A 56,891-nucleotide genomic window follows, 5' to 3' on the forward strand; every position below is an offset into this window, starting at 1 on the left:
TTACGGCACCCCCTGGTGACCGTCCCCGTTCGCCGCGTGCCGTCGGCACGCGGCGTCCGCCCGTCCCCCCGACGCAACGACGAAGGGCACACACTCCCGATGGCGACGACAGCGAAGCCGACCGGCGACGGCCTGATGGAGATGTCCTGGGACCCGATCACCCGGATCGTGGGCAGCCTGGGCATCCACACGAAGATCGATTTCAAGCAGAAGAAGGTCGCGGAGTGCTACAGCACCTCGTCGGTCTTCCGCGGCTACAGCGTCTTCATGCGCGGCAAGGACCCGCGCGACGCGCACTTCATCACCAGCCGGATCTGCGGCATCTGCGGCGACAACCACGCCACCTGTTCGGTCTACACGCAGAACATGGCGTACGGGGTGAAGCCCCCGCACCTGGGCGAGTGGATCATCAACCTCGGCGAGGCCGCCGAGTACATGTTCGACCACAACATCTTCCAGGAGAACCTGGTCGGGGTCGACTACTGCGAGAAGATGGTCCGCGAGACCAACCCGGGCGTGCTGGAGCGCGCCGAACGCACCGAGGCGCCGCACGCCGCCGAGCACGGGTACAGGACGATCGCCGACATCATGCGCTCGCTCAACCCCATCGAGGGCGAGTTCTACCGCGAGGCGCTGCAGGTCAGCCGCTACACCCGGGAGATGTTCTGTCTGATGGAGGGCCGCCACGTGCACCCCTCCACGCTCTACCCGGGCGGCGTCGGCACGGTCGCCAGCGTGCAGCTCTTCACCGACTACCTCAGCCGGCTGATGCGCTACGTGGAGTTCATGAAGCGCGTCGTCCCGCTCCACGACGACCTCTTCGACTTCTTCTACGAGGCCCTGCCCGGCTACGAGGAGGTCGGCCGCCGCCGCATCCTGCTCGGCTGCTGGGGCAGCCTCAACGACCCGGACCACTGCGACTTCACGTACCGCAACATGACGGACTGGGGCCGGCGGATGTTCGTCACCCCGGGCGTGGTCGTCGACGGGAAGCTCGTCACCAACGACCTCACCCAGATCAACCTGGGCATCCGGATCCTGCTCGGCAGCTCCTACTACCAGGACTGGGAGGGGCAGGAGCTCTTCGTCACCCACGACCCGCTCGGCAACCCGGTCGACCCGCGGCACCCGTGGAACCAGCACACCATCCCCCAGCCGCAGAAGCGGAACTTCGACGACAAGTACAGCTGGGTGATGTCGCCGCGCTGGTTCGACGGCAAGGACCACCTCGCCCTGGACACCGGCGGCGGCCCGATCGCCCGCCTGTGGTCCACCGCTCTCTCCGGCCTGGTCGACATCGGCTACGTGAAGGCCACCGGCCACAGCGTCGTCATCAACCTGCCGAAGACCATGACCAAGCCGGAGACCACCTTCGAGTGGAAGATCCCGCAGTGGTCCAACGCGCTGGAGCGCAACCGCGCCCGCACCTACTTCCAGGCCTACGCCGCGGCCTGCGCCCTGCACTTCGCCGAGAAGGCGCTGGAGGAGGTCCGCGCCGGGCGCACCCAGACCTGGGAGAAGTTCGAGGTGCCGGACGAGTCGATCGGCTGCGGCTTCACCGAGGCCGTCCGCGGCGTCCTCTCGCACCACATGGTGATCCGCGACGGCAAGATCGCCAACTACCACCCGTACCCGCCGACCCCGTGGAACGCCAGCGTCCGCGACAGCTACGGCACGCCCGGCCCGTACGAGGACGCGGTGCAGAACACGCCGATCTTCGAGGAGAACTCCCCGGAGAACTTCAAGGGCATCGACATCATGCGGGCCGTGCGCAGCTTCGACCCGTGCCTGCCCTGCGGCGTGCACATGTACGTCGGTGACGGCCGCACGGTGCAGAAGATGCACGTCCCCACCGGCCTGAGCGGACTGGCCTGATGACCGCGGAGACGGCCGGCCGGCGGGTCCAGGAGGTCCTGGACCGGCTGGCCGGCGAGGCGGACGGGGCGGCCGTCGCCGCGGCCGAGGACCTCGTCCGCGAGCTGATGGCGTTCTACGGCGAGGGCCTCGCCCGGATCGTCGCCCTGCTCGGCGCGGACGGGACGGCCCCGCTGCCGGCCGCCCTGCTCGACGACCAGGTGGTCTCCGGGCTGCTGGTGCTGCACGAACTCCACCCGGAGAGCGTCCAGCAGCGGATCCGGCGGGCGCTGCGCTCGCTGCCGGGCCGCCCGGCCGAGCTGATCGGGTACGCCGCGGAGGCCGGGTCGGTCCGGTTGCGCACCGTCCCCGGCGGCTGCGGCTGCGGCTGCGAGGACGCGCTGCGGCGCGACCTGGAGACGGCGTTCGCCTGCTACGCGCCCGAGGTGACGGAGGTCCGGCTGGAGAAGGCGGCCCCGCAGCCCGCGCTGCTGCAGATCGGCCGCCGGCCGCCGGTGGGGGCGGACGCCGGATGACCACGTCCCCGACCGACGCCCCGGGCGCGGGCGCCGCGGTGCTGCGCCGGCTGCGCGCACCTGCGGCGCCCCGTCCGGAGCGCTGCGCCTTCTGCGGCACCGCGCTGGCACCCGAGCACCGGCACCTCGCCGACACCGCGCAGCGCGCGCTGGCCTGCGCCTGCCCGGCGTGCGCCATGCTCTTCGACCGCCCGGGGGCGGCCGGCGGCCGCTACCGCGGTGTGCCCCGCCGCTACCTGGTCGACCCGGCGCACGGCGTGGACGACGCGGACTGGGAGGCGCTGCAGATCCCGGTCTCCACCGTCTTCTTCCTCCGCAACTCCGCACTGGACCGGCTGGTCGCGCTCTACCCCAGCCCCGCCGGCCCCGCCGAGAGCGAGCTCGACCCGAGCACCTGGCAGGCCGTGCTCGACCGCACCCGGCTCGCGGCCCTGCTGGAACCGGACGTCGAGGCGCTGCTGCTGCGCCGCGCGGGCGGCGTGACGACCTGCCACCTGGTGCCGGTCGACGCCTGCTACGAGCTGGTCGGGCGGATGCGGCTGCACTGGCAGGGCTTCGACGGCGGCCAGACCGCCCGCGCCGAGCTGGAGGGCTTCTTCGACCGCCTCGCCGGCCTCGCCCGGCCCCTGACCGAGGACACCGCGTGACGACCTGTGACCTGACCTTCGACTGCACCGGGGTGCAGGGCGACCGGTACGCCGCCGGGCCGACCCTGCTATTCCGGCTGCGGATCGGCTCCGCCGGCGCCCGGGTGCACGCCCTGGCGCTCCGCTGCCAACTGCGCATCGAGCCGGCCCGGCGCGGCTACGGCGACGGCGAGGCCGAGCGGCTCGGCGACCTGTTCGGCGAACGGTCCCGCTGGGGCACCAGCCTCAACCCCGTCCAGTTCGCGCAGGTCCCGCTGCTGGTGCCGGGCTTCACCGGCAGCACCGACGTGGAGCTGCCCGTGCCGTGCACCTACGACCTGGACATCGCCGCGACCCGCTACCTCGCCTCGCTGGAGGACGGCGACGTGCCGCTGCTGATGCTGTTCTCCGGCACGGTCTTCACCGGCGAGGACGGCTTCGGCGTGCAGCCCGTGCCCTGGCACAAGGAGACCCGGGTGAAGCTCCCGGTGCGGGTGTGGCGGGAGATGATGGAGCAGCACTTCCCCGGCTGCGGCTGGCTGCGGCTGCCCAAGGACGCCATGGACGAGCTGCTCGCCTACCGCTCCCGGCACGGCCTGCCCTCCTGGGAGGCCACCGTGCGCGCGCTGCTGGCGGCCGCCGACGGGCCGGCCCCCGCCCGCGGACCCGCCGAGGAGCCCGCCCTGGCCCGGGAGGGTGCGCGATGACCGCCGTCCGCCCCGCCGCCGAGCGGTTCGCCGGCGCCCGGCAGATCGCCGACGCCGTGCTGTTCGAGGGCTACGTGCTCTACCCGTACCGGGCGTCCTCCGCGAAGAACCGGCTGCGCTGGCAGTTCGGCGTCCTGGTGCCGCCGGGCTACGGCGAGGGTGCCGGCGAGCACCCGGACCAGCACACCGAACTGCTCGTGGAGCCGCGCCACGGCGCCACCCTGACGGCCGAACTTCGCTTCCTGCGCGTCCAGCGCCGCACCGTGCAGCGGCTGCGCGAGGACGGCGGCCACGAGGACACCGAGGCGCTGGAGCTCTCCGACCGGGTGCTCACCGCCTGGGACGAGGGCGCCGAGGAACGCGTGGAGATGTCCGCCACCGTCGAGGAGCTGCTCGCCGGCGAGGTCCTGGTGCCCGTCCACTGCCCGGCCCGCACCGAGATCGAGTCCGTCCGCGACGGCGAGCGCACCGTCGGCCGCACCGTCCGCCGCTGCGCCCAGGTCGACGGGGTGCTGCGGGTCCGGCTGCAGCCGCTGCCCGGCCCCTACGCCGCCTACCGGCTGCGCGCCGTCGTGGAGAACACCACCGCCTGGACCGCCGGGCCCGGCGACGGCCGCGAACAGGCCCTGCCGCACGCGCTGGTCTCCGCGCACCTGCTGCTCGGCCTGGACAGCGGCTCCTTCGTCTCGATGACCGATCCGCCCGAGTGGGCGAAGGACGCCGTCGCCGAGTGCCGGAACCTGCGCACCTGGCCGGTGCTCGCCGGCGACGACGGCCGCGCCGACGTGGTGCTCTCCTCGCCGATCATCCTGGAGGACCACCCGCAGGTCGCCCCGGAGAGCCCCGGTGCGCTGTACGACGGCACCGAGATCGACGAGATCCTCGCGCTGCGCACCTCCGCGCTGACCGAGCAGGAGAAGCGCGAGGCGCGCGGCACCGACGACCGGGCCGGCGCCGCCGTCGACCTGGCGGACTCGCTGCCCCCGGAGGTGATGGAGCGGCTGCACGGCGCCGTCCGGGCGCTGCGCGAGGTGACCGACGGTCCGCCCGCCGGGGCCGACGTCCCCGGGGTCCGGCCGGACACGCCGTGGTGGGACCCGGGCGGCGACCCCGGGGTGGACCCGGCCACCGACCGGGTGCGGATCGACGGCCGGGCGGTCGGCGCGGGCGACCGGGTGGTGCTGCGCCCCGGCCGGCGCCGCAGTGACGCCCAGGACCTCTTCCTGCAGGGCCGCACCGCCCTGGTCGAGGCCGTCCTGCAGGACGTGGACGGCGCGGTGCACGTCGCGGTCACCGTCGACGGCGACCCGGGCGCCGACCTGTGGCGCGCCCAGGGCCGTTTCCTGTACTTCCAGCCCGACGAACTCGCCCCGGTGGAGGAGACGTGACGGACGGCAGCGGGACGGCACCCCGGGTCCTGGTCGCCGGGGTCGGCAACGTCTTCCTCGGCGACGACGGCTTCGGCGTCGAGGCCGTCCGCCGACTGACCGGGCGGCAGCTGCCCGAGGGCGTCGAGGCGGCCGACATCGGGGTGCGCGGCGTGCACCTCGCGTACCGACTGCTGGACGGCTACGACACGCTCGTCCTGGTGGACGCCACCGAGCGCGGCGGCACGCCCGGCACGGTGTACCTGCTGGAGGCGCCCGCGCCCGGGGCGGTCGAACCGCAGGCACCCGCGCTGGACGGCCACCGGATGGGCCCGGACGCGGTGCTGTCGCTGCTCGCCACGCTCGCCGCCGGCACCGGCGGCAGCCCGCCGCGGCAGGTGTTCGTGGTCGGCTGCGAGCCGGAGACGGTCGAGGAGGGCATGGGGCTCAGCGCCCCGGTCGCCGCGGCCGTCGACGAGGCCGTCGACGTGATCCTCCGGCTGCTGGACGGCGGCCCCGCCGATCCGGGCGCCGCCGCCGCACCGTCCGACCGAAGCCGTACCACCGACAGAGAGGCACCCTCATGCGCAAGTTCCTGATCGTCCTGCTCAGCGCCGCCGCCGTGGCGGTCTTCGTGCAGAGCCTGCCGGACCTCAAGCGGTACCTGAAGATCCGGCAGATGTGACCGCGGGCCGGTGCTGCGAATGGCGTAGCGGGCGCCGCGTCCACGGCGCGGCGCACCCCGCACCCCGGGGCCGCGGCCTGTAATGGTGCCCGACCGTCCGGTCACCGCCTCCAGGCGCAAAGCGGGGTGCCGATGCACGAGATGTCGATCGCCATGGCCGTGGTGGACCAGGTGGTGCAGGCCGTCCCCGAGGGCGCCGACCGCGTCGAGTCGGTGCTGCTGCAGGTCGGCGAACTGGCCGGCGTGGTCCCGGACTCGCTGCACTTCTGCTTCGAACTCGCCTGCTCCGGAACGGTCCTGGAGGGCGCCGAGCTGATCACCGAACCGGTGCCGGCGCGGGCCCGGTGCGGCGCCTGCGGCACCGGCTGGGCGGTCGGGATGCCGCCCGAACTCACCTGCCCCGGCTGCGGCGACGGCGCGGCCACCGAGCTGCTGACCGGGCGGGAGCTGCAGATCCGCAGCGTCCGCTGGGCGGACCGTCCGGCGTACGCAGACCAGGAAGGCTGACGCCATGTGCCGAGTTGTCGACCTCCAGCAGGCCGTGCTGGCCCGCAACGAGGACGCCGCCCACCAGCTGCGCGAGGCGCTCGCCGCCCGCGGCACCGTCGCGGTGAACCTGCTCTCCAGCCCCGGCAGCGGCAAGACCGCCCTGCTGGAGGCCGAGTTGGTGCTCGCCGGGCGGCGCGGGACGGCCGCCGCCGCGCTCACCGCCGACCTCGCCACCGAGAACGACGCGCTGCGCCTCGCCCGTTCGGGCGCCCCGGTGAAGCAGGTGCTCACCGACGGGCTCTGCCACCTGGAGGCGGCGATGCTGGCCCGCCACCTGGACGGCTGGCTGCCCGCGGACACCCGGCTGCTGTTCGTGGAGAACGTCGGCAACCTGGTCTGCCCGGCCTCGTACGACCTCGGGGAGAGCCTGCGGGTGGCGCTGGCCTCGGTGACCGAGGGTGAGGACAAGCCGCTGAAGTACCCGACGGCGTTCGGGCTGGCGAACCTCGTGGTGGTGACCAAGGCGGACCTGGCCGCGGCCGTGGACTTCGACCGGCGGGCCTTCCTCGCGCACGTCGAGCGGGTCAACCCGGGCGTGGAGGTGCTGTTCACCTCGGCGCGCACCGGGCAGGGCGTCGGGCTGCTGCTCGACCGGGCCACCGCCGTGCTGGAGGGCGCTCCCGTGCACCGGCCGGTGATGGGCGTGCCGAGCGCCGGGCACCGTCACGGTCCGCCGGCCGCGCAGCCCGACCACGACCACGCGCCCGGGACGGGGCCCGACCACGGTCACGAGCACGGGCACGGGCACGGCCACCCGCACCGGGAACCGGCGCTGCCGCCGGCCGCCTCGTGACCGCCGCGCCGCAGGCGCCCGCCGTCGAACGGCGGCTCGTCCGGGTCGGCGGGATCGTCCAGGGCGTGGGCTTCCGCCCGTTCGTGCACTCGCTCGCCGCGGAGCTGAAGCTCGCCGGGCACGTCACCAACACCGGCGAGGGCGTGCTCGCCGAGGTCGAGGGCCTGCCGAACGCCGTCGCGGCGTTCTGCCGGCGGATCGCGGACGACGCGCCCCCGCTGGCCCGGGTGGTCTCGGTGCTCCACGAGCCGATCGAGGCGACCGGCGCGGACGGCTTCGCCATCGTGCCGTCCACGGGCGGCGGCGGCAGCCGCACCCTGATCCCACCGGACACCGCGACCTGCGCCGACTGCCTGGCCGAACTCGCCGACCCGGCCGACCGGCGGCACCGCCACCCGTTCATCACCTGCACCAACTGCGGGCCGCGGTTCACCATCGTCACCGCACTGCCCTACGACCGGGCCGCCACCACCATGGCCGGCTTCCCGATGTGCACGGACTGCGAGCGCGAGTACACCGACCCGTCCGACCGGCGCTTCCACGCCCAGCCGATCTGCTGCCACGCCTGCGGGCCCGAGCTCTCGCTCACCGTGCCCGGGCGGGCCGGGCTGCGCGGAGCGGCCGCGTCGGAGGACGCCCGCCGGCTGCTCGCCGAGGGCGCGGTGCTCGCCGTCAAGGGCCTCGGCGGCTACCACCTGGTCTGCGACGCGGGCAGTGCCGCCGCGGTGGCCGAACTGCGGCGGCGCAAGCGCCGCGGCGACAAGCCCTTCGCCGTGATGGCCTCCTCGGCCGCCGAGGCGGCCGCGCTGGCCCGGGTCGGGGAGGCCGAACGGGCCGCCCTGGAGTCCGCCGCCCGGCCGATCGTGCTGCTGCGCCGCCGGCCCGGTGCCCCCGGGATCGCCGAGGGCGTCGCCCCGCGCTGCCCCGACCTCGGCGTGATGCTGCCGTACACCCCGCTGCACCGGCTGCTGCTCGGCCTGCCCGGCGACCCGGACGGGCCGCGGGTGCTGGTGATGACCAGCGGCAACCTGTCCGGCGAGCCGATCGTCACCGACGACGCCGAGGCGCTGGACCGCCTCGCCCCGCTGGTGGACGGCTGGCTGGCGCACGACCGGCCGATCCACGTGCCCTGCGACGACTCGGTGGTGCGGGTGGTGGACGGCGAGGTGCTGCCGGTGCGCCGCTCGCGCGGCTACGCGCCGCTGCCGGTGCCGCTGCCGGTGGACGTCCGCCCGGTGCTCGCGGTCGGCGGGGACCTCAAGAACACCTTCGCGCTGGCCGAGGGGCGCACCGCCTGGCCCTCCGGGCACGTCGGCGACATGGACGACCTGGCGACCCTCGCCGGATTCGGCCGCGCGGTGGCCCAGTTGGCGGCCGTCACCGGGGTCCGACCGGAGCTGCTGGCCGCCGACCGGCACCCGCGCTACCGCTCCGCGCAGTGGGCGCGGCGGCAGGCCCGCGGGCGCGAGGTCCGCACCGTGCAGCACCACCACGCGCACATCGCCTCGGCGATGGCCGAGCACGGCCTGGACGGCACCGGGCGGGTCATCGGCATCGCCTTCGACGGCACCGGCTACGGCGAGGACGGCACGGTCTGGGGCGGCGAGGTGCTGCTCGCCGACTACGACGGCTTCGACCGCTTCGGCCGGCTCGGCCACGTGCCGCTGCCCGGCGGGGACGCCGCGGTGGAACGCCCGTACCGGATGGCGCTCGCCCACCTGTACGCGGCCGGCCTGCCCTGGGAGCCCGGACTGCCCTGCACCGCGGCCTGCCCCGCGGACGAACTCGCGGTACTGCGCCGGCAGTTGGCCCGCGGCCTGAACTGCGTGCCGACCTCCAGCATGGGGCGGCTGTTCGACGCCGTCTCCTCGCTCGCCGGGGTCTGCCACCGGGCCGGCTACGAGGCCCAGGCGGCCGTGGAGTTGGAGGCCGCCGCCCTGGCCGCCGAGGACTCCGGCGAGCCGTACGCCTTCGGCATGCGGGACGAGGACGGCGTGTCGGTGGCCGATCCCGGCCCGGTGCTGGCCGCGGTGGTCGCCGACCTGGCGGCGGGCGTGCCGGCCGCGGTGGTCGCCCGGCGCTTCCACGGTGCGGTGGCCGCCCTGGTGGAGCGGTGGTGCCTGGCGGCGCGGGAGCGGACCGGACTCGGTACGGCGGCGCTCACCGGCGGGGTGTTCGGCAACGCGCTGCTCACCGAGGAGTGCCTGCAGCGGCTGCGGGCGGCCGGCTTCACCGTACTGCGGCACCGGCTGGTGCCGCCCAACGACGGCGGTCTGGCGCTCGGCCAGCTCGTGGTGGCCGGCCGGACCGGCAGCTGAACGGCGGGGGCGCACCCGCCCCCGGAGGACGAACGAGGGAGCAGCCGATGTGCCTGGCGGTGCCCGGCAGGGTGATGGAGATCGAGGAGCGCGACGGCACCCGGATGGCCGTCGTGGACTTCGGCGGCGTGGTGAAGGACGTGTGCCTGGAGTACCTGCCCGACCTGGCGGTCGGTGAGTACGCGATCGTGCACGTCGGGTTCGCGCTGCAGCGCCTGGACGAGGAGTCGGCCCGCCGGACCCTTGAGCTGTTCGAGGAACTCGGGCTGCTGCAGGAGGAGTTCGGCGACCCGTGGGAGGCGGCCGCGGGCGCCCCGAAGGAGGCGGAGACCAAGTGAAGTACCTGGAGGAGTTCCAGAACCCCGAGCTGGCCCGGCGGCTGCTCGACGACATCCGGGCCACCGTCACCCGGCCCTGGGCGCTGATGGAGGTCTGCGGCGGCCAGACGCACACCATCATCCGGCACGGCATCGACCAACTGTTGCCGGAGGGCGTGGAGTTGATCCACGGGCCGGGCTGTCCGGTGTGCGTCACCCCGCTGGAGGTGATCGACAAGGCGCTGGAGATCGCCTCCCGCCCGGACGTGGTCTTCTGCTCCTTCGGCGACATGCTGCGGGTGCCGGGCACGGACAAGGACCTGTTCCGGGTCCGCAGCGAGGGCGGCGACGTGCGGGTGGTCTACTCCCCGCTGGACGCGCTGCGGATCGCCGAGCAGAACCCGGACAAGCAGGTGGTGTTCTTCGGCATCGGCTTCGAGACCACCGCCCCGCCCAACGCCATGACGGTGTACCAGGCGAAGAAGCGCGGGATCCGCAACTTCAGCCTGCTGGTCTCGCACGTCCGGGTGCCCCCGGCGATCGAGGCGATCATGCAGTCGCCGGACTGCCGGGTGCAGGGCTTCCTCGCCGCCGGGCACGTCTGCTCGGTGATGGGCACCGCCGAGTACCCGGAACTCGCCGAGCGGTTCGAGGTGCCGATCGTGGTCACCGGCTTCGAGCCGCTGGACATCCTGGAGGGCATCCGCCGCACCGTGCGCCAACTGGAGCGCGGCGAGCACACCGTGGACAACGCCTACCCGCGGGCGGTGCGCGAGGAGGGCAACCCGGCGGCGCAGGCGATGCTCGCCGACGTCTTCGAGACCACCGACCGCGCCTGGCGCGGCATCGGCACCATCCCGCAGAGCGGCTGGCGGCTCTCGTCCCGCTACCGCGAGTTCGACGCCGAGCACCGCTTCGACGTCGGCGACGTCAACACCTGCGAGCCGGCCGCATGCCGGGCCGGCGAGGTGCTGCAGGGGCTGCTCAAGCCGCACGAGTGCGAGGCCTTCGGCACCGTCTGCACGCCGCGCAACCCGCTGGGCGCGACCATGGTCTCCAGCGAGGGCGCCTGCGCCGCCTACTACCTGTACCGCCGCCTGGGTGCGCCCGCCGCACCCGCCGCCCCGCTGGAGGCGAGCCCCGTTGCCTGACACCGACACCCTCGCCGCCCCCGACTTCTCCAACTGGAGCTGCCCGCTGCCGCTGCGCGACCACCCGCGGGTGGTGATGGGCCACGGCGGCGGCGGGGCGCTCTCCGCCGAACTCGTCGAGCACGTCTTCGCGCCCGCCTTCGGCGGCCCGGTGCTGGCCGCGCTCGGCGACTCCGCCGCCGTCACCCTCGGCGGGGTGCGGCTCGCCTTCTCCACCGACTCCTACGTGGTGCGGCCGCTGTTCTTCCCCGGCGGAAGCATCGGCGACCTGGCCGTCAACGGCACCGTCAACGACCTGGCGATGAGCGGCGCCACGGCCGCCTACCTGTCCTGCGGGTTCATCCTGGAGGAGGGCGTCGAGACGGCCCAGGTGGCCCGGGTCGCGCAGGCGCTCGGCGCGGCCGCGCGGGCCGCCGGGGTCGAGGTGGCCACCGGCGACACCAAGGTCGTCGAGGCCGGCCGCGGCGACGGGATCTACCTCAACACCGCGGGCATCGGGCTGATCCCGGCCGGGGTCGACCTGCGGCCGCAGCGGGCCGAACCCGGCGACGTGGTGATCGTCAGCGGGCCGATCGGGCTGCACGGCGTCGCCGTGATGAGCGTGCGCGAGGGCCTGGAGTTCGGCGTGGACGTGCAGAGCGACTGCGCCCCGCTCGGCGGGCTGGTGCGGGCGATGCTCGCCGTCACCCCGGACCTGCACGTGCTGCGCGACCCCACCCGCGGGGGCCTCGGCGCCTCGCTCAACGAGATCGCCGCGGCCGCCGGGGTCGGCGTGGTCGTCCAGGAGCGGAGCATCCCGGTGCCGCCGGAGGTCGCCAACGCCTGCGCGATCCTCGGCCTCGACCCGCTGTACGTCGCCAACGAGGGCAAGCTCGTCGCCTTCGTGCCCCGGCAGCACGCGGACGCCGTCCTGGAGGCGATGCGGGCGCACCCGTACGGTGCGGGCGCGGCGGTGATCGGCGAGTGCGTCACCGACCACCCCGGCATGGTGGTGGCCCGGACCGCGCTCGGCGGCACCCGGGTGGTCGACCTGCCGGTCGGCGAGCAGCTGCCGCGGATCTGTTGAGCGCCACCGCCGCCCTTCACGGCGCGGCGAGCAGCCGGGTACCCTCCGGCAGCTCGCCGCGCCGCGCCTGTGCGGCCAGCCGTTCGGCGACGGTGGCGCGCATCCGGTCGGCGGCCCGGCCGAGCGGGATGTCCCGGCCGTGGGCGAGCGAGATCGTCCGGCCGAGACCGGCGCCGGTGAACCGGGTGGTCGGCAGGCCGGAACGGGCGGCGACCATGGCGGGCACCACGGCCGGGCCGAGGCCGGCCCGGACGAAGCCGAGCACGGCGTCCATCTCGCCGCCCTCGACGGCGAACCGGGGCTCGAAACCGGCCTCCCGGCAGGCCGCCAGGGTGGCGTCGCGCAGCGCGTAGCCCGTCCGGAACATCACCAGCGGGCGGTCCCGCAACTCCCCCACCGGGACGGCCTGTTCGGGCAGCGGCTCGGCGGACACCAGGACCAGGTCCTCGTGCAGCAGCGGGGTGACGTCCAGGCCGGGCAGGGCGCCGCCGGGGCTGGGCGAGACGATCAGGGCGAGGTCGAGCTCGCCGGCGTCCAGGGCCGCGACCAGGTCTCCCGAGCCACCCTCGCTGACCTGCAGATCGACACCGGGGAAGCGGGCACGGAAGGCACCGAGCACGTCCGGCAGCAGGCTGACGCACAGGCTCGGCGGCGCACCGAGGCGGACCCGGCCGCGGCGCAGCTGCACCGTCTCCTGGACGGCGAGCCGGGCGCTGTCGGTGTCGGCGAGGATGCGGCGGGCCAGCGGCAGCAGCGCCTCACCGGCGTCCGTGGGGGTGGTGGCGCCGCGGCTGCGGTGCAGCAGCTCGGCACCCAACTCCCGCTCCAGCGCCTTGATCTGCTGGGAGAGCGAGGGCTGCGCGACGTGCAGCCGCTCGGCGGCCCGGGTGAAGTTGCCGAGCTCGGCGACGGCGGTGAAGTAGCGGAGCTGCTGGAGTTGCACGATGCCAACCTAAGGCCCACCACTCACGGGCGTGACCCGCATCCGAATCGCGCAGTTCCGCCCCCAGCCTTCGGCCGGGAGGTGCCCCCAGCGCCCCTGGGCGGCTGCCCGACTTTCATAGCCTGAGACTATCGCGATGAGCCCATTCATGTCTTGGACGTGAGGTAGGGGCTGTTCCTAGCGTGGAGCGCATGGCTCTGGCGACTGGAACGCGTCGGCCGCGGCACGCCCTGGCGGCGCTGTGGGGTTCGACGATCGGCAAGAAGGCGGTGATGGCCGCCTCCGGCGCGGTGATGCTGCTGTACCTGGTGGCGCACATGCTCGGCAATCTGAAGATCTTCTTCGGGCCGGACGACCTCAACGGCTACGCCGCGTGGCTGCGCACGATCGGGCAGCCCTTCCTCGGGCACGCCTGGTTCCTGTGGATCGCCCGGGTGGTGCTGCTGGTCTCGGTGGTGGCGCACGGCGTCGCCGCGTACCAGCTGAGCCGGCGCGACCTCGCGGCACGCCCGCAGAAGTACGCGCGGCGCCGGGCCCGGTCCAGCTACGCGACGCGGACGATGCGCTGGGGCGGGGTGATCCTGGCGCTGTTCATCGTCTGGCACGTCCTCGACCTGACCACGCTGACCGTGAACCCGCGGGCGGAGGAGGGCCACCCGTACCAGAACGTGGTCGCGTCCTTCTCGACCTGGTACGGCGGCGGGATCTACGTCGTCGCGATGCTCGCGGTCGGGCTGCACGTGCGGCACGGCTTCTGGAGCGCCGCGCAGACCCTGGGCGTCAACAACGCGCGGCGGGACCGGGTGTTGAAGGCGACCGCGAACGTGCTGGCGCTGGTGCTGACGGCCGGCTTCCTCGCCGTGCCGGTGGCCGTGATGATCGGAGCGGTGAAGTGACCCCCTACCTCGACTACGCCCTCGGCGCGCCGGTCGCCGACACCAAGGCGCCCGCCGGGCCGATCGAACAGCGCTGGGACCAGCGGCGGTTCGAGGCGAAGCTGGTGAACCCGGCGAACCGCCGCCGGCACACCGTGATCGTGGTCGGCACCGGTCTGGCCGGCGGCGCGGCCGGCGCGACCCTCGCCGAACAGGGATACCGGGTGGTGCAGTTCTGCTTCCAGGACTCGCCGCGCAGGGCGCACTCGATCGCCGCGCAGGGCGGCATCAACGCGGCGAAGAACTACCGCAACGACGGTGACAGCGTGCGGCGGCTGTTCTACGACACCGTCAAGGGCGGCGACTTCCGGGCGCGGGAGTCCAACGTGCACCGGCTGGCGCAGATCTCGGTGGAGATCATCGACCAGTGCGTCGCGCAGGGCGTGCCGTTCGCCCGGGAGTACGGCGGGCTGCTGGACACCCGCTCGTTCGGCGGCGTCCAGGTGCAGCGCACCTTCTACGCCCGCGGGCAGACCGGCCAGCAACTGCTGCTCGGCGCCTACCAGGCGCTGTCGCGCCAGATCGCGGCCGGCGGGGTGGAGATGCACCCGCGCACCGAGATGCTCGACCTGGTCGTCGTCGACGGCCGGGCCCGCGGCATCGTCGCCCGGGACCTGGTCACCGGGGAGGTGTCCACCCACCTGGCGGACGCGGTGGTGCTGGCGACCGGCGGGTACGGCAACGTCTTCCACCTGTCGACCAACGCCAAGAACTCCAACGCCACCGCCGTCTGGCGGGCGCACCGGCGCGGCGCGTGGTTCGGCAACCCGTGCTTCACGCAGATCCACCCGACCTGCATCCCGCGCTCCGGCGACCACCAGTCGAAGCTCACCCTGATGAGCGAGTCGCTGCGCAACGACGGCCGGATCTGGGTGCCGAAGGCGGCCGGGGACGCCCGCCCGCCGGCGGAGATCCCCGAGGCTGAGCGGGACTACTACCTGGAGCGGATGTACCCGTCCTTCGGCAACCTGGTGCCGCGCGACATCGCCTCCCGCGCCGCCAAGGCGGTCTGCGACGAGGGCCGCGGCGTCGGCCCCGGCGGGCAGGGCGTGTACCTCGACTTCGCCGACGCGATCGCCCGGCTGGGCCGGGACACCGTCTCCGCGCGCTACGGCAACCTCTTCGAGATGTACGAGCGGATCACCGCGGAGGACCCGTACCGGGTGCCGATGCGGATCTACCCGGCGGTGCACTACACCATGGGCGGCCTGTGGGTGGACTACGACCTGCAGACCACCGTCCCCGGGCTGTTCGCGATCGGCGAGGCCAACTTCTCGGACCACGGCGCCAACCGGCTCGGTGCGAGCGCCCTCATGCAGGGACTCGCCGACGGCTACTTCGTGCTGCCGCCCGCCCTCAACGACTACCTGGCACGGCAGGGTTCGGACCCGGTCGACCCGGGCGACCCGCAGGTCGAGGGCGTGCGCCAGGAGGTGGTGCAGCGGCTGGACCGGCTGCTGGCCGTCCGCGGCGACCGCACCCCGGAGTCCTTCCACCGCGAACTCGGCCGGATCATGTGGGACGAGTGCGGGATGGCCCGCAACGACGCCGGGCTGCGCCGGGCGCTCACCCGGATCCCCGAACTGCGCGAGGAGTTCTGGCGCCGGGTCACCGTCCCCGGTACCGGGGAGAGCCTCAACCAGCAGTTGGAGAAGGCGAACCGGGTCGCCGACCACCTGGAGCTCGCCGAACTCATGTGCCTGGACGCGCTGCACCGCACCGAGTCCTGCGGCGGTCACTTCCGCGAGGAGAGCCGCACCGAACAGGGCGAGGCGCTCCGCGACGACGAGGCCTTCTCGTACGCCGCCGCCTGGGAGTTCACCGGCACCGGCCGCGCCCCCGTGCTCCACCGCGAGCACCTCTCCTTCGAGCACGTCCACCCCACCCAGCGGAGCTACGCATGAACCTCACCCTGCGGATCTGGCGTCAGGCCGGCCCCGACGACCCCGGCGGGTTCAGCACCTACCGGGTCGGCGACATCAGCCCCGACATGTCCTTCCTGGAGATGCTCGACACCCTCAACGAGACCCTGGTGCTGCGCGGCGAGGAGCCGGTGGCCTTCGACCACGACTGCCGCGAGGGCATCTGCGGCGCCTGCGGCATGGTCATCGACGGGCAGGCGCACGGGCCGCAGCCGACCACCACCTGCCAGCTGCACATGCGGCACTTCGAGGACGGCGCCACCGTCGACGTCGAGCCGTGGCGGGCCGCGGCCTTCCCGGTGGTCAAGGACCTGGTGGTGGACCGCTCCGCACTCGACCGGGTGATCGGCGCGGGCGGCTACATCACCGCACCGACCGGTAGCGCACCGGAGGCGCACGCCACGCCCGTCCCCAAGGAGGCGGCGGACGCGGCCTTCGAGCACGCCGCCTGCATCGGTTGCGGGGCGTGCGTGGCGGCGTGTCCGAACGGGTCGGCGATGCTGTTCACGGCGGCGAAGGTGGTGCACCTGAACCTGCTGCCGCAGGGTGCGCCGGAGCGGTCGAGCCGGGTGCGGGGGATGGTCGGCGCGATGGACGCCGAGGACTTCGGCGGCTGCACCAACACCGGCGAGTGCGCGACGGCCTGCCCGAAGGGGATCCCGCTGTCGGCGATCTCGGCGCTGAACAGGGAGTTCCTGCGGAGCACCTTGCGGTGAGGGGTGCGGCACAGGGGCGCTGCCTGCTGTGCGGCGTGTTCTGAGGGCACCCGTCGTCAGGGGTCGGTCGGGAGTTCCTGTTCGGTCCAGATGGTCTTGCCGGCGGCGGTGTAGCGGCTGCCCCAGCGGTCGGTGAGCTGGGCGACGAGGTAGAGGCCGCGGCCGCCCTCGTCGGTGAGGCGGGCGCGGCGCATCCGGGGCTGGGTGCTGCTGCCGTCGGAGACCTCGCAGGTCAGGGTGTCGGCGCGGATCAGGCGGACGCCGACCGGCCCGCCGGCGTAGCGGATGGCGTTGGTGACCAGTTCGCTGAGGACGAGTTCGGTGGTGAAGGCGAGGTCGTCCAGGCCCCAGTCGGCGAGCCGGGCGGTGGCGTCGGCGCGGACCTTGGCGACCGCGGCGGGGTCGGGGTCGACCGTCCAGGTGGCGGTGGATCCGGCGGGGACGGCGCGGGTGCGGGCGAGCAGCAGGGTGACGTCGTCGCGCAGCCGGGTGGGCGGCAGTCCGGCGACGAGTTGCAGGGCGGCCTCCCGCAGCGGGCGGTCCTGCCGGGCGACGGCGGCCAGCCGCCGCTGGATCTCGGCCATGCCCTCGTCGATGTCGCCCTCGCCGCGTTCGATCAGGCCGTCGGTGTAGAGGGCGAGGACGCTGCCCTCGTCGAGGACGGCCTCGGTGGCTTCGAAGGGCAGTCCCCCGACGCCGAGCGGCGGGCCGGGGGTGACGGGCAGGAAGTGGACGGTGCCGTCGGGGCCGGCGACGGCGGGCGGCGGGTGGCCGGCACTGGCGATGGTGCAGGCCCGGGTGACCGGGTCGTAGACGGCGTACAGGCAGGTCGCGCCGACGGAGCCGGGGTCGGGGCGGTGCCGTCGCCCGGCGGGGGCGGTGTCCACCGGTTCGACGGTGTCGCCCTCCTCGGCCTCGCCGGTGAAGTCGCCCTCGAAGAGCAGCTGGGAGACCAGGTCGTCGAGGTGGACGAGCAGTTCGTCGGGTTCGAGGTCGAGGTCGGCGAGGGTGCGGACGGCGGTGCGCAGCCGGCCCATGGTGGCGGTGGCCTGCAGTCCGTGCCCGGCGACGTCGCCGACGACCAGCGCGACCCGGGCGGAAGAGAGCGGGATGACGTCGAACCAGTCGCCGCCGACGCCGCCGGCACTGTCGGTGGGCAGGTAGACGCTGGCGGTGGAGACGGCGGCGACGGTGCGGACGGCGGGCGGCAGCAGGCTGCGCTGGAGCCCGACCGCGGCGCGGTGCTCGCGGGTGTAGCGGCGGGCGTTGTCGACGGCCAGGGCGGCGCGGGCGGCGATCTCGGCGAGCAGCAGCCGGTCGCCGTCCTCGTAGTGGTCCTTCCAGCGGTCGCGGCGGACGGCGACCTGGCCGAGCAGGATGCCGCGGGCGGCGAGCGGGGCGGTGATCTCCCAGTCGTGGGCGGGTTCGGCGGCGCTCGCGCGGTCCGCGGTGCCGTCGGCCTTCACGTGCACGGTGTCGCCGGTGGCGGGCGCGGACTCGGGCGGCCCGGCGACGGCGGTGCGGCGCAGCACCAGGCGTCCGGTGGGGTCGGGGACGGGTTCGTCGCCGGTGAAGACGGCGGCGGCGATGTCGACCACGGCGACGTCGGCGAAGTCGGGGACGATCGCCTTGGCGAGGCCCTCGGCGGTGCCGGTGACGGAGAGCGAGCCGCCGGCCGCGGCGGTCACCCGGTGCAGCAGGGCGAGGCGCTGCCGGGAGCGGTGCTGTTCGGTGATGTCGGTGAAGAGCACGGTGAGGCCGATGACGACGCCGTCGGAGTCCTGCAGCCGGAAGGCGGAGATGGCCATCATCCGGCCGCTGCGGGGGTCGACGACGGTGCGGGCGAGGCCTTCGGCGAGAACCAGCGGGCGGCCGGTCTCCAGGACCTCGCGCAGGTGGGCCTCCAGGGCGACGGCGTCCTGGGGCTGGAGGAAGTCGGCGAGCTTGAGGCCGCTGAGGGTCGGCGGCACGCCGGAGTAGGGCAGCAGGTGGGTGTTGGTGCGGACGATCTGCAGGTCGGTGTCGAAGACGGCGAGGCCGAAGCGGTCCTGGAGGAAGAGTTCGCGGGTGAAGGCCTGGTCCTGGCGCCATCGGGCGACGGTGGAGGACTTGGCGCCGAGGACGACCTGCCGGGTGGCGGTGGGGTCGTTGGGGTTGTCGCCGTGCAGGGTGAGGACGCGGACGTACAGGTTGAGCGGGCGGCCGTCGCCGGTGCGGACGGTGACCCGGCCGTCCCAGCCGCCGGGGCCGGACTCCTCGGGGCCGCGCCAGGCGTCCGGGTCGGCGAGGAGGTCGCGCAGGGCGCGGCCGACCAGGGCGCGGGCGGGCAGGGCGAGGAGATCCTCGGCGGCGCTGGTGCAGCCGACGATCGTGCCGCTGCCGTCGACGAGCGCTCCGGCGACGCCGTCGAGGAACGGGAAGCGGCGGTCTTCCATCTCGTCTCACCCCGTCCGGTGGTCTCCTCCCTCCCTCATACTCCACCGGTCCCCGGGTGTCGGCGCCCCGGGACACGGAGGGTGACCGGAGGTTCTGCCTTCGGGTCCTGTACGCACGGGGGTTGACGCGGCTGGTTCAACGGGCCTAACTTCACGTTCTGAAAAAGGGTCCAGACCAATTCGTCGGGACCTCTGTGTCGTCCGCCGCACCCGGGACGAACTGGTGACATATCGCCAGGCGGATGCTGTGGCCGGACTTTGACGGATCGCAAGAAGATCCGCGTGCACCACCGCAGCCTGCGGCCCGGCGGCCGGTCGATCCTGCCGCCCGGGTCGCCGCCGGCTGCACCATGTTCACTTCGTGAACGCAAAGGTCCCTGATCCTCACCCCCACCACGCCCGGTGCACCGTGCCCGGGCAGGAGGAGACAGCCTTGATCCGCACCCTTGCCCGTACCGTGGCGACCGCGGTCGCGCTGCCCGCGACGGCCGCCGCCCTGCTGATCGCCGGCGGCTCGCCGGCCGCCGCCGCGGCCAACCCCGGCCCGGGCTTCCCGGCCCACTTCGCCGCTCCCTACCTGGAGACCTGGAACTCGCCCTCGGTGATGACCGACGTGCGCAACGCCGCCGGCCTCAAGTACTTCACGCTCGCCTTCGTGATCGGCAACGGGAGCTGCACCGCCACCTTCAACGGCAACACCGACATAGCCGACGCCTCCTGGCAGAGCGCGATCAACGGCCTCCGCTCGGCCGGCGGCGACGTGATCGCCTCGTTCGGCGGCGCCGCCGGCACCGAGCTGGGCCAGGCCTGCACCAGCGTCTCCGCGCTGCAGGCCCAGTACAAGCGGGTCGTCGACACCCTGAACCTGACCCGGATCGACCTCGACATCGAGGGCTCCGCACTGAACGACACCGCCGCCAACGACCGCCGCAACCAGGCACTGGCAGCCCTCCAGCAGCAGTACGCGGCGGCCGGCAAGCGGCTCGCCGTCAACTACACGCTGCCGGTCAGCCCGTCCGGCCTGGAGTCCAACTCGATCAGCCTGCTGAACAACGCCAAGAGCCGCGGCCTGGACGTCAACATGGTCAACATCATGACCATGGACTACGGCCCGGCCATGGACATGGGGCAGGCCGCGATCAACGCCGCGAACGGTCTGCACACCCAGCTCGGCCGGATCTGGACGGGCAAGACCTCCGACCAGCTGTGGGCGATGGAGGGCAACACCCCGATGATCGGGGTCAACGACACCACCGCCGAGGTCTTCACCACCGGCAACGCCTCGACCCTGGAGTCCTTCGCCGCCTCGCACGGCATCCAGCAGCTCGCCTTCTGGGCGATCGGCCGCGACAAGGCCTGCGCCGCCAACGGCACGCTCTCCGACTCGTGCAGCGGCACCCCGCAGTCCGCGTACCAGTTCACCAGGACCTTCGACGCGCTGACCGGCGGCACCACCCCGCCGCCCACCGGCCGCACCGGCCGGATCACCGGCTACGGCGGCACGTGCGTGGACGTGGCCGCCGCGAACAGCGCCAACGGCACCGCGGTCCAGCTGTACGACTGCAACGGCACGGCCGCGCAGACCTGGACGGTCGGCACCGACGGCACCGTCCGCGCGCTCGGCAAGTGCATGGACGTCACCGCCGCCGGCACCGCGAACGGCTCCCAGGTGCAGCTCTACGACTGCAACGGCACCGGCGCCCAGCAGTGGCAGGCCCGCGCCGACAAGACCCTGGTGAACCCCGCCTCCGGCCGCTGCCTGGACGCCACCGGGCCCAGCTCCGCCAACGGCACCCGGCTGCAGATCTGGGACTGCTTCGCCGGTGCCAACCAGCAGTGGACCCTGCCGGCCTGATGCCGCGACCCGACCGAACAGGAGCGAACCCCATGCCAGTCCCACCCGTGCACCGGCGGGCGCACGCCCGGCGCCGGGCCCTGCCGCTGGTCACCGCCGTCGGCCTGATCGCCTCGGCGTCCACCGCGGTGATGCTCGTCCAGGGCCAGGCCGCACAGGCCGCCGGCCTGCCCACCGGCGCCACCGTCCTCGTCGCCCGGCACAGCGGCAAGTGCGTGGACGCCGCGGCCGCCGCGACCGCCAACGGCACCGCCGTGCAGCAGTACGCCTGCAACGGCACCGGCGCCCAGCAGTGGCAGTTCCAGGACGCCGGCGGCGGCTACGTCCGGATCAACGCCCGGAACGACACCAGCAAGGTCCTCGACGTCACCGACGTCTCCACCGCGGACGGTGCGAAGATCCAGCTCTGGGCGTACGGCGGCGGCCCCAACCAGCAGTGGCAGCCGGTCGCCGAGGCCGGCGGCGGCTACCACTTCGTCAACCGCAACAGCGGCAAGTGCCTGGACGTGCCGAGCGCCTCCACCGCGGACGCCGTCCAGCTCCAGCAGTGGACCTGCAACGGCACCGCCGCGCAGTCCTTCTCCTTCGGCAGCGGCAGCCAGAACCCGCCCGGCACGCCGGACTTCGGGCCCAACGTGGCGGTCTTCGACCCGTCGATGCCCGCCTCGACGATCCAGGCGAAGCTGAACTCGGTCTTCTCGCAGCAGGAGTCCAACCAGTTCGGCGCACAGCGCCAGGCCCTGCTGTTCAAGCCCGGCAGCTACGGCGTGGACGCCAACGTCGGCTTCTACACCCAGGTCGCCGGACTCGGCCTCTCCCCCGACGACGTCACGATCAACGGCGCCGTGCACGCCGAGGCGGACTGGTTCCAGGGCAACGCCACCCAGAACTTCTGGCGCTCCGCCGAGAACCTGTCGGTCAACCCGACCGGCGGCACCGACCGCTGGGCGATCTCGCAGGCCGCGCCGTACCGCCGGATGCACGTCCGCGGCAACCTGCAGCTGGACGACGGCGGCTGGTCGAGCGGCGGCTTCATCGCCGACTCGAAGATCGACGGGCAGGTGCGCTCCGGCTCCCAGCAGCAGTGGCTCTCCCGGAACGCCCAGTGGGGCAGCTGGACGGGCTCCAACTGGAACATGGTCTTCGTCGGCGACGTCAACGCCCCGGCGAACTCCTTCCCCAACCCGCCCTACACCACCGTCGGCCAGACCCCGGTGGTCCGCGAGAAGCCCTTCCTCTACGTGGACGCGGCCGGCGCCTACAAGGTGTTCGTCCCGGCGCTGCGCAGCAACAGCAGCGGCACCACCTGGGCCGGCGGGGCGCAGCAGGGCGGCTCGCTGCCGATCGACCAGTTCTACATCGTCAAGCCGGGGGCGACGGCCGCCGACATCAACGGCGCGCTCGGCCAGGGCAAGAACCTGCTGTTCACGCCGGGCGTGTACCACCTCGACCGGGCGATCGACGTGACCCGGGCGGACACCGTGGTGCTGGGCCTGGGCCTGGCCACCCTCGTCCCGGACAACGGCGTCGCCGCGATGACCGTCGCCGACGTGGACGGGGTGAAGGTGGCCGGCCTGCTGATCGACGCCGGCACCACCGACTCGGCGGTGCTGATGCAGGTCGGCCCGGCCGGGTCCGGCGCCGACCACTCCGCGAACCCGACCTCGCTGCACGACGTGTTCTTCCGGGTCGGCGGCGCGGGCGTCGGCCGGGCCACCCAGTCGCTGGTGGTGAACAGCAACAACGTCATCGGCGACCACATGTGGATCTGGCGCGCCGACCACGGCAGCGGCGTCGGCTGGACGAGCAACACCGCCGCCAACGGCCTGACCGTCAACGGCGCGAACGTCACCATGTACGGCCTGTTCGTGGAGCACTACCAGCAGACCCAGGTGGTCTGGAACGGCAACGGCGGCCGGACGTACTTCTTCCAGAACGAGATGCCGTACGACCCGCCGAACCAGTCGGCCTGGACGAACGGTTCGACCCGCGGTTACGCGGCGTACAAGGTCGCCGACTCGGTGACCGGCCACGAGGCGTGGGGGCTGGGCAGCTACTGCTACTTCAACGCCAACCCCTCCGTGGTGGCCGAGCACGCCTTCGAGGCGCCGAACCGCTCCGGGGTGCGCTTCCACGACATGGTGACCGTGTCGCTGGGCGGCACCGGCACCATCAACCACGTGATCGACTCGACCGGGGGTCCGTCCAACTCCTCGTCCAACGTGGCGAACCTGGTCGCCTTCCCGTAGGCATCGACCGCACGAACGCTCCCCGGCCGGGTCCGCACCCGGCCGGGGAGCCCTGTGTTCATCCGTGCCGTGCCCGTACGGCTCAGAAGGTGGCGTTCCAGCTGTGCGCCACGTCGATCACCAGCCGGTTGTCCAACTGGAAGACCCGGAAGGGCAGTCGGGCCCGCACGCCGAGGCCGACCTGGCTCTGGCCCTCGAAGCTGCCGCCGAACTTGGCGTCCTTGAAGGTGCGGTAGCCGGTGAGGTCGACGCCGGGCAGCGACTGGCCGGCCTTCGCCGGGTACACCGGTGCACCGGTCGACGGGTCGTAGGACGGCGCCACGACCACGATCTCCAGGATCGCGCCGCCGTTCACCGGGATCGTCCGGCCCGAGCCGTCCTGGATCAGCGACGGCACGTACTGGACGCGGTAGCCGACGTGGCCGGCCGGCGTCGTGCCGGGGATGTCGAGCACCATGCGGTCCCAGCACGGATGCTGGCCGGTGCGGATGTTGGTCAGCGGGTGCTGCCCGGTGGCGGGGTTCGCGGCCTTCGGCAGGCTGCCCCAGCCGGTCGGGCAGGTCGTCACCGTCGCCGTGGGTGTCGTCGCGGATGCCGCGGCCGGTACCACCACGGCACCGGCGCCGGCGAGAACGAGTGCCATCGGGATCGTGATCCACCGTCGCATGATGCGCCTCCTCGGGCCGCGCCTGGATCCCTCACCCGAAGAGACGTGGACCGCGGCCGGGCAGTTGCAGCACCCGGCCCCGAGTTCCGGGGGCGGGCGGCGCGACCGGCAGAATGGGACGCATGTCGAAGCGCCGCCGCCACCCCCGATTCTCCCCCGTCGACCCCTGCCCGTGCGGCCTGGGCGGGCCCTACGGCGGCTGCTGCGGGCGGCTGCACCGCGGCGAGGCGGCGGCGGGCACCGCGGAGCAGCTGATGCGCTCGCGCTACAGCGCCTTCGCCGTCCAGGACGGGCCCTACCTGCTGCGCAGCTGGCACCCGGACACCAGGCCGCCCCGGATCGGCTTCGACCCGGGGCTGCGGTGGACGGGGCTGGAGGTGCTGGCGACGACCGAGGGCGGGCCGTTCCACACCACCGGGACGGTGCGGTTCCGGGCGCACTTCACGGACGGCGGCGAGCCGGGGGCCATGGAGGAGCACAGCACCTTCGTCCGGCTGGACGGCGCCTGGGTGTACGTGGCTGCGCTGCCGGAGGACTGAGCGGCGCTGCCGGAGGACCGAGCGGCGCCGCCCCGTACCGGACGGGCGGGATCAGTCGTGGAAGGCGGCGACCAGGTCGTCCAGCGGGTCGTCGTCCACGATCGGGACGGTGCGGTCCAGGCCGCTGGTGAAGGCCGAGGCGGCCGCCACGTGCGCCCGGGCGATCTCCAGCGTCTCGGCGGCCCGCTCCAGCTCCTCGGAGACCCGGGCCTGCCGGGCTGCCGGGGTGTCCCCCTCGCCGTCCGGCAGCGCCACCTTGATCTGCCCCGCCGGGATCGCGGCGAGCCCGGCGGCGGCCTGCGCCAGCGCCTGCGGCAGGTGGAACAGGATCGCGTGCAGCGCCGTCACCACGTCGTGCACGCTGGCGGGGTCGGGGAAGGCTCCGACCCCCGGGGCCGTCCGGTGGTTGAGGACGCGGACCTCCTCGCCCACGGCGTTGGCGATCTCGTACGGGGTCCGGGCCGGGCCCGGTGCGCGGTCAGGGCTCATAGCGGACATGCTCACCTCTGTGCGGTACGGGCACGTACGGCGGGGCCGTTGCAGGCCCCGACGACCACCCGTTGTGCGTAGCGGCCGGGCGGCTCAGTCCGCACGGCGGCCGCTCGGACCGGGCCGGAACACCGGCAGCCCGCCCGAGACCTGCGGGAAGACGGGGGGCCGGCCGTCGCCGACGATCATCTGGTGGGCGGCGGCCCAGCTGTCGGCGATCGCCACGGGCTGCCAGGCGCGGCCGTCCCACTCGACGACCAGACGGGGTGCGTCCCGGTGGTGCGGGTGGCCGGCGCCGTCCGACGGTTCGCCGATCAGGAACGCGTCCCGGGTGCCGACCGGATGCCGCAGGTCGGCGGGGCGGGCGCAGCTGTCGGACAGGGGCTCTCTCTCGTCGGGCACGAACACCGGGGCGTCCTTTCGGCGGTTGGGCCGCCGGTGCGGCGGTCCTCCCGTCAGGCTAACCCGCCGTGCCTGACCGGGCACGTTGTGCAACGGAGGGCGGCGGGAGGGCCGTCCGCGGCGCCGGCGTTTCGGTGCGGGGCGGGGCGGCACTAGGCTCGTGGCATGGCGGAGGACGAGGGCCCGGTACGGGTGGACAGCTGGATCTGGTCGGTCCGGCTGCTGAAGACGCGCTCGATGGCCTCGGCGGCCTGCCGGGCCGGGCACGTGCGGGTGAACGAGGAGCGGGCCAAGCCCGCGCAGACCGTGAAGCCGGGGGACGAGGTCCGGCTGCGGTACGACGGCCGCGAGCGGGTCGTCGTGGTCTCCAGGCCGATCCGCAAGCGGGTCGGCGCCGAGATCGCAGCGCAGTGCTACGTCGACCACTCCCCTCCCCCGCCGCCGCGCGAGTTCGCCGCGCCGACGGCGCTGCGGGACCGCGGCACCGGCCGCCCGACCAAGCGCGACCGCCGGGAGATCGAGCGCCTGCGCGGCTCCTGACGCCCAGCCGTTGACGTGCACCCGGCACCTGCCGCAGGCTTCGGATCACATCGCCGAATGTGAGCGGGCGTCAGGAGCGTGGCCGGCGCCCGGGAGGGAGGGGCGCGCCGTGAGGCTGACGCTGTTCGGATACTGGTGCTCCCCCGAGAGCCCGGACCTGCCCGACCCCGCGGCCCTGGTGGACCCGGAGTGGGAGATGTGGGAACGCTCCGAGGTCGCCGACTACCTGGAACACGGCCACGTCGCCCGCCAGTTCCTCGGCGTCTCGAGATGCCGCATCTGCGGCGAGGTCAACGGCTCGGCCGAGTTCACCGACGGCGAGTACCTCTGGCCCTCCGGCCTCGCCCACTACGTGCGGGAGCACGCCGTCCGGCTGCCGGAGCGGATCACCGCCCACATCCTGCGCCGCACCGCGGAGTGGGAGGAGGTCGAGGTCGACGCCTCCTGGTGGCACGAACGGGCCTACGCCCAGGCCCCCCACGGGGAAGCGCTGACCGCGGCCGGGCCCCGGAGTTGATGCCGAAGCGCTCGGAGGTCGGCTCGGGGCGGGTGCGGATGGGGCTCTCCCGCCCCCGCACCCCGGGCCCCGTGAAAACCGGCCCCGAGGGTGCGGGCCGCTGGGCGGCGTGAGCGTTCAGGGCTGCTCACGCCGTGTCCCAGCGGGTCCGCGGCCGCGCCGGTGCGTGGGCGCGGCCGATCGTGGGTCCGGCCTCGGCCGGAGCGGGGGGCGCGGTTCAGTCGCGGGCCGCGGGCGCCGGGGCGAGGCCGGTGCAGGTGCGCAGCCGGTCGCGGCGGTGCTGGGCGGCGGTCGCGGCGGCACCGGACTGCGGCACCGGGACGCCGCGCTTGTCGATGTGCGCGGGGGTGAACCGCTCGCCGACGGTGCGGCCGTCCCCGCTCAGGGTCAGCGTGGTGACACCGGTCTCGTCGGAGTCGGTGTAGTTCGAGGTGCCGTACCAGAGGAAGTTGCCGAAGCCGTACGCCACGTAGGTGTCGCCGAGCATGCCGGAGCCCAGCATGGTGTGCGCGTGGGTGCCGACCACCGCGGTGGCGCCCGCCGCGGAGAGCTTGCGGGCGAGGTCGGTCTGGGCGCCGGTCGGGCAGGTGTGGCCCTCCTCGCCCCAGTGCAGGTAGACCAGCACGACCGGGGCCTGGCGCCTGGCCTCGGTGACGGCCCGCAGGAGCGCGGCCGGGTCGAGGGCGGAGGCGATCCCGGGCTTGGAGGAACCGGCCCGCCACTTCTGGTTGGTGAGGTCCTGGACCTGGCTGGCGGCGAGCACCGCGACCTTCACGCCCTTGACCGTCGTCACGTACGGGGCGTACGCCTCCTCGGCGTTGCGGCCGAAGCCGACGACCGGGATCGGTGAGGAGGCCTTGGCGGCGAGCGTGTCGGCGAGGCCGGCGGCGCCGAAGTCCACGGCGTGGTTGTTGGCCAGCGAGACCACGTCCACGCCCGCGTCGTGCAGCGTCTGCAGCGCCTTGGGGCTGGTGCGGAAGGTGTAGGTCTTCGGCTCGGGCGCGCCGCGGCCGGTGATCGCCGTCTCCAGGTTGAGCACCGCGAGGTCGGCGGCGGCGAGCGTGCGGGAGATCGGGCCGAGTGCGGTGTCGGGGCCACCGACGAGGCGGGACGCCGTCCGGCCCTCGAAGTGGACGTCGCCGGCGAAGGCGACGGTGATGGTGCCGCCCGCGGCGGCCGCCGGGGCGCCGCCGGCCGCGGCGGAGTCGGAGGGGGCGGCCGGGTCGGACGGCGCGCCGGACGCGGCGGAGCCCGAACCTGCGGGCGCGGCGGCGGCGGTGGTGGCAGTGGCACGGTCGGCGGCCGGGCCGGGGTGGCTGCCGCAGGACGTCAGGCAGGCCAGGCCCAGCACGAGCGCAGCAGCAGGCGCGGCACGGCGCACGACAATCCCCCCGGTCATCGAACTGTACGCGCCAACTCTACGACAAGATCCGCACATCCATCCGCGCGATCCCCATAACTCGCACACACAGGTGGAGGACTTGATTCCGCATGAGCCTGACAGCAGGTCAGGAGGACCGGCGGACGACCAGCTCCGGCTCGAAGATCACCGAGGTGGCGCCGCGGCCGGGGCGGGCCAGCACGTCCAGCAGGATGCGGGCCATCTCGGCCGCCATCTCCTCCACCGGCTGCCGGACGGTGGTGAGCGGCGGCCGGCCGGCGGTGGCCGCACTGCTGTCGTCGAAGCCGACCACCGCGACGTCTTCCGGCACCCGCAGGCCGTGGTCGCGCAGCACCGCGACGGCCCCCTGCGCCATCAGGTCGTTGGCGGCGAACACCCCGTCGAGGTCCGGGTGTTCGACGAGCAGCCGGGCCATCGCCCGCTCACCGCCGGCCTGGGTGAAGTCCGCCTCGGCGTGCGGCAGGTACGGCATGCCGTGGCGGGCCATCGCCTCGTGGAAGCCCTCCAGCCGGTCGCGGGCGGCGCGCACCGCGGGCGGCCCGGCGATGGTCACCACCCGCCGGCGGCCGCGGGCGTGCAGGTGGTCGGCGGCGAGCCGGGCGCCGTCCCGGTTGGCCAGGTCGACGCAGCTGACCGGCAAGGGGGCGGCCGGGCGGCCGAAGAGCACGGTGGGCACGCCGGCGGCCAGCAGCAGGCCGGGCATCGGGTCGTCGGCGTGCGTGGAGACCACCATGGCGCCGTCGGCGTTGCCCTGCTTGAGGTAGGAGAGCGCCTGCTCGCGGGCCTCCGGGGCGTCCGCGAGCATCAGCACCGGGTGGACGCCGTGCGGGCGCAGGCCGGTGAAGACGCCGCTGACCACCCGGCCGAAGAAGGGGTCGGTGAAGACCTGCGTCCGGCCGGCCTCCTCGCCCCGCCCGTCGGTGCCGCTGCCGGAGACGACCAGGGCGAGGGCGCCGGCCCGGCGGGTGACCAGTGAGCGGGCGGCGCCGTTGGGCACGTACCCGGTGGAGGCGACGGCCCGGCGGACGCTCTCCTGGATGGCCGGGTCGACGTTGCGGATGCCGTTGATCACGCGGGAGACGGTCGCGCGGGAGACGCCGGCGACCCGGGCCACGTCCTCCAGGGTCGCGGAGCGCTGGGCGGCCGGGCGGAGGGCTTCGCTCATGAGCCTTTTATAGCACGTGGGAGAGCGCTCTATCCGGCTGTTCCCGGGCCTTCACCAGCGCGGTTGCCCGACCCTGACCGGGCCCGCCGCACGCCGTGCGCCCCCGCCCTCCCCGGAGGAGCGGGGAGGACGGGGGCGACGGTCGGCCGACGGGCGTCAGGGCAGCAGGTACTGCTCGTTCAGCGCCGCACCGCGCCCGGGCTGGGTCTCGTCGTAGCCGCGGGCGTTGCACTGGAGGCCACCGATGATGCAGTGGTTCACCAGCGCCGCCAGGGTGGGCGCGTCCCACGCGTTGAAGAAGTCGTAGTGGAAGGAGTACCCCCGGCCGCTCGCCAGCCGCAGCTGCGAGAGGTCGCCGGAGGGCACCGGCCACGCCATCTTGAACTCGATCATCGGGAGCGCCACCGGGTGGGTGGAGGGGCAGACACCGTTGACCGGGTAGGCCATGTGGCTCTTGTGGTCGGGGGTGTCCAGGTACAGGCCGTTCCAGCAACTGGGGGCCTGGTAGCGCAGGTTGACCGCGCCGCCGCCGGGGCAGGAGGTCGGCAGGTCGGTGTTGTGGTAGCTGTCGCCGCACTCCCAGCCGGCCACGTAGCCCGGGTTGGTGGCGAACTCCGTCCGGGTCGCGGACGGGCTGCCCACGACGAACCGCAGACCCGGCGGGAACGGCCGCACCGAGGTGTAGTCGGTCACCCCCGTCTTGTAGTAGACGGTCTGCAGGCCGACCGGGTTGACCTCCGTGGCGCCGTTGTACATGGTCGGCATCCAGTAGGCGGACTTGTCACCGGGGGCGAGGCAGGTGGTGCCGCCCGCCGCCAGCGAGGCCGGGGTGGAGGTCGCCGTGGTGGTGGTGTTGCCCATGAAGGTGTGCATGTGCGAGGCGCCGGCCAGCCCGGGGAAGACGATCGGGTCGTCCGGCAGGTTGTGCGTCGGCGAGCAGTTCGCCTGGAACTCGTGGAAGTAGGTGTGCGGCGGGTTGGCCGTGGACGGCGTCACCCCGGTCACCTGCGGGTTCGCGAGGACGTAGCCGGTCTGCGGGGTGGTGACGGTGCCGTACACCTTGAACTCGTACAGCGAGTAGCCGTACTGGGTGGCCCGCTGGGTGGCGTTGAGCCGGACGTACCGGCCGGTGCCGTTGACGTTCAGCGACTGCACGCCGCCGGCCGAGGTGGTGGTCGAGTAGATCGTCGACCAGGTGGCGGCGTCGGACGAGGTCTGCAGCTGGTAGGCGGTGGCGTACGCCGCCTCCCAGCTGAGTTCGACCTTGCTGACCGTCGCCGGACCGCCGAGGTCGATCTGGATCCACTGCGGGTCGCTCCAGTTCGAGGCCCACCGGCTGGTCGGGTCGCCGTCGACGACGGCTCCGGCCGGGAAGTTCAGGCTCTCGATGGACGAGGCGGTGACCGGCTTGGACTGCGAGATCAGTCCGTCGGCGGCGACGGCCTGGCGGGCGGTGCCGCCGATGCCCGCGAGGGCGAGCACCGCGGCGAACGCGACGGCGAGCGCCGTCCGGCGCGGCCTGCCCCGGGACAGGAAACGGGGTCGCATCGGACCTCCATTCGAACGGATGGGTGGGGGTTGCCCCGGGACGCGCCCGGTGGGGCGTGGCGCGTCCCGGGAGTCTGGGACCGGACGGGTGTCCGGGTCGCGGAGCCCCGGCCCGGGAGCCCGGGCCGCGGCTCCGGGTCAGGCGTAGACGCCGAACTCGTACAGCGAGTCGCCGTAGGCGGTGCCGCGCTGGGTGATGTTCACCCGCACGTAGCGGCCGCTGCCGTTCACGTCGACGTCGTCGACGCCGCCGGTGCCGCTCGTCGTCGACCAGGCGGTCGTCCAGTTGGCGCCGTCGGTCGAGGTCTGGATCTGGAAGGCCTTGCCGTAGGCGCCCTCCCAGCCCAGCTGGACGTGCTTGAAGGACTTCACCGCGCCCAGGTCGACCTGGATCCACTGCGGGTCGGCCCACTCGCTGGCCCAGCGGGTGTTCCAGTTGCCGTCGGTGGCGTTGGACGCCGGGTACGGCGCGCCGTTGCCCTGGGCCTGGAAGGTGGAGGCGGTGGCGGGCCGGCCGAGCGCGATGTTCGTGCCGCTCGGGGTGGACGCGACCACCCGGAAGGACTTGGTCTCGATGCCGACGTTGCCGTGGCCGTCGTAGGCGTAGACGTAGACCTTGTAGACGCCGAGGCTCTTCGGGGCGACCGCGGTGAAGCGGCCGTCGCCGGTCTGGGTGAAGGCGACCTGGCTGAAGCCGGTCCCGCCGCCCGCGTACTTGGCGCAGTAGTAGAGGTTGTAGCGGATCAGGTCGCCGTCGGGGTCGGTCGTGGCGGCGGTGATGTCGAAGGTGCCGCCGGCCGGGACGGTCGCGGTGTTGCTCAGCGACAGGTCCGAGATGACCGGCGGGGTGTTGCCGCCGGCGTTCCCGCCGTAGTTCTTGGCGACCGAGTGGAAGGCGAGCCGCCGCCAGCCGGCGGGCACGGTGTTGTACCAGACTCCGCCGAAGTCGTTCTCGGTGCCGTAGTGGAAGACCGTCGCACCGAGCGACACACCGGTGTGGCCGGTGATGCAGCCCCAGTTGGAGAGGTAGGCGTCGCGCTTCTCGACGTCGGTGGGCTCCAGCGGCACGCCGTTGGCGTCGTTCGGCACCTCCCACTCGCCGTCCTCGCCGGACTCGGTGATGATGTACGGCTTGGTGTAACCGCCGCTGATCCAGTCGTTCTTGACGTTGCAGACCGCGCCGTAGGAGTTCACCGCGAGCAGGTCGAGGCTGGGCGAGTAGTCCTTGTAGTACTTCCACGCGGCGGTGTACGCGTCGGTGGAGGTCACCGGGTGGTCGGGGTCGATGGCGTGGATCGCCTGGGTGACCCGCTCGACGTACTTGGCGTAGGCGACGCGCTGCTGCTCGACGGTGGTGCCGTTGTAGGCGTGGTCCTGGGTGGTGAGGATGACCTCGTTGCCGACGTCCCAGAGCAGCACGCCGGGGTGGTTCCGGTAGGTGGTCACCCACTGCTTGATCTGGTCGAGCGTGGAGTCCATGTAGGCGGTGTCGTTGACGTAGTCGGCGCCCTGGTTCAGCCAGAAGCCGTTGACCACCTTGAGGCCGTGCGCGGCGGCGGTGTCGAGCAGCGGCTTGCTGCCGGCGTCGGTGCCCCAGGTGCGCAGGGTGTTGACGCCCATCGCCTTGAGCTCGCGGATGTGCGCCTCGGCGGTGGAGTTGGCCGGGCCCCAGGTGATGCCCTTGAGCTGGTACGGCCGGCCGTCCACCTGCAGCTGCCAGTTGCCCTGCGAGCCGGTCACCTTGACGGTGGACGGCGCGGTGGGCACGGCCGGGTCGGTGAGCGGGGCCGGGGCGGTGCCGGTGGCGACCTGGACGGTGACCTTGTCGATGCTCAGGGTTCCGCCGGAGGTGGTGGCGTCGGTCGGGGTGGTGCAGTTGCAGACCGCGTCGGGGAAGCCGCCGCCGATGCCGAGGTTGAACACCAGGTAGAAGCCGTGGTGCACGGCCGCGTCCCAGGTGGCGACGCCGACCTGCGACTCGTTGACCTGCCAGACCTGGCGGCCGTCGAGGTACCAGCGGATCTGCTCGTCCGAGGTGGTGCGGTCGATGATCTGGGAGTAGGTGTGGTAGCCGGTCTGGCAGCCGGTGCAGGAGGCCAGGCCGCTGGTCATGCCGTTGTACTCGTTGCAGTTGCCGCCCGGGGCGGTGCCGCAGTGCAGGGTGGTGGAGAGCTGACTGCGGCCGTTGACATTCTCCAGGATGTCGCTCTCGCCCGCGCCGGGCCAGACGGTGGAGTTGCCGCGGTTGGCGGCGCCCATCGCCCGGAACGACGGCCAGTAGCCGAGGCCGTTGGCCACGTCCGGCTGCTTGACGGTGGCGGAGATCTGCAGCTGGCCGCCGGCCGGGGCGGCGAAGTCGGTGCGCTTGGACTCGACCCGGCCGGACGTCCAGGCCGAACCGTTCTTCAGGGCGGTCAGGTTGAGCGCACCGCTGCCGTTGAGGCCCACGTTGGCCGGGGCGCCGGTGGCCGTCTGCACCTCGCCGGTGCCCCAGTTGGCCGGGCCGCCGGGGTACGCGGTGCCGGTGTCGGTGATCCAGTCGTTGCCGTTGGGCGCGGTGCCGGCGCCGCCGTTGAAGTCCTCGTTGAAGACGGTGGTCCAGTTGCCGGGCGGCGTGGTCGGCGGGGTGGTGGGCGGCTCGGTCGGCGGGGTGCTGCCGCCGCCGGTGCGGACCTGGAACTCCCAGAGGGAGTAGCCGTATCCGGTGCCGCGCTGGGTGCCGTACATCCGCACGTAGCGGCCGGTGCCGGAGACGTTCAGCGTCTCCGTGCCGCCCGCGCCGGTGGTGGTGGAGTAGGCGTCCGTCCAGCTGGTGCCGTCCGCGGAGAGCTGGATCCGGTACGCCTTGCCGTACGCGGCCTCCCAGCTGAGGACGACCTGGCAGACGCTCTGCGCCGAGCCGAGGTCGACCTGGATCCACTGCGGGTCGGTGTTGGCCGAGGACCAGCGGGTGCCGGTGTTGCCGTCCACCGCGTTCGCGGCCGCGGTGCCGTAGTTCTCCTCGCCGGAGGCGGTGACCGGGCGGCCCTGGGCGGCGTTCGCGGTGCCGCAGCTGCCGGTGGGGGTGCCGCCGCCGAGGGTGCCGAAGACCTGGAACTCCCAGAGCGAGTAGCCGTATCCGGTGCCGCGCTGGGTGCCGTACATCCGCACGTAGCGGCCGGTGCCGGAGACGTTCAGCGTCTCCGTGCCGCCCGCGCCGGTGGTGGTGGAGTAGGCGTCCGTCCAGCTGGTGCCGTCCGCGGAGAGCTGGATCCGGTACGCCTTGCCGTACGCGGCCTCCCAGCTGAGGACGACCTGGCTGACGGTGGCGACGGCGCCCAGGTCGACCTGGATCCACTGCGGATCGGTGTCGGCGGAGGACCAGCGGGTGCCGGTGTCGCCGTCCACCGCGTTGGCGGCCGCGGTGCCGTGGTTCTCCTCGCTGGAGGCGGTGACCGGGCGGCCCTGGGAGAGCAGCGAGGCCGCCGCCTGGGCCCGCCCGGCAGGCAGGAACAGCAGCAGTCCGGCGACCAGGGCGCCGGCGACGAGCCCGGCCAGGGCGCGCCAGGGCGGTGCGGAGTGCGCGGTGGGGGCCGCCGCGCGGGCGGGTGGAGCGAGCATGGGGAACTCTCCTGACGAGACGGGTGGGGGGAGGACGGCACGCGTCGGCCGATTCCTGGGAGAGCGCTCTCGCAGTCATGGGAATGGTTGCCGCGATGTTTCCGTCATGTCAAGCCCCGTGCAGCAGCCCGGCCTCCGGCGATCGTGCTTTCAAATCGGCAGGTGCGCAAAGCTTTTGGGCACAGCCCCTTGACGGCGGGGTGGTTTCGGGGCCAGGCTCCGTCCGGCGGGAGAGCGCTCTCCCATCTGATCCGACAGGCGCCCGCACGCCTGACCGGTGGAGCGCTCTCCCATCGCCCTCCCGCAGCACGCCGAATCCCCCGCAAGGAGCCCCGCCATGCCCACCGCCCGCCCCGGCCGGAGATCCGCGGCCCTCGCCGTCTCCGCCGCCCTCGCCGTCGCCCTGCTCGCCGGCGGCTGCTCCAGCAGCGGCCCGGCCGCCGAGGACGCCGCCGACGCCAAGATCACGCTGACCGTGAACCTGTTCTCCGAATTCGGCTACGCGGACCTCTACAAGCAGTACGAGCAGCTGCACCCCGACATCACCATCAAGGAGAACCGCGCCGACCTCGGCGCCCACCACCAGAACCTGCGCGCCCACCTGCTGGCCGGCTCCGGCACCGCCGACATCGAGGCCGTCGAGATCGGCCAGGTCGCCGGATTCCAGCCGCAGGCCTCGAAGTTCGTCGACTTCCTGCAGTACGGCGTCAGCAAGGACCAGTGGGTGCCCTCGAAGACCGCCCCGGCCTCCAGCGCCGACGGCAAGGCGCTGTTCGGCCTCGGCACCGACATGGGCGGCCTGGCGCTGTGCTACCGCAGCGACCTGTTCAAGGCCGCCGGCCTGCCGACCGACCGCGACCAGGTCTCCGCGCTGCTCGCCGACTGGCCCGCCTACACCGCCGCCGGCAAGCAGTTCCTCGCCAAGAGCCCCACCAAGGGCGCCAAGTGGTTCGACAGCGCGGGCAACCTGTTCAGCGCGATCGTCGCGCAGTCCCCCACCGGCTTCTACGACGCCTCCGGCAAGCCCGTCGTCCAGGAGAACCCGGCCGTCAAGCAGGCCTTCGACCTGGTCGCCGGTGCGGTCGAGGACGGCCAGTCGGCGGGCATCCAGGCCTTCACCCCCGCCTGGGACACCGGCTTCCAGAAGAGCCAGTTCGCCACCGTCGCCTGTCCCGCCTGGATGAGCTACGAGTTCAAGGGCAACCCGCCCACCGACGGCGGCACCTGGGACATCGCCCGGATCCCGGGCGGCGGCGGCAACTGGGGCGGCTCGTACCTGACGGTGCCCAAGTCCGGCAAGCACACCAAGGCCGCCGTCGAGCTCGCCACGTGGCTCACCGCCCCCGAGCAGGAGTCCTGGCTGTTCAAGAACAAGGGCTACTTCCCGTCCGACCAGGCGCTCTGGAGCCAGCCGGACATCGCCGGATTCACCGACCCGCTGTTCAACGGCGCACCCACCGGCAAGATCTTCTCGCAGTCCGCCAAGGACCTGCAGCCGCAGCCGCTCGGCGCCCACGGCGCGGAGATCGGCACCGCCGTCGGCAACGCCCTCACCTCGATCGAACAGGGCAAGGCCGACCCGGCCACCGCCTGGCAGAAGGCCCTCGCCGACGTCGCCAACATCACCGGCTGACCCACCCCCTCACCCCGCGGTGCCGGCGCGGACCTGACCCCGCCGGCACCGCGGCCCACCCCGCAAGGAGACCCCCGCCATGGCCGCGACCGTGTCCGCCGACACGCCGCTGCGCCCCGCCCGCGCCCCGGCAGCCCGCTGGAGCCGGATCGAGCGCCGCACCTCCCCGTACCTGTACGTCGCCCCGTTCTTCGTGGTGTTCGCGGTGTTCGGGCTGTTCCCGATGCTCTACACCGGCTACGTCTCGATGACCGGCTGGCGGGCCGACCGGCCCGGCACCGAGAACAGCTGGGTCGGCCTGGAGAACTACCGCCGGCTGCTGGACGACCCGTTCTTCTGGAACGCGCTGAAGAACACCCTCGGCATCGGCGTGCTCTCCACCGTCCCGCAGCTGCTGCTCGCGCTCGGCCTCGCACACCTGCTGAACTACCGGATCCGCGGCCGCACGTTCTTCCGGCTCGGGGTGCTGCTGCCCAACGTCACCTCGGTCGCCGCCGTCACCCTGATCTTCGTCCAGCTCTTCGGCCGGGACTTCGGCCTGGTCAACTGGGTGCTCGGGCTGTTCGGCGTGGACCGGATCGACTGGCAGGCCGGCACGCTCTCCTCCTGGGCGGCCATCTCCGCGATCGTCACCTGGCGCTGGACGGGCTACAACGCGCTGATCTACCTGGCCGCGATGCAGTCCGTGCCCTTCGAGCTCTACGAGGCGGCGGCGATCGACGGGGCGAGCCGCTGGCGGCAGTTCCGGTCGATCACGATCCCGATGCTGCGGCCGACGATCCTGTTCACCGTCATCGTCTCCACCATCGGCGCCCTGCAGCTGTTCGGCGAGCCGATGCTCTTCGGCCAGCAGCAGGACCCGACCACCGGCGGCTCCCAGCACCAGTTCCAGACCCTCGCGCTGTACTCGTACAACCAGTTCTGGGGCCGCTTCAAGTACGGCTACGGGGCTGCGGTCTCCTGGGCGATGTTCCTGCTCATCGTCGTCGTGGTGGCCGTCAACCTGCTCGCCGCCCGCCGGATGAAGGGGGCCGACGCCTCGTGAGCCGCAACCGCCAACTCTCCGCCGGCAGGGGCGTGTACGCCACCCTCGCGGTCGGCGTGGTGCTGTCCGTCTTCCCGCTGTACTGGACGGTCGTCGCCGCCTCCCGGAACAACACCGACGTGCACCGGGTGCCGCCCGTACTGCTGCCCGGCGGCAACCTGCTGCACAACATCGGCGAGGCGTTCCGGCAGACCGACATGGGCCTCGCGCTGCTGAACTCGCTGGTCGTCTCCTCGACCGTCACCGCCTGCGTGGTGCTGACGAGTTCACTGGCCGGCTTCGCCTTCGCCAAGCTGCCCTTCCGCGGCCGGAACCCGCTGCTCGCCTCGGTGGTGGCCACCATGATGGTGCCGACCCAGCTCGGCATCATCCCGCTCTACATCATGATGGCGAACTGGTTCCACTGGGCCGACCACCTGCAGGCGCTGATCGTGCCGGCCGTCGCCAACGCCTTCAGCGTGTTCTTCCTGCGCCAGTACTTCGTCACCGCCGTGCCCGACGAACTCCTCGACGCCGCCCGGATGGACGGCTGCACCACCCGCGGCCTGTACTGGCACGTCGCACTGCCCGCCGCCCGGCCCGCGACGGCGGTGCTCGGCATGCTCACCTTCATGGCCACCTGGAACGACTTCTACTGGCCCAAGGTCGTCATGACCCAGCAGAACCCCACCGTCCAGCTCACCCTCTCCGAGCTGGCCAGCGGCTACATCAAGGACTACTCCCTCGTGCTCACCGGCGCCCTGGTCGCCAGCCTGCCGGTGATCGCCGCCTTCCTCCTGATGGGACGCCAGATCATCGACGGCATCATGCAGGGAGCGGTGAAGAGTTGACCGCCATCGACACCGCCGGCCGCTTCCCCGACTCCCCCGCACCCGACGCACCCGACGCCACCCGCGCCACCGGCGCCCTCGGTGCCGTCGGACCCGAGGTCCTCGACACCGCACGCAAGGCCCGCCTGGTCTCCGGCGGCGGCACCTTCCGCACCAGCGCCGAACCGGCCCTCGGGCTGCGGCCGATCGTCACCTCGGACGGCCCGATCGGCGTCCGCGGCGAACGCTGGGACGAGACCGACACCGCCCTCGCGCTGCCCTCCCCCACGGCGATGGCCGCCAGCTGGGACGAGGAACTGGTCGAACGGCTCGGCACGCTGCTCGCCGCCGAGGCCCGCCGCAAGGGCGTCGACGTGCTGCTCGCACCGACCCTCAACCTGCACCGCTCCCCGTACGCCGGCCGGAACTTCGAGTGCTTCGCCGAGGACCCGCTGCTCACCGGGCGGATCGGGGCCGCGTACGTCCGCGGGGTGCAGGGCGGTGGGGTCGCCGCGACCGCCAAGCACTACGTCGGCAACGAGTCCGAGACCGAGCGGCTCACCCTGGACGCCGCGATCGACGAACGCACCCTGCGCGAGGTCTACCTCGCCCCCTTCGAGGCCGCCGTCCGGGCCGGGGTGTGGGCGGTGATGTCGGCGTACAACGGCGTCAACGGCCGTTCCATGAGCGAGAGTCCGCTGCTGGCCGAGCCGCTCAAGGGCGAGTGGGGCTTCGACGGCCTGGTGGTCTCCGACTGGGGGGCCGTCCGCAGCACCGGGACCGCCGGGGCGGCCGCCGTCGACCTCGCCATGCCCGGCCCCAACGAGCACTGGGGCGAGCGGCTCGCCGAGGCCGTCCGCACCGGCCGGGTGCCGGCCGCGGCCCTGGACGACAAGGTGCGCCGGCTGCTCCGGCTGGCCCGGCGGGTCGGCGCCCTGGAGGGCGCCCCCGCGCGGCCCCCGGTCGCGGCCCGCCCGGAGCGGGACCGCGCGCTGCTGCGCCGGGCCGCGGCCGCCGGGGCCGTGCTGCTGACCAACCGCGGCGGGCTGCTGCCGCTGGACCCGGCCCGGGTGCGCCGGATCGCCGTCCTCGGTCCCGGCGCGGCCGCCGCGCGGATCCAGGGCGGCGGTAGCGCCTCGGTCTACCCGGCCTCGGTGGTGTCGCCGCTGGACGGCGTCCGGGCCGCGCTCCCGCCCGGCGTCGAGGTCGTCCACGCGCCCGGCGTCCGGAGCTCGGTGCGCCCGACCCCGGTCGCCGCCGGCGACTGCCGCAACCCGGTGACCGGCCGGCCCGGCGTCCACGTCCGCTTCCTGGACGCCGCCGGGCAGGTGCTGCACACCGAGGACCGGCCGAGCGGGCGCTCCTTCGAGGTCGACGAGTCGGTCGACCTCACCGCCCTGCACAGCGTCGACCTGCGGACGGTGCTGCGGGTCGGCACCTCCGGACGCTGGCGGCTCGGGGTGGTCGGGCTAGGCGCCGTCCGGCTGCGGGTGGACGGCGGGACGGTGCTCGACTGCTACACGGCCCCGGAGTCCGACGACCCGACGTACCTGCACGTCACGCCGTCGTTCCGGCAGGCCGAGGTCGAGCTCGCGGCCGGGCAGGAGACCGAGGTGGCGGCCCGGCGGATCGTGGAGCCCGGCCACGGCCGGGTCGTCGCGCTGACCGCGGACGCCCCGGCCGGCACACCCGAGGAGGAGCTCGCCGCGGCCGTCGGACTGGCCCGCGGGGCCGACGCCGTGATCGTCGTGGTCGGCACCTCCGAGCAGCACGAGAGCGAGGGATTCGACCGCAGCACCCTCGACCTGCCGGACGGGCAGAACGCCCTGGTCTCCGCGGTGGCGGCGGCCAACCCGGCCACGGTCGCGGTGGTCACCTCCGGCGGACCGGTGCTGATGCCGTGGCGCGGCGAGGCGGCAGCGGTGCTGCTCGGCTGGTTCCCCGGCCAGGAGGGCGGCGACGGACTGGCCGACGTCCTCTTCGGCCGCGCCGAACCGGGCGGCCGGCTGCCCGCCACCTGGCCGGCCACCGGCGCCGGGCCCGCCGTCCCCGGCACCCGCCCCCGGGACGGCGTGCTCGCCTACCGCGAGGGCCTGCACCTCGGCCACCGCGGCTGGCTGCGGGCCGGCGCCGAGCCCGCGTACTGGTTCGGCCACGGGCTGGGCTACGGGCAGTGGGAGTACCTCGCGGTGGAGGTGCCGCAGCACCTCGCACCGGGCGCCGGGTTCACCGTCCGGGCGGTGCTGCGCAACACCGGCCGGCGGGCCTCCCGCGAAGTGGTGCAGGTGTACCTGGCCAGGCCCGGCAGTGCCGTGGAACGGCCGGTGCGCTGGCTGGCCGGGTTCGCGGCCGTCCGGGCCGAGCCCGGGCAGCGGGTGGAGGCCCGGATCGAGGTCGCACCGCGGGCGCTCGCCCACTGGTCGGTCGAGGAGCGCCGCTGGCTGGCCGAGAAGGGCGTGTTCACGGTGCTGGTCGGGCCGTCCTGCGGCGAGGTGCCGCTGTCCGCGGTCGTGGAGGTCGTCGCCGCCGACGGTTGAGTGCTCCGGCGGTGACCGGTGGGCGGACGGGGGTCCCGGCCGCCGGTCGCCGCCGGTTAGGCTGACCGGCGATCGGAGAGCGTTTGCCGTGGTGTCCGCCTCCGGGCGCCGCCCGGCCCTGCCGCGCCTCCCGAGCCGTACCACCGACCCAGGGAGCAGCAGCATGGAGCCCGCCGCCGACCGTCCGATCCGCTGGGGCGTCCTCGCGACCGGCGGCATCGCCGCCTCCTTCACCGAGGACCTGCTGCACGTGGAGGGCGCGGAACTGCTGGCGGTGGCCTCCCGTTCCGAGCAGGGCGCCCGCGCCTTCGCCGACCGCTTCGGCGTGCCCCGCGCGTACGGGAGCTGGCGGGAGCTGGCGGCCGACCCGGACGTGGACGTGGTGTACGTGGCCACCCCGCACGCCCACCACCACGGCGCGACGTCGCTGCTGCTGGACGCCGGCAGGTCGGTGCTCTGCGAGAAGCCGTTCACGCTGAGCGCCCCGCAGACGGAGGAGCTGGTCGCGACCGCGCGCAAGCGCGGGCTCTTCCTGATGGAGGCGATGTGGACCTACCTCGACCCGACGGTGCGCCGGATCACCGAGCTGGTCGCGGACGGCGCGATCGGCGAGATCCGGTCGGTGCACGCGGACTTCGCCTTCCCGGCGGAGTTCGACCCGGCGCACCGGCTCTGGGACCCGGCCCTCGGCGGCGGCGCCCTGCTCGACCTCGGCGTCTACCCGGTGGCCTTCGCCCAACTGCTGCTCGGCGCGCCCGAGTCGGTGCACGCCTGGGCGCAGCTCACCCCGCAGGGCGTGGACGCCAACACCGCGATCGTGCTCGGCCACCCGAGCGGGGCCACCGCCCTGCTGGGCTGCTCGCTGACGGCGCGGAGCGGCCAGCGGGCGAGCGTCCAGGGGTCGGCCGGCCGGATCGAGATCGAGCGCGACTTCTTCCACCCGGACGGCTTCGTGCTGCACCGGGACGGCCGCGAGTCCGAGGAGTTCCGGGCGGCGCCGCGGCAGGGCCACGGGTACGGGTGGGAGGCGGCGGAGGTCGTCCGCTGCCTGCGGGCCGGGCTGACCGAGTCGCCCTTGGTGCCACTGGACGGTTCGATCGCGGTGATGCGTACGCTGGACGCGGTCCGGGACCGGATCGGGGTGCGTTACCCCGGCGAGTGAGCCCCGGCCAGGAGGGGGCTGCTGTGGAACTGCTGCCGACCGCGGAGTTCGTCCGGACGCTTCCGCACGGCACGGTGTTCGCCGCCGCCCATCTCACCGACGCGGACGGGAATCCGCTGATGCTGCGGTCCGTCTACGACCCCGAGTTGTGGCAGCTGCCCGGCGGGAACCTGGACTTCGGCGAGGATCCGTGGGGCTGTGCGCGGCGGGAGACCTGGGAGGAGACCGGTCTGGTGCTGCCGGAGGAGCCGGGCCGGCTGCTCACGGTGATGTTCGCGCCGCCGGTCGGCGAGCTGCCGTTCAAGATCGGTTTCGTCTTCGACGGCGGGGCGCTGGACGCCGACCGGCTCGCGGCCGTCCGCACCGACCCGGCCGAGCACACCGGCTTCCAGGTGCTGCCGATGGCGGACTGGGCCGCCGAACTCACCCCGCGGCGGATGCGCTTCCTGGAGTCGGTGGACCGGGCGCGGCGCACCGGGCAGGCGGACTACCTCTACCTGGGACCGATGGGCGGCCGGAAGTGAGGCTGCCGGTCCAGGTGCACCGGGCGCGGCTCGGGGCGCGGGAACACCGGGTGATCCGGCCGCGCGGGGCGGTGGAGCGGTTGCGGGCGGCGGTACGGCGGGATCCGGCCGCCGGGTGGCGTCTGTCGGTGGCGGCTGTCGGTGGCGGCGGGCGCGGTGCGGCTCTCGCCGCGGACGCTGCAGCGTGAACCGGCCCGCGGCGGGAGCACGTTCCAGGCGGAGGTGCTGGGTGTCCGGCTGGACGTGGCCGGGCAGTTGGTCCGCCGGACGGCCCTGCCGCTGGGCCAGGTCGCGGCCATGGCGGGCTTCACCGACCACGCGCACCTGACCCACCGGTTCGCCGCCCGCCACGGCCGCACCCGTCCGCCTTCCGCCTCGGGCCGGAGCCGACGGCGTTCGGGTGAGTCGGCACGCCTGGCTCTGCGGGTCGGACCGCTCCTCGCGCCGCAGGGCCGCGCCGGGGACGCACTGGCTCAGGTGGAGATCGGGGTCAGGAGGATCCAGACGTGGCCGAACGGGTCGCGGAGCATCGCCTGGCGGGCGCCGTACGGCATGTCCGCGGGCGGTGCGAGGAGTTCCGCGCCGGCGTCCACGGCCCGGGCGCTCAGGGCGTCGACGTCCGGCACGTGGACGTGCAGGGCGACGGACGCCCCGGCCGCGTCCGGCGTGGTGAACGGGGCGTCGGCATCACCGAGCATCAGGGTCGCGCCGTGGATCCCGATCTCCGCATGCACGATGCGGCCGCCCTCTCCCTCCAGCCGGACGTGCTCGGAGGCTCCGAACGCGGCCTCGTAGAAGGTGATCGCTGCGGCGGCTCCGTCGACCATGACGTGGGGGACGACCGCGTTCCTGTAGTGCTCGGGGATGTCCATGCCGATCACGGTAGGCCGCTGCCGCAGGCCCCGGCACCGGGCGGAAGGCCCGCCTTCGCTCCGGCGGAGGACGTAGGACCGGAGCACTGTGCGGGGCACCGCCCCTGACGGCTCATCGATGCAGGCGGTCTTTACGGGAACTGTCCTGGACATGTAAAACAACGTACTCCGGCGGCACCCTCCCGCCGTGACCCCCTCTCAGGTTCAGCGCCAACGCTCCCCGGGCGCCGTGCACACCCCTCGCGGTGCCCGTACCTCCCCACACTCCGAGGAGCACGATGCGCATTCCCCGCAGCACTGCCGTGGCCACCGCCGTCGCCGTCGTGGCGGGTGCACTGGTGTCCGTCGCCTCGCCGGCGGCGGGTGCGACCGACCGTCCGACGCCGGGGCCGCAGGCGGCCGCGGTGGCCCGGGCCGAGGCCGCGATGGCCTCGCACGCCGCCCAACTCGGCGTCACCGAACGGCAGTCCAGCTCCGTCCGGGACGTCGTCACGGATGCCGACGGCAGCCGGCACGTCCGGTTCGACCGCAGCTACGCCGGCCTGCCGGTGCTCGGCGGCGACCTGGTGGTGCACCTGGGCCCGGACGGCTCCTACCGCGGCGCGGACCGGGCGGCGAGCACCGACCTGGCGGTGCCGTCGACCACGCCGTCCGTCCCGAAGGAGGCCGCGGCCGCGCAGGCGAACGGCGAGCTCGTCCGTGCCGTGCCGGGCCGGACCACCGTCCAGCAGGGCGCGCAGCCGCAGTTGGTGGTGGACGCCCGCTCCGGGAAGCCGCGGCTGGCCTGGCAGACCACCGCCTCCGGCACCGACTACCTGGGCAACCCGGTGGCGCGGACGGTGCTGACCGACGCCCGCACGGGCGCCCGGATCGACGCCTGGGACGGCCTGGAGACCGCGGCCGGCGACGGCGCCTCGCTGTACGGCGGGACGGTGCCGCTGGAGACGACCGCCTCCGGCAGCAGCTACCAGCTGAAGGACCCGACCCGCGGCAACACCTACACCGGCGACGCGGCCAACAAGACCGACCTGTGCTTCGGTTCGATCTGCTTCAGCCGGGCGCCCGCCACGCTGTTCACCGACGCCGACAACCACTGGGGCACCGGCGCCAACTCCGACCGGGCGACCGCCGCCGTCGACGCGCAGTACGGCACCAACACCACCTGGGACTACTACAAGAACGTGCACGGCCGCTCCGGCATCGCCGGTGACGGCAAGGGCTCGTACAACCGGGTGCACTACGGCAGCAACTACAACAACGCCTTCTGGCAGGACAGCTGCTTCTGCATGACGTACGGCGACGGCGACGGCTCGACCTTCGGGCCGCTGGTGTCGCTGGACGTCGCCGGGCACGAGATGTCGCACGGCGTCACCTCGCGCAGTGCGAAGCTCAACTACTCGGGCGAGTCCGGCGGGTTGAACGAGGCGACCTCGGACATCATGGGCACGCTGGTCGAGTGGTACGCGGCCAACGCGTCCGACCCGGGCGACTACCTGATCGGCGAGGAGATCGTGCAGCCCGGCTTCGGCAAGCCCGCGCTGCGCTTCATGGACCAGCCCTCCAGGGACACCAAGTCGGCGGACTGCTGGAGTTCGAGCGTCGGCAACCTCGACGTGCACTACTCCTCGGGCGTGGCCAACCACTTCGCCTACCTGCTGGCCGAGGGCAGCGGCGCGAAGGTGGTCAACGGGGTCTCGTACAACAGCCCGACCTGCAACGGGTCGACGGTCGGCGGGATCGGCCGGGACGCCCTGGGCAAGGTCTGGTACCGGGCGCTGACCGTCTACATGACGTCCACCACCAACTACTCCGGTGCCCGGACGGCCACCCTCAAGGCCGCGACCGACCTGTACGGCGCCGGCAGCGCCGAGTACGCGGCGGTCGCCGCCGCCTGGTCGGCGGTCAACGTGGGCTGAGCACCGGCGCAGAACCGCGCCCCGCTCACCCGGCTCCCGGCCGGGCGGGCGGGGCGCGGTGCGTTCCCGGAAGAGGGTGCTCAGGCCCGACCGAGGGCGCGGTCGACCCGGATCTCGATCACCACGCGGTCCGGGTTGACCCGCGGCGGGCGGTAGCGCTCGGTGTAGCGGGCCACCCCTTCGGCCACCTTGTCCGGGTCCCGGCTGACCGTCGCCACGCCCTCCAGGGTGGCCCAGCGTGCCCGGTCGACCTGGCAGAGCGCCACCCGGGCGCCCTCCGGGCCGGCCTCGACGACGTTGCGCACCTTGCGGCTCGTCCGGCTGCTGATCACCCGGGCGGTGAGCGTCTCCGGGTCGAAGGTCGCACCCACCGGCACCACGTGCGGCGTGCCGTCCGGTCGCAGCGTGGTGAAGGTGCACAGCTGGTACTCCCGCCAGAAGGCGAGGTAGGCGTCGTCGAGCGCGCGCAGGTCATGGGCCATGACCTGCATGTTACGGACCCGGGACGTCCCCGCTGCCTGCCGGGGAGCCTCCGGCGGTAGCGTGCTGGGCTGCAGTAGCGTGATCAGCCAGAGGAGACGGAGTGCCGGTGGCAGGGTTGGCCGAGCAGACGGCGGGTGGGGCGATCTTGGGACGGGCGGTACCGGGGTTCGCGCCATGGCCCCCTCAGGGGGACGGCAAGCAGCGCGGCAGGGCGCTGCGCGAGCGGGCTCCGCGGGCGGCGCACGCCCGCTTCGAGGTGTCGGCCGACCGGCCGACCGTGGCCGAGGCGGTGGACGAGGCCAACATCGGGCGCCTGGAGCACCTGGTGCCGATAAGAGTGGGACGGATGGCGGCCTCGCCGTTCGCCTTCCTGCGCGGGTCGGCCGGGCTGATGGCCCACGACCTGGCCGACACCCCGGTGTCGGGCGTGGTCGCGCAGCTCTGCGGTGACGCGCACGCGGCGAATTTCGGCCTCTACGGCGACGCCCGCGGCCGGCTGGTCATCGACATCAACGACTTCGACGAGACCGCGCCCGGTCCGTGGGAGTGGGACCTGAAGCGGCTCGCGGCCAGTCTGGTGCTGGCCGGCCGCCAAGCGGGCGCCTCGGAGGACGTCTGCCGGCAGGCCGCGTTCCACGCCTCCTCCTCGTACCGCAAGACGGTGCGCAAGCTGGCGAAGCTGCCCGCGCTGGACGCCTGGAACGCGATCGCCGACGAGCACCTCGTCGCCTTCGCCGAGGCGCACGACCTCGCCGGGGTGCTGGAGGCGGTGGCGGAGAAGGCGCTGCGCAACACCAGTGCGCGCTTCGCGGCGAAGTCGACGGTCCGTCAGGACGACGGCGGCTGGCGGTTCACCCCCGCGCCGCCGGTGCTCAGCCGGGTGCCGGAGGCCGAGACGGCCGAGGTGGCGGGCTCGCTGGCCGCCTACCTGTCGACCGTGGCGCCGGAGATGCAGCCGCTGCTGAGCCGTTACAGCGTGCAGGACGTGGCGTTCCGGATCGTCGGCACCGGCAGTGTCGGCACCCGGGCGTACGTGGTGCTGCTGGTCGACCAGCGCGAGCAGCCGCTGGTGCTGCAGGTGAAGGAGGCACGGCCCTCGGTGCTGCTGCCGCACCTGGCCCGGGCCGGCTTCGCCGTCTCCGGCCTGCCGGTGCACGAGGGCCAGCGGGTGGTGCTCGGCCAGCGCCGCATCCAGGTGGTCAGCGACGTGCTGATGGGCTGGACGACCGTCGACGGACTCCCGTACCAGGTGCGGCAGTTCCGCAACCGCAAGGGCAGCGTCGACCCGGCCGCACTGCGCCCCGACCAGCTGGACGACTACGGCCGGCTGACCGGCGCGCTGCTCGCCCGGGCGCACACCCACACCGCGGACGCGGCCCTGCTCGCCGGGTACTGCGGCAAGAGCGAGGAGCTGGACGTGGCGATGGCGGACTTCGCCGTCGCGTACGCGGACCGCAGCGAGGCCGACCACGCCGAGCTGCTGGCCGCCGTCCGGTCCGGCCGGCTGCCCGCGGAGACCGGCATCTGAGACGGCGTCGGCCATCGGCGGACTCCGGTCCACCGATGGCCGATTCGCGTCCTTCCGGCACGTGCGACGTACCCGTACGGTCGGGTGTCGGGACGGGTGCCGCGGCCGCGGCACCCGCACGCCCACCGACCGCGCACCAGCACGAGTGAACGCCCGGACCACGCGTCCGCCTGCGGTGTGCGCAGGCGGACGCCCGGGCGCCGACGCCTGGAGGACCGGATGACCACCGCGAACGCCGCGGCCCCCGACATGCCCGCCCTCGTCCCGCTGCACTGCCTGCGCCACGCCGAACCCGGCCCGCCGCGACTGGCCGCCCTGCCCACCGGCACGCCCGTCTGGGTGGTGACCCGGCACGCCGACGTCCGCAAACTGCTCGCCGACCCGCGCCTCGACCGGGCCTCGCTGTTCGCCCCCGACGCCCCCGCCACCACCCTGGTGCCGAACCTGCTGGACGACCCGGAGGCCGTCCTCAACCTCGACGGCGAGGCGCACCAGCGGCTGCGCCGCACCGTGCAGCGCGCCTTCACCCCGCGCTCGATCGCCCGCTGGCGGCCCTGGGTGGGCTCGGTGGTGGAGGACCTGCTGGACGGCCTGGAGGCGGCCGGGTCGCCCGCCGACGTGGTGGGCGCGTTCAGCCGTCCGCTGCCGGTCGCGGTGATCAGCCGGCTGATGGGCCTGGACGGACTGGACTACGAGCGGCTCGGCCGCTGGAGCGACCACGCGCTGTCGGCCACCGCGTACACCGCGGAGGAGATCCGGCAGGCCATGCAGGAGTTCGGCCGGTTCGGGCAGCAGGTCGTCGACGAGCGGCGCAAGGACCCGGGCGAGGACCTGGTGAGCAGCCTGGTCGAGGCCGCCGACCGCACCGAGGGCGTCACCGAGGCGCAACTCGTCTCACTGGTCTGCGGGCTGGTCGTGGCCGGCCACGAGACCACCATGACCTCGCTCGGCAACGCCCTGGTCTACCTGCTCTCCGACGGCGCCGACGGCTGGGCCCGGATCGGCGCGAGCGAGGCGGACGCCACCGCCGCGGCCGAACAGCTGCTGCGCGCGGTGCCGCTCGGCGACCAGGAGACGGCGCCCGGGCTGCTGCGCCGCGCGGTCGAGGACGTGGAGATCGGCGGGGTGCTGATCCCGGCCGGCAGCGTGGTCGCGGCGGACGCCCGCACGGCCAACCACGACCCGGCGGTCTACCCCGACGGCATCCCGCTGTTCGATGCGCTCGACACGCCGAGCCTGACCTTCGGCGCCGGTCCGCACCACTGCCTCGGCGCCTGGCTCGCCCGGATGGAGCTGGAACTCGCCCTGCACGGGCTGGCCCGCCGCTTCCCGCAGCTGCGGCTGGTGGACGCGCCGGACGCGATCGGGTGGCGGCGCGGCCTGCTGACCCGCAGCCCGCAGCGGTTGGCGGTGGCCTGGTGAGCACCGCGGCGGGGGACGCCGGCGCTCTCGAGGTCCGGGTGGACCGGATCCGCTGCGTCGGCACCGGGCTGTGCGCGGCGGCGGCCCCGGCGGACGTGCTGCTCGGCCCGGACGGCCGGGCGGTGCCCCGGCACGCCCGGGCCGAGGCGTCGGACCGGCTGACCGAGGCCGCCGAGATGTGCCCGACCGAGGCGCTGACGGTGCACCTCGCGGCGACCGGCGAACTGGTCGCCCCGCTCGACTGAACCGGGCGCGGGCGTGTGAGCGGTGCTGCCCCGGTGCTGCCGGGGCTGCCCGTGCTGCCGGTGCCCGCACCGCGGGCCCCGGCGGGCCGTCAGTTCGGCACCGGCTGCGGCGCCTCGACCACCGCACCGGCGACCGCCGCGGCCGGTCCGCCGGCGCGGCGGTCCACCGCCCAGGAGACCGTGGCGATCGCGCAGCCGGCCAGCGCGAGCCCCGCGCCGACCAGGGTGGGCGAGGTCCAGCCCCAGCCTGCGCTCAGGGCGAGACCGCCGAGCCAGGCGCCCTGCGCGTTGCCGAGGTTGAAGGCGCCCTGCACGGTGGCGGAGGCGAGCGTGGGCGCGTTCCTGGCCTTCTGCAGCACCAGGGTCTGCACGGTCGGCACCACCGCGAACCCGAAGACGCCGATCAGCACGACCGTGGCGGCCGCCGACCACTCGGCGTGCGCGGTCACCGCGAAGCCGCCCAGGGCGAGTGCCATCAGCAGGAAGGCGGCGCAGATGCTCGGCCGCAGCGCCCGGTCCGCGGCCCATCCGCCGACGGCGTTGCCGATGGTGAAACCGACGCCGAACAGGGCGAGCACCAGGGTGACCGAGCCGTCGGCGAAGCCCGAGACCTCGGTGAGCAGCGGGGTGATGTAGCTGTAGCAGGCGAACAGGCCTGCGCAACCGACCACCACGGTGGCCAGGGCGAGCCAGAGCTGTCCGCTGCGGAAGGCCGAGAGCTCGTGCTGCAGGCCGGCCTGCGGGTGGCTGGGCAGCGGCGGGACGAAGCGGGCGATCGCGGCGGCGCCGAGCCCGCCGATCGCCACCACGACGAGCATCGCGGCCCGCCAGCCGAGCTGCTGGCCGAGCAGGGTCGCCGCGGGCACGCCGAGGATGTTGGCGACGGTGAGGCCGGAGAACATCACCGAGACGGCGCGGGCCCGGCGGTGCGGGGCGGCGAGTTCGGCGGCGGCGACCGCGCCGGCGCCGAAGAACGCGCCGTGCGGCAGGCCGGTGATCAGGCGGGCGGCGGCGAGGAAGGCGAAGTTCGGGGCGATCGCGCAGAGCAGGTTGCCGACCGTGAACAGGCCGGTCAGTCCGACCAGCACCGCCTTGCGCGGCAGCCGGGCGCACAGGGCGGTGAGCAGCGGTGCGCCGATCACCACGCCGAGCGCGTACAGCGAGACCAGCCAGCCGGCCCGCGGGATCGAGACGTGCAGGCCGTCGGCGATGTGCGGCAGCAACCCCATCGCGGCGAACTCGGTGGTGCCGATGGCGAAGGCGGTGACGGCGAGGGCGGCGAGCGCCGGGCCCCCGCCCTCGGACCGGGTCGGATCGGCGGGCGGCGCTGGGCGCATGAGGGGCTCCGTGGTGCGCCGCCGGTGCGGCGGCTTCGCTGGACGGCGGGCGGTCGCCGCTGACCGCCGGAGGGCCGCGCCGATCCGGGGGTGAGGGCGGCCCGGGGGATTTCCGCCGGTCCGGCCGGGATCGGGCGTGTTCGCACCGAATGCTAGCGTCCGGGCCCGCGCCGGCTGCCGCCGGGGTGTCAGGCGGCGGTGGTGAGCGTCCGGATCCGGCGGAGTTCGGTGACGATGTCGTTGAGGGTGAGGCAGTCGGGCGGCAGGTCGGCGAGGGCCGGGCGGCTGCCGGGTGCGTCGCCGCGGCCGTCGAGGGCGTCGGCGACGGCGTCCAGGGCCTCGGTGACCCGGCGGGCCGCCGGGGCGGCCGGCCGGGCGGCGCCGTGTTCCAGCCGGACGGCGCAGGCGGTGGCCGCGTCGACGATCCGTTCGGCGCCGGTGGTGACACCCAGCCAGTCGGGGCCGCGGCCGGTGTGCAGTTCGGCGGCGGCGGTCTCGGCGGCGGTCCGCGCCTCGGCGAGTGCCTGGTAGGCGGCGCGGCGCAGTTCGGCCCGCTGCTCGGCGGCGTGCCCGGCGGAGTCCCCGGCGGGGTGCCCGTCGGGATCGCCCGGCCCGCCGGCCAGCACGTGCTGCAGGTAGCGGCGGGTGTGCCGCAGGGCGTGCGCGGAGCGGTGGCCGACCCGCGCCTGGGTGTCGGCGAGCCTCGGCAGGTGGCCGACGAGCAGCACCAGCAGGCAGGCGACGGCGGTGTCGGCCAACCGGGAGGCCGCGGCCTGCCGGTCGCCGCCGACCGAGACGAAGCTCAGCACGGTCACCGTGACGACGGCCGTCTGGAGGGCGAAGTGCCGTACGGCGAGCGGCACCAGGGCGGCGCCGAGGGCGACCGCCGCGGCCGGCCACCAGCGGCCGGTGAGCAGCCCCGCGAGCGGTACGAAGGCCAGCACCCCGGCGGCGGTGCCGGCGAACCTGCTGACCACCCGCGAGAACAGCGGCCCGAGGTCGGGCTTGACCAGGAAGGCCGCGGTCGCCGGCAGCCAGTACCAGTGGCCGGTGTGCAGCAGCAGGGCGACGCCGGTGCTGACGGTCACGCACGCCGCCACCCGCAGGCCGTACTCGCGGCCCGCGGGGCCGGCCGGGTGGACCAGCGGGCGCCGGGCCGGCGGCGGGGGCGCCCCGGGGGCGGCCGCGCCGAAGGCGACGCCGGCCTCCAGCACGGCGCGGTCGAAGGCGCTGCGTGCCGGGGTGTCGGAGACCGGTGCGGGCAGCGGGCCGGGGGTGGTGTCGCCCCGGACGGCCTCCGCCAGGCGGCGCGGTCCGTCGGCGATCCGGGCGGGCAGCGGCTCGCCCTCCCAGAGCAGGGCGACGGCGGCCTCGCAGAGCGCGGCGGCGGTGCCGAGCCGGGCGGCGAGCCGCAGGTCGACGGCGGGACGGCCGGGCCCCGGCAGCCGGATCAGGGCCCGCAGCCGCAGCGCTTCGTCGGCCCGGTCGAGGGCGGCGGTCAGGGCGCGGCGGGCCGGTTCGGCGGCCGGGGTGCCGACCGCCTCCAGTGCGTCGGCGAGCGCGTCGTACACGCCGGCGACGGCGGCCCGTTCGTCGTGCAGCCGGCGGCCGGGCCGGCGCACCGTCAGGCGGAGCAGCAGCAGCCAGGCGGCGCCGGCCAGGAAGGCCGAGGCGCCGAGCCAGGCGGGGACGGTCAGCTGCATGCCGCCGCCGACGGCGGTCAGCACCAGCAGTTGCAGACCGGCGAGCGACCAGACCGGGCCGGCCACGCTGACCGCGCCCGACACCAGCCCCACCAGGGCGAGCACCGGCAGCACCCGGGCGCCCGCCCCGGCGCTCTGCCCGACCAGCAGGCCGAGCGCGCCCGCGAGGGCGGGGACGGCCATGTGCAGCACCCCGCTGCGCCAGGTGCCGGGACGGTCGTTGATGCCGGCGAACATCGCCCCGAGTCCGGCCAGCACGCCCACCTGCGGCTGCCCGGCGGCCAGGCACACCGCCAGCACCGGGCCGGTGCCCAGGGCGCCTCGTGCGACCGCGGCCCACGGCACCGGCCCGCGCTGCCAGCGCAGCGGGTGGAGCAGCCAGCCGGGTGCGGCCGCGGGGTGCGGCAGGGGGCGGCGCACGGTCCTCCTCGGGGTACGGGGCGTGGGCCTGTGACGGGTGTGCCACCAGCCTAGTGGGGCCGCTTGTCGGGGCCGCTGCGACCGGGTTACAGCCCTGTGTCGACCCGGATCGAAAGGCTTCCCCCACCTGTTGAAAAAGTTCTTGACCGCCCATCACCCCCACCACTACATTCCCCCCAACCCAATCGGTACGAAAACAGGGACAACTGACGTGGACTGGTACTTGGCTGTGCTCAAGAATTACGCGGGTTTCGGCGGCCGGGCACGCCGCAAGGAATACTGGATGTTCGCCCTGGTCAACTTCGCGATCTACGTCGTCCTGGCGATCGTCGGCAGCCTGCTGGACACCTCGCTGCTCACCGCGCTGTACGGCCTCGCCGTGCTGGTCCCCAGCCTCGCCGTGACCGTCCGCCGCCTGCACGACACCGGCCGGCCCGGCCTGTGGATCCTGATCGGGCTCGTCCCGCTGATCGGCGCGATCGTCCTCATCGTCTTCGCCGCGACCGAGGGCCAGCCCGAGGCCAACTCCTACGGCCCGAACCCGAAGCTCAGCCCGGCCGTGGCCTGATCCCCCACCCGCACCGACGAACGGGCCGGGGCAGCCGTATCGGCTGCCCCGGCCTTTCCCATTCCCCGACGGCGTTCAATTCCCGCTCCCCGGCGCCGCCCCGGTGAATTTCCGATCACTTCCCGGACAATTTCCGAGAACGGCTCGAATCGTCCGGCCGGAATTCCGCCGTCCGGTCCGGCCGTGCACGGGGCCGCCCCTGACGGGACGTCGACCCCGCCGGGCCCGGCCCGCGGCGCGGCGGCACCACGGGGGCCGGCCGGGATCGGGTATACCTGGCAGGCGTGATCCGTAGACGTGTGATGGTGGCCGGGGTCGTGCAGGGCGTCTTCTTCCGCGACACCTGCCGGCAGCAGGCCGTCGCGGCCGGTGTCGCCGGCTGGGTGCGCAACCTGCCGGACGGGCGGGTGGAGGCCGTCTTCGAGGGCGAGCCGGCGGCGGTCGAGCGCCTGGTGGAGTGGTGCGGGCGCGGCCCGAGCCGCGCGGTCGTCGAGGAGCGCCGGGTCTCCGAGGAGCCGCCGGAGGGCCTGACCGGCTTCGAGGTCCGGCCGACCGCCTGGTGAACGCGGTCTGACGGCGGCATCCGCCCCGGCGTCGGACCTCCGCGGGCTCAGGCGGCCCGGGCTCCGGCGGGGAGCCGGCCTTCGGCGGCGGCCGTGGCGAGGGCGGCGAGCGCCTCGGGGGCGCCGACCTGCCCGCGGATGCCGGGGAAGGCGTTGACGTCGACGATCAACGGCCCGTCGGGAGCGTCGAGGACGTCCACCCCGTACACCTGCAGTCCGAAGACCTCGCCCGTGGTGCGGACCAGTTCCGGCCAGCCGTCCGGCAGTGCGGCGACCGGCAGCTCCTCCCGCGCGACGGCGGCCGGCGCGGCGAGTTCGGAGCGGCGGCGCTCGGCGAAGAGCGCTCCGTCGACCGCCCAGAGCTTGTGGTCCCAGCCGTCGTTGCGGGCCAGCGGCTGGACGACCACCGGCTCCCCGGGCCACTGCGCGGCGAGCCGGCGGGCGTCGGCGGCGTCATGGACGGCCGCGACCAGGTCACCGCGGCGGCTGTGCAGGCTCTTCACCACCACCGGCCCGTCAACGGCCCGGTCCAGTGCGGCGAGGTCGGCCGTCCGGGTCGGCGCGAAGGGCAGCCCGGCCGCCAGGGCCAGGTCGGCCATCCGCTGCCGGTCCTGGCAGAACGCGGTGGCGGCGACCGGGTTCAGCACCGGCACCCCGCGCTCCTCCAGCCGGGCGGCCAGCGCGAGCGCCTGCGGGGTGCGGGCCTTGAGCAGGCAGACGTCCGGCACACCGGGCCGCTCGGGGGCGTCCGGGTGCTGGCTGTCGACCGCGTGGCCGCCGGCGCGCAGCAGGGCGGCGGTGGCGGCCAGCAGCGGATGGTCCGGGTCGGCGGTGAGCAGCCTGACGTGCGCGCGGGCGCTCACGCGGCGCCGCCGACCGCGGCCGGCAGGGTCCCGGCGACGCCCTGCGGCGGCACCGCGGCCACCGAGGGCCAGGAGGAGCCGCTGCGGGCCAGCCGGAGGACGGCGCGGGAGACCCGGGCGACGGCCTGCGGGACGGCACGGAAGCTCGGGAAGTCGTTGACGTCGACGACGACGGGGCCGTCCGGGCCGAGCAGGATGTCGACGCCGTACAGGTCCAGGCCGAACACCTCGCCGACCTGGGCGGCGACCGCGGCGACCTCCGGCGCGAGGGCCACCGGCCGTTCGCGGTGCGGGTGGTGCGGGTGCAGCGGTGAGGTCCGTTCGGTGGCGAAGAGTTCGCCGCCCGCGCTGTACACCTTGAGGTCGACGCCGGTGTTGGGCACGTACGGCTGGGCGATCAGCAGGCCCTCGCCGCCCAGGTCGGCGCCGATCCGGGCGAGTTCCTCGGGACGCTCCACCAGGTGGACGGCGCGGCCCGAGCTGCCGTCGGCCGGCTTCACGACCAGCGGGTAGTGGGCGTCGGGTATCCCGCCGAAGTCCTCCCAGCGGGCGGCCGCCCAGGTGATGGGGACGGGCAGTCCGCGGTGCGCGGCGATGACGGCGGCCTGGGCCTTGTCGCGGACGGGCCGGATCGCCCGGGCGTCGTTGACGGTGGTGAGGCCGACCGCGGCGGCGGACTCCAGCAGGCCGAGGCCGGGGCCGCCGGACACGGTCTTGAGCACCCAGGCGTCGTGGTCGCCGGCGCGCACCAGCTCACCGAGGTCGAGCAGCGAGCTGCCCGGGCGGACGACGTCGACCCGGTGGCCCCACGCGGTCAGTTGCCGCACCACGTCGAGCGGCATGCCGTCGTTCCGGTAGTGCTCCTCGACCAGGAAGCAGAACCTCATCCGCAACTCCCCTCCCCCCGGTCGGGCACCGTCGGCCCGGCCACAGCGCTCCAGGATGCCACGAACCATCCGGGCAAGATCGCCCAAGTCGTCCGCGAACGGCTACAAGCCGGTCACAGCCGACGACCGGTGCGCGCACGGAGCGTCCCCGCGGGAGGGCCCTCCGGGCGGCCGGCCGACCGTCGCCCCGGGCGCCCGACGGGGTGTCACCGGGCGGGCCGGGCACGAGATCCGGGCCCGCCCGGGCGCGGACGTCACCGGGTCGCCCCGAAGCCGTTCCAGCACACCACAGCCGGGTCACGGCACGGAACGGCACCCCTCGGGCCCGGGTGATCGCATTACCCTCTCTTGGTGAGGCCTTGTCCCGTTCCGGGTAGGGCACGGGTACCGGAAGGAGGGGGCGGTGCGCGAAACCGTCAGTACCGGGCCCGCGGCGGGGGCCGGGACCGAAGCACGCACGGCACGGACCGCACCGGGCGTGCTGCGCCCGGCGGGCCTGCACGACCTGCGCGGCCGGCCGGTGCCGGGCGCGCTGCGCTACCCGGCCGAGGACGTGGTCGTCGTCTCCGGCCTGCCGGGCAGCGGCAAGTCCACCCTGATCAGGCGCTGTTCACGGGCCCCGGTGGTCGACTCCCAGCACTCGCGCGAGCGGTACGAGGAGCGGCTGCCGTCCCTGCCGTACGCCCTCTACCGGCCGCTGGTGCGGCTGCACCACTACCGCGAACTGCACCGGGCACTGCGGTCCGGCGGGCCGCTGGTGGTGCACGACTGCGGCACGCTGCCCTGGGTGCGGTGGTGGATCGCGCGCACGGCGGCCGCGCAGGGGCGTCGGCTGCACCTGCTGATGCTGGACGCGAGCCCCGAGGAGGCCGCCCAGGGCCAGCGGGAACGCGGCCGCAGGGTGTCCGCCTACGCCTTCGCCCGGCACCGCTGGGCCACCGACCGGCTGCACGCCCGCCTCGCCTCGGCCGACGGGCCGCTCGCGGGCTGCACCTCCACCGTGCTGCTCGACCAGACGGGCGCGCTGCGGCTGAAGGACATCGACTTCGCGACCTAGCGCCGCGTCTTCAAAGGCGTACGGATGCCGCACAGGGGCGCGTGGGGCCCCTGATGGCCGCCCGCACGGGGACAGCAGGATACGACCGCGCCGGGGCGTTCACCCCTCGGGCCGGGTGGGGGGCGCCCAGCGGGGTGAGGGGTCGCGCGCGTCGCGTCGCGCGCCGGTGCGTGCTGGTTACTGTGCAGCCATGCCCACCCCCTCACCCCGGCGCAGGCCCCGACTGCGCCGGCTCGCCGACCGGCTCGGCGTGCAGTACCGCACCGCCTTCGAGCCGCAGTACGACCCCGTCCGCCGCTGCTGGACCCTGCGCTGGTACGACGGCCCCACCCCGGCCACCGTGCAGTCGGCCCTGCGCCGGCTGGGCCCGGAGTCCGAGGGCGTGCTCGTCCGGCGCGACCTGACCACCCGGTCCCTCGCGCTGGCGGCCCTCCGGGAGACCCGGGCCGGTGCCATGCACCGCTGGGTCGGCAGCTGGGGCCAGCGCTACCACCTGGCCCAACTGCTCGCCGACCAGGAGCATCCGGACCGCACGGCCGGACCGCGCGAGGCCGCGATGCTGGACCGGCTGCTGGCCGCCGCCACGCCCGACGGCGGCGGCCCGTGGGCGGTGCCCGACGAGTCCCGCGCGTTCGAACTGATCGCCCGGGACGGCATCGCCTGGCTGCTGCCGAGCGAGCGGCTGGCCGGACCGGACGACGCCGACGGCGTCGCGCTGACCCCGCTCGAGTACCTGACCTCCCGGTACGCGGCCGGGGTGCACCGCGCGGCCTGGGAGACGGCGCTGACCACCATGCCGCTGCGGGCCGCGGTCACCTCCGCCGAGGCCGACCCGGAGCCGACCGCGGACGCCGCCCGGGCCGCGCTCGCGCTGCTGCCCGCCCTCCGGGCCCAGCTCAACCGCGACCTCGACCGGGCGCAGGCCCGGCTCGGCGGGGTCCTCCAACCACAGGCCTGAGGCCCCGGAGGGCGCCTGGTCAGAGCCCCGCGTCGCGGGCGAGCAGCGCGGCCTGCACCCGGTTGTCGCACTCCAGCTTGGCCAGGATCCGGCTGACGTAGGTCTTCACGGTGGCCTCGCTCATGTGCAGCCGGGCACCGGCGTCGGCGTTGGACAGGCCCTCGCCGAGCAGGTCGACCACCGCGCGCTCGCGTTCGGTGAGCACGGCCAGCCGCCGGCGGGCGGCCTCCCCGCGGGCGGCGGCCGGGCCGGCCGCCAGGCTGTCGACGATGTGCCGGGTGGCGGCGGGCGACAGGAAGGCGTTGCCGCCGGCGGCCGCCCGGACGGCCTGGATGAGTTCGCCCGGGGCGGTGTCCTTCAGCAGGAACCCGGCGCCGCCGGAGGAGATCGCCCGCAGCACGTTCTCCCGCTCGCCGAAGGTGGTGAGCACGATCGCCCGCGCGCCGGGCGCGGCCCGCGGCAGCTC

The 56,891-nt window shown here is 74.2% G+C and carries 49 protein-coding genes and 3 pseudogenes (1 of these 52 running past the window's edge); 35 read left to right on the forward strand and 17 right to left on the reverse strand.

The window, feature by feature from the left end; all coding sequences use genetic code 11:
* Nucleotides 1–99: 99 nt before the first annotated feature.
* The 12 genes from AB0O09_RS29710 to hypE all read left to right on the forward strand — a co-directional run bounded on the left by AB0O09_RS29710 (nt 100) and on the right by hypE (nt 11,969).
* The gene (locus AB0O09_RS29710; protein ID WP_363546753.1) at nt 100–1,875 is read left to right on the forward strand and encodes a nickel-dependent hydrogenase large subunit; all 1,776 of its coding nucleotides are present in this window, start codon (nt 100–102) and stop codon (nt 1,873–1,875) included.
* Entirely contained in the window at nt 1,875–2,390 is a 516-nt protein-coding gene (locus tag AB0O09_RS29715; protein ID WP_363546755.1) for a hypothetical protein, read from the forward strand. The genes AB0O09_RS29710 and AB0O09_RS29715 overlap by 1 nt, the downstream gene beginning before the upstream one ends.
* Entirely contained in the window at nt 2,387–3,037 is a 651-nt protein-coding gene (locus AB0O09_RS29720) for a DUF5947 family protein (protein ID WP_363546758.1), read from the forward strand. The genes AB0O09_RS29715 and AB0O09_RS29720 overlap by 4 nt, the downstream gene beginning before the upstream one ends.
* Nucleotides 3,034–3,723, forward strand: a complete 690-nt coding sequence (locus AB0O09_RS29725; protein ID WP_344624062.1) for a DUF6084 family protein — start codon at nt 3,034–3,036, stop codon at nt 3,721–3,723. The genes AB0O09_RS29720 and AB0O09_RS29725 overlap by 4 nt, the downstream gene beginning before the upstream one ends.
* Nucleotides 3,720–5,111 (forward strand): hypothetical protein, encoded by a 1,392-nt coding sequence (locus AB0O09_RS29730; protein ID WP_363546760.1) that lies wholly within the window; start codon nt 3,720–3,722, stop codon nt 5,109–5,111. The genes AB0O09_RS29725 and AB0O09_RS29730 overlap by 4 nt, the downstream gene beginning before the upstream one ends.
* Nucleotides 5,108–5,689 (forward strand): hydrogenase maturation protease, encoded by a 582-nt coding sequence (locus AB0O09_RS29735; protein WP_363546763.1) that lies wholly within the window; start codon nt 5,108–5,110, stop codon nt 5,687–5,689. The genes AB0O09_RS29730 and AB0O09_RS29735 overlap by 4 nt, the downstream gene beginning before the upstream one ends.
* A gap of 218 nt (nt 5,690–5,907) precedes the next feature.
* Nucleotides 5,908–6,282, forward strand: a complete 375-nt coding sequence (locus AB0O09_RS29740; protein ID WP_363546765.1) for a hydrogenase maturation nickel metallochaperone HypA — start codon at nt 5,908–5,910, stop codon at nt 6,280–6,282.
* Nucleotides 6,283–6,286: 4 nt separating this feature from the next.
* Nucleotides 6,287–7,117 (forward strand): hydrogenase nickel incorporation protein HypB, encoded by an 831-nt coding sequence (gene hypB / locus AB0O09_RS29745; protein ID WP_363546767.1) that lies wholly within the window; start codon nt 6,287–6,289, stop codon nt 7,115–7,117.
* A complete protein-coding gene (gene hypF / locus AB0O09_RS29750) occupies nt 7,114–9,435 on the forward strand; it encodes a carbamoyltransferase HypF (protein WP_363546770.1) in 2,322 nt (773 codons plus the stop codon). The genes hypB and hypF overlap by 4 nt, the downstream gene beginning before the upstream one ends.
* 47 nt (nt 9,436–9,482) lie before the next feature.
* The gene (locus AB0O09_RS29755) at nt 9,483–9,773 is read left to right on the forward strand and encodes a HypC/HybG/HupF family hydrogenase formation chaperone (protein ID WP_344624068.1); all 291 of its coding nucleotides are present in this window, start codon (nt 9,483–9,485) and stop codon (nt 9,771–9,773) included.
* Nucleotides 9,770–10,903 (forward strand): hydrogenase formation protein HypD, encoded by a 1,134-nt coding sequence (gene hypD / locus AB0O09_RS29760; protein WP_363546773.1) that lies wholly within the window; start codon nt 9,770–9,772, stop codon nt 10,901–10,903. The genes AB0O09_RS29755 and hypD overlap by 4 nt, the downstream gene beginning before the upstream one ends.
* Nucleotides 10,896–11,969, forward strand: coding sequence for a hydrogenase expression/formation protein HypE (gene hypE, locus AB0O09_RS29765; protein ID WP_363546776.1), 1,074 nt, complete (start codon nt 10,896–10,898; stop codon nt 11,967–11,969). Before hypD ends, hypE begins: the two co-directional genes overlap by 8 nt.
* A gap of 16 nt (nt 11,970–11,985) precedes the next feature.
* Here hypE and AB0O09_RS29770 read toward each other — a convergent pair whose 3' ends face one another.
* On the reverse strand, nt 11,986–12,912 hold the full coding sequence (locus tag AB0O09_RS29770) for a LysR substrate-binding domain-containing protein (protein WP_363546778.1): 927 nt from the start codon (nt 12,910–12,912) through the stop codon (nt 11,986–11,988).
* Between the two features lie 191 nt (nt 12,913–13,103).
* Here AB0O09_RS29770 and AB0O09_RS29775 point away from each other — a divergent pair, with 191 nt between their 5' ends.
* Genes AB0O09_RS29775 through AB0O09_RS29785 form a run of 3 tightly spaced genes read left to right on the forward strand, consistent with a single transcriptional unit; the run spans nt 13,104 to nt 16,485 of the window.
* Complete coding sequence (locus AB0O09_RS29775) at nt 13,104–13,808, forward strand: succinate dehydrogenase cytochrome b subunit (RefSeq protein WP_363546781.1); 705 nt, start codon at nt 13,104–13,106, stop codon at nt 13,806–13,808.
* Nucleotides 13,805–15,751: a fumarate reductase/succinate dehydrogenase flavoprotein subunit gene (locus AB0O09_RS29780; protein WP_363546784.1), complete on the forward strand. Its 1,947-nt coding sequence runs from the start codon at nt 13,805–13,807 to the stop codon at nt 15,749–15,751. Before AB0O09_RS29775 ends, AB0O09_RS29780 begins: the two co-directional genes overlap by 4 nt.
* Nucleotides 15,748–16,485 (forward strand): succinate dehydrogenase/fumarate reductase iron-sulfur subunit, encoded by a 738-nt coding sequence (locus AB0O09_RS29785; protein ID WP_363546786.1) that lies wholly within the window; start codon nt 15,748–15,750, stop codon nt 16,483–16,485. Before AB0O09_RS29780 ends, AB0O09_RS29785 begins: the two co-directional genes overlap by 4 nt.
* Nucleotides 16,486–16,541: 56 nt before the next feature.
* On the opposite strand, the gene AB0O09_RS29790 is transcribed toward AB0O09_RS29785, so the two are convergent.
* Nucleotides 16,542–18,920, reverse strand: coding sequence for a SpoIIE family protein phosphatase (locus AB0O09_RS29790; RefSeq protein WP_363546789.1), 2,379 nt, complete (start codon nt 18,918–18,920; stop codon nt 16,542–16,544).
* Nucleotides 18,921–19,353: 433 nt separating this feature from the next.
* On the opposite strand from AB0O09_RS29790, the gene AB0O09_RS29795 reads away from it, so the two are divergent.
* Nucleotides 19,354–20,775, forward strand: a complete 1,422-nt coding sequence (locus AB0O09_RS29795) for a ricin-type beta-trefoil lectin domain protein (protein WP_363546793.1) — start codon at nt 19,354–19,356, stop codon at nt 20,773–20,775.
* A 131-nt stretch (nt 20,776–20,906) separates the two neighbouring features.
* Complete coding sequence (locus AB0O09_RS29800) at nt 20,907–23,024, forward strand: RICIN domain-containing protein (RefSeq protein WP_363546869.1); 2,118 nt, start codon at nt 20,907–20,909, stop codon at nt 23,022–23,024.
* 82 nt (nt 23,025–23,106) lie between these two features.
* Here the strand turns inward: AB0O09_RS29800 and AB0O09_RS29805 are convergent, their stop codons facing one another.
* Entirely contained in the window at nt 23,107–23,691 is a 585-nt protein-coding gene (locus AB0O09_RS29805) for a hypothetical protein (RefSeq protein WP_363546795.1), read from the reverse strand.
* 113 nt (nt 23,692–23,804) lie between these two features.
* Between AB0O09_RS29805 and AB0O09_RS29810 the strand changes: the two genes are divergently transcribed.
* Complete coding sequence (locus tag AB0O09_RS29810; protein ID WP_363546798.1) at nt 23,805–24,230, forward strand: YchJ family protein; 426 nt, start codon at nt 23,805–23,807, stop codon at nt 24,228–24,230.
* Between the two features lie 51 nt (nt 24,231–24,281).
* On the opposite strand, the gene AB0O09_RS29815 is transcribed toward AB0O09_RS29810, so the two are convergent.
* Together AB0O09_RS29815 and AB0O09_RS29820 are read right to left on the reverse strand one after the other, a co-directional pair.
* Nucleotides 24,282–24,719, reverse strand: a complete 438-nt coding sequence (locus tag AB0O09_RS29815) for a hypothetical protein (protein WP_363546800.1) — start codon at nt 24,717–24,719, stop codon at nt 24,282–24,284.
* A gap of 93 nt (nt 24,720–24,812) precedes the next feature.
* Nucleotides 24,813–25,121, reverse strand: coding sequence for a DUF6087 family protein (locus tag AB0O09_RS29820; protein ID WP_363546803.1), 309 nt, complete (start codon nt 25,119–25,121; stop codon nt 24,813–24,815).
* A 165-nt stretch (nt 25,122–25,286) separates the two neighbouring features.
* On the opposite strand from AB0O09_RS29820, the gene AB0O09_RS29825 reads away from it, so the two are divergent.
* Entirely contained in the window at nt 25,287–25,661 is a 375-nt protein-coding gene (locus AB0O09_RS29825; protein WP_344624081.1) for an RNA-binding S4 domain-containing protein, read from the forward strand.
* A 109-nt stretch (nt 25,662–25,770) separates the two neighbouring features.
* Nucleotides 25,771–26,178, forward strand: coding sequence for a hypothetical protein (locus AB0O09_RS29830; RefSeq protein WP_363546806.1), 408 nt, complete (start codon nt 25,771–25,773; stop codon nt 26,176–26,178).
* Nucleotides 26,179–26,395: 217 nt separating this feature from the next.
* On the opposite strand, the gene AB0O09_RS29835 is transcribed toward AB0O09_RS29830, so the two are convergent.
* From AB0O09_RS29835 to AB0O09_RS29855, 5 genes and pseudogenes are all read right to left on the reverse strand, one after another.
* Nucleotides 26,396–27,577, reverse strand: coding sequence for a CapA family protein (locus AB0O09_RS29835; protein WP_363546809.1), 1,182 nt, complete (start codon nt 27,575–27,577; stop codon nt 26,396–26,398).
* Nucleotides 27,578–27,686: 109 nt separating this feature from the next.
* A complete protein-coding gene (locus tag AB0O09_RS29840) occupies nt 27,687–28,745 on the reverse strand; it encodes a LacI family DNA-binding transcriptional regulator (RefSeq protein ID WP_363546810.1) in 1,059 nt (352 codons plus the stop codon).
* Nucleotides 28,746–28,901: 156 nt separating this feature from the next.
* A pseudogene (locus tag AB0O09_RS29845) lies at nt 28,902–29,774 on the reverse strand (DUF1996 domain-containing protein); the annotation flags it as partial.
* A 48-nt stretch (nt 29,775–29,822) separates the two neighbouring features.
* Nucleotides 29,823–30,293, reverse strand: a pseudogene (locus tag AB0O09_RS29850) (discoidin domain-containing protein); the annotation flags it as partial.
* Between the two features lie 138 nt (nt 30,294–30,431).
* On the reverse strand, nt 30,432–33,893 hold the full coding sequence (locus tag AB0O09_RS29855) for a discoidin domain-containing protein (RefSeq protein ID WP_363546813.1): 3,462 nt from the start codon (nt 33,891–33,893) through the stop codon (nt 30,432–30,434).
* A gap of 337 nt (nt 33,894–34,230) precedes the next feature.
* Here AB0O09_RS29855 and AB0O09_RS29860 point away from each other — a divergent pair, with 337 nt between their 5' ends.
* The 7 genes and pseudogenes from AB0O09_RS29860 to AB0O09_RS29890 all read left to right on the forward strand — a co-directional run.
* Nucleotides 34,231–35,526, forward strand: coding sequence for an ABC transporter substrate-binding protein (locus AB0O09_RS29860; protein ID WP_363546816.1), 1,296 nt, complete (start codon nt 34,231–34,233; stop codon nt 35,524–35,526).
* A 79-nt stretch (nt 35,527–35,605) separates the two neighbouring features.
* Nucleotides 35,606–36,571, forward strand: coding sequence for a sugar ABC transporter permease (locus AB0O09_RS29865; protein ID WP_363546819.1), 966 nt, complete (start codon nt 35,606–35,608; stop codon nt 36,569–36,571).
* Nucleotides 36,568–37,401: a carbohydrate ABC transporter permease gene (locus tag AB0O09_RS29870; protein ID WP_363546822.1), complete on the forward strand. Its 834-nt coding sequence runs from the start codon at nt 36,568–36,570 to the stop codon at nt 37,399–37,401. The genes AB0O09_RS29865 and AB0O09_RS29870 overlap by 4 nt, the downstream gene beginning before the upstream one ends.
* A gap of 125 nt (nt 37,402–37,526) precedes the next feature.
* A complete protein-coding gene (locus tag AB0O09_RS29875; protein ID WP_363546871.1) occupies nt 37,527–39,917 on the forward strand; it encodes a glycoside hydrolase family 3 C-terminal domain-containing protein in 2,391 nt (796 codons plus the stop codon).
* Nucleotides 39,918–40,080: 163 nt separating this feature from the next.
* Nucleotides 40,081–41,079, forward strand: a complete 999-nt coding sequence (locus tag AB0O09_RS29880) for a Gfo/Idh/MocA family oxidoreductase (protein ID WP_363546825.1) — start codon at nt 40,081–40,083, stop codon at nt 41,077–41,079.
* Between the two features lie 23 nt (nt 41,080–41,102).
* On the forward strand, nt 41,103–41,603 hold the full coding sequence (locus AB0O09_RS29885; protein WP_344624090.1) for an NUDIX hydrolase: 501 nt from the start codon (nt 41,103–41,105) through the stop codon (nt 41,601–41,603).
* Between the two features lie 156 nt (nt 41,604–41,759).
* Nucleotides 41,760–41,951, forward strand: a pseudogene (locus AB0O09_RS29890) (helix-turn-helix domain-containing protein); the annotation flags it as partial.
* 125 nt (nt 41,952–42,076) lie between these two features.
* On the opposite strand, the gene AB0O09_RS29895 reads toward AB0O09_RS29890, so the two are convergent.
* Nucleotides 42,077–42,475, reverse strand: a complete 399-nt coding sequence (locus tag AB0O09_RS29895; protein WP_363546827.1) for a VOC family protein — start codon at nt 42,473–42,475, stop codon at nt 42,077–42,079.
* A 278-nt stretch (nt 42,476–42,753) separates the two neighbouring features.
* Here AB0O09_RS29895 and AB0O09_RS29900 point away from each other — a divergent pair, with 278 nt between their 5' ends.
* The gene (locus AB0O09_RS29900) at nt 42,754–44,391 is read left to right on the forward strand and encodes a M4 family metallopeptidase (protein WP_363546830.1); all 1,638 of its coding nucleotides are present in this window, start codon (nt 42,754–42,756) and stop codon (nt 44,389–44,391) included.
* Between the two features lie 80 nt (nt 44,392–44,471).
* Here AB0O09_RS29900 and AB0O09_RS29905 read toward each other — a convergent pair whose 3' ends face one another.
* Nucleotides 44,472–44,873 carry a TIGR03618 family F420-dependent PPOX class oxidoreductase gene (locus tag AB0O09_RS29905; RefSeq protein WP_363546833.1) on the reverse strand — a complete coding sequence of 134 codons (402 nt, stop codon included), beginning with the start codon at nt 44,871–44,873 and terminating at the stop codon, nt 44,472–44,474.
* Between the two features lie 107 nt (nt 44,874–44,980).
* Here AB0O09_RS29905 and AB0O09_RS29910 point away from each other — a divergent pair, with 107 nt between their 5' ends.
* The 3 genes from AB0O09_RS29910 to AB0O09_RS29920 all read left to right on the forward strand — a co-directional run bounded on the left by AB0O09_RS29910 (nt 44,981) and on the right by AB0O09_RS29920 (nt 48,069).
* On the forward strand, nt 44,981–46,402 hold the full coding sequence (locus AB0O09_RS29910; RefSeq protein WP_363546836.1) for a DUF2252 domain-containing protein: 1,422 nt from the start codon (nt 44,981–44,983) through the stop codon (nt 46,400–46,402).
* A gap of 219 nt (nt 46,403–46,621) precedes the next feature.
* Nucleotides 46,622–47,824, forward strand: a complete 1,203-nt coding sequence (locus AB0O09_RS29915) for a cytochrome P450 (protein WP_363546839.1) — start codon at nt 46,622–46,624, stop codon at nt 47,822–47,824.
* Nucleotides 47,821–48,069, forward strand: coding sequence for a ferredoxin (locus AB0O09_RS29920; protein WP_363546842.1), 249 nt, complete (start codon nt 47,821–47,823; stop codon nt 48,067–48,069). The genes AB0O09_RS29915 and AB0O09_RS29920 overlap by 4 nt, the downstream gene beginning before the upstream one ends.
* An 89-nt stretch (nt 48,070–48,158) precedes the next feature.
* Here the strand turns inward: AB0O09_RS29920 and AB0O09_RS29925 are convergent, their stop codons facing one another.
* Both AB0O09_RS29925 and AB0O09_RS29930 read right to left on the reverse strand, forming a co-directional pair.
* On the reverse strand, nt 48,159–49,406 hold the full coding sequence (locus tag AB0O09_RS29925; protein WP_363546844.1) for an MFS transporter: 1,248 nt from the start codon (nt 49,404–49,406) through the stop codon (nt 48,159–48,161).
* A gap of 188 nt (nt 49,407–49,594) precedes the next feature.
* Entirely contained in the window at nt 49,595–51,529 is a 1,935-nt protein-coding gene (locus AB0O09_RS29930) for an FUSC family protein (protein WP_363546847.1), read from the reverse strand.
* 211 nt (nt 51,530–51,740) lie between these two features.
* Here AB0O09_RS29930 and AB0O09_RS29935 point away from each other — a divergent pair, with 211 nt between their 5' ends.
* Complete coding sequence (locus AB0O09_RS29935; protein ID WP_344627732.1) at nt 51,741–52,097, forward strand: DUF805 domain-containing protein; 357 nt, start codon at nt 51,741–51,743, stop codon at nt 52,095–52,097.
* Between the two features lie 284 nt (nt 52,098–52,381).
* Nucleotides 52,382–52,660 carry an acylphosphatase gene (locus AB0O09_RS29940; RefSeq protein ID WP_363546850.1) on the forward strand — a complete coding sequence of 93 codons (279 nt, stop codon included), beginning with the start codon at nt 52,382–52,384 and terminating at the stop codon, nt 52,658–52,660.
* 47 nt (nt 52,661–52,707) lie between these two features.
* On the opposite strand, the gene AB0O09_RS29945 is transcribed toward AB0O09_RS29940, so the two are convergent.
* Nucleotides 52,708–53,523, reverse strand: a complete 816-nt coding sequence (locus AB0O09_RS29945; RefSeq protein ID WP_363546852.1) for an alpha-L-glutamate ligase — start codon at nt 53,521–53,523, stop codon at nt 52,708–52,710.
* On the reverse strand, nt 53,520–54,410 hold the full coding sequence (locus tag AB0O09_RS29950; protein WP_363546854.1) for a hypothetical protein: 891 nt from the start codon (nt 54,408–54,410) through the stop codon (nt 53,520–53,522). Before AB0O09_RS29950 ends, AB0O09_RS29945 begins: the two co-directional genes overlap by 4 nt.
* Nucleotides 54,411–54,813: 403 nt before the next feature.
* Here AB0O09_RS29950 and AB0O09_RS29955 point away from each other — a divergent pair, with 403 nt between their 5' ends.
* Both AB0O09_RS29955 and AB0O09_RS29960 read left to right on the forward strand, forming a co-directional pair.
* Complete coding sequence (locus tag AB0O09_RS29955) at nt 54,814–55,467, forward strand: AAA family ATPase (RefSeq protein ID WP_363546857.1); 654 nt, start codon at nt 54,814–54,816, stop codon at nt 55,465–55,467.
* A gap of 190 nt (nt 55,468–55,657) precedes the next feature.
* A complete protein-coding gene (locus AB0O09_RS29960; protein WP_363546860.1) occupies nt 55,658–56,425 on the forward strand; it encodes a hypothetical protein in 768 nt (255 codons plus the stop codon).
* 19 nt (nt 56,426–56,444) lie between these two features.
* On the opposite strand, the gene AB0O09_RS29965 is transcribed toward AB0O09_RS29960, so the two are convergent.
* Nucleotides 56,445–56,891 carry the 3' portion of a response regulator transcription factor gene (locus tag AB0O09_RS29965; protein WP_344627734.1) on the reverse strand. Its footprint extends 201 nt past the window's final position, so only the last 447 of its 648 coding nucleotides appear in the window; its start codon lies beyond the right edge, outside the window; the stop codon is at nt 56,445–56,447.

Source organism: Kitasatospora sp. NPDC093679 (assembly GCF_040683455.1).
Taxonomy (GTDB): Bacteria; Actinomycetota; Actinomycetes; order Streptomycetales; family Streptomycetaceae; genus Kitasatospora; species Kitasatospora arboriphila.

Bases quoted from the DNA above. Each gene is read 5' to 3' on its own strand.
- AB0O09_RS29740 (WP_363546765.1), top strand. From the start codon at position 5,908: ATGCACGAGATGTCGATCGCCATGGCCGTGGTGGACCAGGTGGTGCAG.
- AB0O09_RS29730 (WP_363546760.1), top strand. From the start codon at position 3,720: ATGACCGCCGTCCGCCCCGCCGCCGAGCGGTTCGCCGGCGCCCGGCAG.
- AB0O09_RS29895 (WP_363546827.1), bottom strand. From the start codon at position 42,475: ATGGACATCCCCGAGCACTACAGGAACGCGGTCGTCCCCCACGTCATG.
- AB0O09_RS29950 (WP_363546854.1), bottom strand. From the start codon at position 54,410: ATGAGGTTCTGCTTCCTGGTCGAGGAGCACTACCGGAACGACGGCATG.
- AB0O09_RS29720 (WP_363546758.1), top strand. From the start codon at position 2,387: ATGACCACGTCCCCGACCGACGCCCCGGGCGCGGGCGCCGCGGTGCTG.
- AB0O09_RS29715 (WP_363546755.1), top strand. From the start codon at position 1,875: ATGACCGCGGAGACGGCCGGCCGGCGGGTCCAGGAGGTCCTGGACCGG.
- AB0O09_RS29710 (WP_363546753.1), top strand. From the start codon at position 100: ATGGCGACGACAGCGAAGCCGACCGGCGACGGCCTGATGGAGATGTCC.
- AB0O09_RS29900 (WP_363546830.1), top strand. From the start codon at position 42,754: ATGCGCATTCCCCGCAGCACTGCCGTGGCCACCGCCGTCGCCGTCGTG.
- AB0O09_RS29805 (WP_363546795.1), bottom strand. From the start codon at position 23,691: ATGCGACGGTGGATCACGATCCCGATGGCACTCGTTCTCGCCGGCGCC.
- AB0O09_RS29925 (WP_363546844.1), bottom strand. From the start codon at position 49,406: ATGCGCCCAGCGCCGCCCGCCGATCCGACCCGGTCCGAGGGCGGGGGC.
- AB0O09_RS29810 (WP_363546798.1), top strand. From the start codon at position 23,805: ATGGGACGCATGTCGAAGCGCCGCCGCCACCCCCGATTCTCCCCCGTC.
- AB0O09_RS29880 (WP_363546825.1), top strand. From the start codon at position 40,081: ATGGAGCCCGCCGCCGACCGTCCGATCCGCTGGGGCGTCCTCGCGACC.
- AB0O09_RS29840 (WP_363546810.1), bottom strand. From the start codon at position 28,745: ATGAGCGAAGCCCTCCGCCCGGCCGCCCAGCGCTCCGCGACCCTGGAG.
- hypB (WP_363546767.1), top strand. From the start codon at position 6,287: ATGTGCCGAGTTGTCGACCTCCAGCAGGCCGTGCTGGCCCGCAACGAG.
- AB0O09_RS29775 (WP_363546781.1), top strand. From the start codon at position 13,104: ATGGCTCTGGCGACTGGAACGCGTCGGCCGCGGCACGCCCTGGCGGCG.
- AB0O09_RS29785 (WP_363546786.1), top strand. From the start codon at position 15,748: ATGAACCTCACCCTGCGGATCTGGCGTCAGGCCGGCCCCGACGACCCC.
- AB0O09_RS29860 (WP_363546816.1), top strand. From the start codon at position 34,231: ATGCCCACCGCCCGCCCCGGCCGGAGATCCGCGGCCCTCGCCGTCTCC.
- AB0O09_RS29790 (WP_363546789.1), bottom strand. From the start codon at position 18,920: ATGGAAGACCGCCGCTTCCCGTTCCTCGACGGCGTCGCCGGAGCGCTC.
- AB0O09_RS29865 (WP_363546819.1), top strand. From the start codon at position 35,606: ATGGCCGCGACCGTGTCCGCCGACACGCCGCTGCGCCCCGCCCGCGCC.
- AB0O09_RS29855 (WP_363546813.1), bottom strand. From the start codon at position 33,893: ATGCTCGCTCCACCCGCCCGCGCGGCGGCCCCCACCGCGCACTCCGCA.
- AB0O09_RS29755 (WP_344624068.1), top strand. From the start codon at position 9,483: ATGTGCCTGGCGGTGCCCGGCAGGGTGATGGAGATCGAGGAGCGCGAC.
- AB0O09_RS29915 (WP_363546839.1), top strand. From the start codon at position 46,622: ATGACCACCGCGAACGCCGCGGCCCCCGACATGCCCGCCCTCGTCCCG.
- AB0O09_RS29960 (WP_363546860.1), top strand. From the start codon at position 55,658: ATGCCCACCCCCTCACCCCGGCGCAGGCCCCGACTGCGCCGGCTCGCC.
- AB0O09_RS29835 (WP_363546809.1), bottom strand. From the start codon at position 27,577: ATGACCGGGGGGATTGTCGTGCGCCGTGCCGCGCCTGCTGCTGCGCTC.
- AB0O09_RS29905 (WP_363546833.1), bottom strand. From the start codon at position 44,873: ATGGCCCATGACCTGCGCGCGCTCGACGACGCCTACCTCGCCTTCTGG.
- AB0O09_RS29815 (WP_363546800.1), bottom strand. From the start codon at position 24,719: ATGAGCCCTGACCGCGCACCGGGCCCGGCCCGGACCCCGTACGAGATC.
- AB0O09_RS29825 (WP_344624081.1), top strand. From the start codon at position 25,287: ATGGCGGAGGACGAGGGCCCGGTACGGGTGGACAGCTGGATCTGGTCG.
- AB0O09_RS29800 (WP_363546869.1), top strand. From the start codon at position 20,907: ATGCTCGTCCAGGGCCAGGCCGCACAGGCCGCCGGCCTGCCCACCGGC.